The sequence below is a fragment of the Mesorhizobium sp. M0208 genome, from assembly GCF_040322015.1.
Taxonomy (GTDB): Bacteria; Pseudomonadota; Alphaproteobacteria; order Rhizobiales; family Rhizobiaceae; genus Mesorhizobium.
The window spans coordinates 55426-101990 of the sequence record NZ_JAMYSP010000023.1 but is presented as its reverse complement, the minus strand read 5'-3'; the positions used below and the strand labels follow the sequence as shown (position 1 = coordinate 101990).

42 protein-coding genes, 1 tRNA gene, 1 pseudogene and 1 riboswitch (1 of these 45 running past the window's edge) are annotated in these 46565 nt (G+C 62.3%); of the genes and pseudogenes, 27 read left to right on the top strand and 17 right to left on the bottom strand.

Annotation, left to right across the window (positions count from 1 at the left end; genetic code table 11):
* The 6 genes and pseudogenes from NKJ17_RS22210 to NKJ17_RS22185 form a co-directional block, all read left to right on the top strand.
* A pseudogene (locus tag NKJ17_RS22210) lies at nt 1–159 on the top strand (S-(hydroxymethyl)glutathione dehydrogenase); the annotation flags it as partial.
* A gap of 68 nt (nt 160–227) precedes the next feature.
* Entirely contained in the window at nt 228–797 is a 570-nt protein-coding gene (gene gfa, locus NKJ17_RS22205) for an S-(hydroxymethyl)glutathione synthase (protein WP_352508734.1), read from the top strand.
* A gap of 66 nt (nt 798–863) precedes the next feature.
* Nucleotides 864–1331, top strand: a complete 468-nt coding sequence (locus NKJ17_RS22200; RefSeq protein WP_352479738.1) for a YaiI/YqxD family protein — start codon at nt 864–866, stop codon at nt 1329–1331.
* Nucleotides 1332–1336: 5 nt separating this feature from the next.
* Entirely contained in the window at nt 1337–2014 is a 678-nt protein-coding gene (locus NKJ17_RS22195; protein ID WP_352689971.1) for a DUF1345 domain-containing protein, read from the top strand.
* Nucleotides 2015–2118: 104 nt separating this feature from the next.
* Nucleotides 2119–3000, top strand: coding sequence for a cytochrome b/b6 domain-containing protein (locus NKJ17_RS22190; RefSeq protein WP_352689970.1), 882 nt, complete (start codon nt 2119–2121; stop codon nt 2998–3000).
* A 1-nt stretch (nt 3001) separates the two neighbouring features.
* Complete coding sequence (locus NKJ17_RS22185) at nt 3002–3811, top strand: molybdopterin-binding protein (RefSeq protein ID WP_254818381.1); 810 nt, start codon at nt 3002–3004, stop codon at nt 3809–3811.
* Between the two features lie 127 nt (nt 3812–3938).
* Here NKJ17_RS22185 and NKJ17_RS22180 read toward each other — a convergent pair whose 3' ends face one another.
* Nucleotides 3939–4541 carry a DUF3011 domain-containing protein gene (locus tag NKJ17_RS22180; RefSeq protein WP_352689969.1) on the bottom strand — a complete coding sequence of 201 codons (603 nt, stop codon included), beginning with the start codon at nt 4539–4541 and terminating at the stop codon, nt 3939–3941.
* Nucleotides 4542–4627: 86 nt separating this feature from the next.
* Between NKJ17_RS22180 and NKJ17_RS22175 the strand changes: the two genes are divergently transcribed.
* The 4 genes from NKJ17_RS22175 to gcvP all read left to right on the top strand — a co-directional run bounded on the left by NKJ17_RS22175 (nt 4628) and on the right by gcvP (nt 10103).
* Entirely contained in the window at nt 4628–5455 is an 828-nt protein-coding gene (locus tag NKJ17_RS22175; RefSeq protein ID WP_352689968.1) for a transporter substrate-binding domain-containing protein, read from the top strand.
* 93 nt (nt 5456–5548) lie between these two features.
* Nucleotides 5549–5635: riboswitch (glycine riboswitch) on the top strand.
* 148 nt (nt 5636–5783) lie between these two features.
* Nucleotides 5784–6902, top strand: coding sequence for a glycine cleavage system aminomethyltransferase GcvT (gene gcvT / locus NKJ17_RS22170; RefSeq protein WP_352689967.1), 1119 nt, complete (start codon nt 5784–5786; stop codon nt 6900–6902).
* Nucleotides 6903–6907: 5 nt separating this feature from the next.
* Complete coding sequence (gcvH, locus tag NKJ17_RS22165; RefSeq protein ID WP_352508741.1) at nt 6908–7276, top strand: glycine cleavage system protein GcvH; 369 nt, start codon at nt 6908–6910, stop codon at nt 7274–7276.
* Between the two features lie 16 nt (nt 7277–7292).
* Nucleotides 7293–10103, top strand: coding sequence for an aminomethyl-transferring glycine dehydrogenase (gcvP, locus tag NKJ17_RS22160; RefSeq protein WP_352689966.1), 2811 nt, complete (start codon nt 7293–7295; stop codon nt 10101–10103).
* A 72-nt stretch (nt 10104–10175) separates the two neighbouring features.
* On the opposite strand, the gene NKJ17_RS22155 is transcribed toward gcvP, so the two are convergent.
* Nucleotides 10176–11345, bottom strand: a complete 1170-nt coding sequence (locus NKJ17_RS22155) for a GGDEF domain-containing protein (protein WP_352508743.1) — start codon at nt 11343–11345, stop codon at nt 10176–10178.
* 274 nt (nt 11346–11619) lie between these two features.
* Here NKJ17_RS22155 and parE point away from each other — a divergent pair, with 274 nt between their 5' ends.
* Nucleotides 11620–13671: a DNA topoisomerase IV subunit B gene (parE, locus tag NKJ17_RS22150; protein WP_352508744.1), complete on the top strand. Its 2052-nt coding sequence runs from the start codon at nt 11620–11622 to the stop codon at nt 13669–13671.
* Between the two features lie 151 nt (nt 13672–13822).
* On the opposite strand, the gene NKJ17_RS22145 is transcribed toward parE, so the two are convergent.
* Nucleotides 13823–14944: a DUF2336 domain-containing protein gene (locus NKJ17_RS22145; RefSeq protein ID WP_352508745.1), complete on the bottom strand. Its 1122-nt coding sequence runs from the start codon at nt 14942–14944 to the stop codon at nt 13823–13825.
* A 152-nt stretch (nt 14945–15096) separates the two neighbouring features.
* Between NKJ17_RS22145 and NKJ17_RS22140 the strand changes: the two genes are divergently transcribed.
* Both NKJ17_RS22140 and NKJ17_RS22135 read left to right on the top strand, forming a co-directional pair.
* A complete protein-coding gene (locus NKJ17_RS22140; RefSeq protein ID WP_352508746.1) occupies nt 15097–15546 on the top strand; it encodes a MaoC family dehydratase in 450 nt (149 codons plus the stop codon).
* 3 nt (nt 15547–15549) lie between these two features.
* Nucleotides 15550–16431 carry an HpcH/HpaI aldolase/citrate lyase family protein gene (locus NKJ17_RS22135; RefSeq protein WP_352508747.1) on the top strand — a complete coding sequence of 294 codons (882 nt, stop codon included), beginning with the start codon at nt 15550–15552 and terminating at the stop codon, nt 16429–16431.
* 18 nt (nt 16432–16449) lie between these two features.
* On the opposite strand, the gene NKJ17_RS22130 is transcribed toward NKJ17_RS22135, so the two are convergent.
* On the bottom strand, nt 16450–17034 hold the full coding sequence (locus NKJ17_RS22130) for a nitroreductase family protein (RefSeq protein ID WP_352508748.1): 585 nt from the start codon (nt 17032–17034) through the stop codon (nt 16450–16452).
* 156 nt (nt 17035–17190) lie between these two features.
* On the opposite strand from NKJ17_RS22130, the gene NKJ17_RS22125 reads away from it, so the two are divergent.
* Nucleotides 17191–18156, top strand: coding sequence for an RgsD C-terminal domain-containing protein (locus tag NKJ17_RS22125; protein ID WP_352508766.1), 966 nt, complete (start codon nt 17191–17193; stop codon nt 18154–18156).
* 128 nt (nt 18157–18284) lie between these two features.
* Here NKJ17_RS22125 and thrS read toward each other — a convergent pair whose 3' ends face one another.
* From thrS to yidD, 3 genes are all read right to left on the bottom strand, one after another.
* The gene (gene thrS / locus NKJ17_RS22120; RefSeq protein ID WP_352689965.1) at nt 18285–20258 is read right to left on the bottom strand and encodes a threonine--tRNA ligase; all 1974 of its coding nucleotides are present in this window, start codon (nt 20256–20258) and stop codon (nt 18285–18287) included.
* Nucleotides 20259–20425: 167 nt separating this feature from the next.
* Nucleotides 20426–21241 (bottom strand): class D beta-lactamase, encoded by an 816-nt coding sequence (gene blaOXA / locus NKJ17_RS22115; protein ID WP_352689964.1) that lies wholly within the window; start codon nt 21239–21241, stop codon nt 20426–20428.
* 145 nt (nt 21242–21386) lie between these two features.
* On the bottom strand, nt 21387–21761 hold the full coding sequence (yidD, locus tag NKJ17_RS22110; RefSeq protein ID WP_352689975.1) for a membrane protein insertion efficiency factor YidD: 375 nt from the start codon (nt 21759–21761) through the stop codon (nt 21387–21389).
* 337 nt (nt 21762–22098) lie between these two features.
* On the opposite strand from yidD, the gene NKJ17_RS22105 reads away from it, so the two are divergent.
* A complete protein-coding gene (locus NKJ17_RS22105) occupies nt 22099–23013 on the top strand; it encodes a LysR substrate-binding domain-containing protein (RefSeq protein WP_352689963.1) in 915 nt (304 codons plus the stop codon).
* Here NKJ17_RS22105 and NKJ17_RS22100 read toward each other — a convergent pair.
* Complete coding sequence (locus NKJ17_RS22100; RefSeq protein ID WP_023678879.1) at nt 23010–23456, bottom strand: iron-sulfur cluster assembly scaffold protein; 447 nt, start codon at nt 23454–23456, stop codon at nt 23010–23012. The genes NKJ17_RS22105 and NKJ17_RS22100 overlap by 4 nt on opposite strands.
* Before the next feature lie 240 nt (nt 23457–23696).
* Between NKJ17_RS22100 and folE the strand changes: the two genes are divergently transcribed.
* The 3 genes from folE (at nt 23697) to NKJ17_RS22085 (ending at nt 25896) form a co-directional block, all read left to right on the top strand.
* Entirely contained in the window at nt 23697–24359 is a 663-nt protein-coding gene (gene folE / locus NKJ17_RS22095; RefSeq protein WP_254818364.1) for a GTP cyclohydrolase I FolE, read from the top strand.
* Between the two features lie 10 nt (nt 24360–24369).
* The gene (hisI, locus tag NKJ17_RS22090; RefSeq protein WP_352479758.1) at nt 24370–24840 is read left to right on the top strand and encodes a phosphoribosyl-AMP cyclohydrolase; all 471 of its coding nucleotides are present in this window, start codon (nt 24370–24372) and stop codon (nt 24838–24840) included.
* A gap of 84 nt (nt 24841–24924) precedes the next feature.
* On the top strand, nt 24925–25896 hold the full coding sequence (locus tag NKJ17_RS22085) for a patatin family protein (RefSeq protein ID WP_352689962.1): 972 nt from the start codon (nt 24925–24927) through the stop codon (nt 25894–25896).
* Nucleotides 25897–25917: 21 nt separating this feature from the next.
* Here the strand turns inward: NKJ17_RS22085 and recJ are convergent, their stop codons facing one another.
* From recJ to NKJ17_RS22060, 5 genes are all read right to left on the bottom strand, one after another.
* On the bottom strand, nt 25918–27702 hold the full coding sequence (gene recJ / locus NKJ17_RS22080) for a single-stranded-DNA-specific exonuclease RecJ (protein WP_352689961.1): 1785 nt from the start codon (nt 27700–27702) through the stop codon (nt 25918–25920).
* Nucleotides 27703–27762: 60 nt separating this feature from the next.
* Entirely contained in the window at nt 27763–28746 is a 984-nt protein-coding gene (gene glpX, locus NKJ17_RS22075; protein WP_352689960.1) for a class II fructose-bisphosphatase, read from the bottom strand.
* Between the two features lie 200 nt (nt 28747–28946).
* Complete coding sequence (locus NKJ17_RS22070) at nt 28947–30260, bottom strand: homoserine dehydrogenase (protein ID WP_352508757.1); 1314 nt, start codon at nt 30258–30260, stop codon at nt 28947–28949.
* Between the two features lie 42 nt (nt 30261–30302).
* Nucleotides 30303–31520, bottom strand: a complete 1218-nt coding sequence (locus NKJ17_RS22065; protein ID WP_254818358.1) for an LL-diaminopimelate aminotransferase — start codon at nt 31518–31520, stop codon at nt 30303–30305.
* Between the two features lie 40 nt (nt 31521–31560).
* Complete coding sequence (locus tag NKJ17_RS22060; protein ID WP_254818357.1) at nt 31561–31947, bottom strand: hypothetical protein; 387 nt, start codon at nt 31945–31947, stop codon at nt 31561–31563.
* Between the two features lie 97 nt (nt 31948–32044).
* On the opposite strand from NKJ17_RS22060, the gene phaC reads away from it, so the two are divergent.
* The 3 genes from phaC to NKJ17_RS22045 all read left to right on the top strand — a co-directional run bounded on the left by phaC (nt 32045) and on the right by NKJ17_RS22045 (nt 35559).
* Complete coding sequence (gene phaC / locus NKJ17_RS22055; RefSeq protein WP_352508758.1) at nt 32045–33871, top strand: class I poly(R)-hydroxyalkanoic acid synthase; 1827 nt, start codon at nt 32045–32047, stop codon at nt 33869–33871.
* 327 nt (nt 33872–34198) lie between these two features.
* Nucleotides 34199–35311 carry a YcbK family protein gene (locus NKJ17_RS22050; RefSeq protein ID WP_352508768.1) on the top strand — a complete coding sequence of 371 codons (1113 nt, stop codon included), beginning with the start codon at nt 34199–34201 and terminating at the stop codon, nt 35309–35311.
* 173 nt (nt 35312–35484) lie between these two features.
* Nucleotides 35485–35559, top strand: a tRNA-Glu gene (locus tag NKJ17_RS22045).
* A gap of 124 nt (nt 35560–35683) precedes the next feature.
* Here NKJ17_RS22045 and NKJ17_RS22040 read toward each other — a convergent pair.
* Nucleotides 35684–35983: a DUF982 domain-containing protein gene (locus NKJ17_RS22040; RefSeq protein WP_254818355.1), complete on the bottom strand. Its 300-nt coding sequence runs from the start codon at nt 35981–35983 to the stop codon at nt 35684–35686.
* A gap of 302 nt (nt 35984–36285) precedes the next feature.
* Between NKJ17_RS22040 and map the strand changes: the two genes are divergently transcribed.
* Both map and radC read left to right on the top strand, forming a co-directional pair.
* A complete protein-coding gene (gene map, locus NKJ17_RS22035) occupies nt 36286–37113 on the top strand; it encodes a type I methionyl aminopeptidase (RefSeq protein ID WP_254818354.1) in 828 nt (275 codons plus the stop codon).
* Nucleotides 37114–37164: 51 nt separating this feature from the next.
* Complete coding sequence (radC, locus tag NKJ17_RS22030) at nt 37165–37911, top strand: RadC family protein (RefSeq protein ID WP_254818353.1); 747 nt, start codon at nt 37165–37167, stop codon at nt 37909–37911.
* 88 nt (nt 37912–37999) lie between these two features.
* On the opposite strand, the gene NKJ17_RS22025 is transcribed toward radC, so the two are convergent.
* The 3 genes from NKJ17_RS22025 to NKJ17_RS22015 form a co-directional block, all read right to left on the bottom strand.
* Nucleotides 38000–40579, bottom strand: a complete 2580-nt coding sequence (locus NKJ17_RS22025; protein ID WP_352689974.1) for a bifunctional diguanylate cyclase/phosphodiesterase — start codon at nt 40577–40579, stop codon at nt 38000–38002.
* Between the two features lie 359 nt (nt 40580–40938).
* Nucleotides 40939–41793, bottom strand: a complete 855-nt coding sequence (locus NKJ17_RS22020) for a class I SAM-dependent methyltransferase (protein ID WP_352479767.1) — start codon at nt 41791–41793, stop codon at nt 40939–40941.
* Nucleotides 41794–42040: 247 nt separating this feature from the next.
* Nucleotides 42041–43135: a glycosyltransferase family 4 protein gene (locus NKJ17_RS22015; RefSeq protein WP_352508760.1), complete on the bottom strand. Its 1095-nt coding sequence runs from the start codon at nt 43133–43135 to the stop codon at nt 42041–42043.
* Between the two features lie 493 nt (nt 43136–43628).
* Between NKJ17_RS22015 and NKJ17_RS22010 the strand changes: the two genes are divergently transcribed.
* The 4 genes from NKJ17_RS22010 to coxB form a co-directional block, all read left to right on the top strand.
* On the top strand, nt 43629–43985 hold the full coding sequence (locus NKJ17_RS22010; protein ID WP_254818350.1) for an SPW repeat protein: 357 nt from the start codon (nt 43629–43631) through the stop codon (nt 43983–43985).
* 128 nt (nt 43986–44113) lie between these two features.
* Nucleotides 44114–44563, top strand: coding sequence for a DUF2231 domain-containing protein (locus tag NKJ17_RS22005; protein ID WP_352689959.1), 450 nt, complete (start codon nt 44114–44116; stop codon nt 44561–44563).
* 68 nt (nt 44564–44631) lie between these two features.
* Nucleotides 44632–45909: a PQQ-dependent sugar dehydrogenase gene (locus tag NKJ17_RS22000; RefSeq protein ID WP_502896049.1), complete on the top strand. Its 1278-nt coding sequence runs from the start codon at nt 44632–44634 to the stop codon at nt 45907–45909.
* Nucleotides 45910–46170: 261 nt separating this feature from the next.
* On the top strand, nt 46171–46565 hold the start of the coding sequence (gene coxB, locus NKJ17_RS21995; protein ID WP_352689957.1) for a cytochrome c oxidase subunit II. 421 nt of this gene lie beyond the right edge of the window; only the first 395 of its 816 coding nucleotides appear in the window; its start codon is at nt 46171–46173; its stop codon lies beyond the right edge, outside the window.

Here is a 46565-nt window from a genome sequence, read left to right as displayed (position 1 = left end):
CGCGGCCGCACCGACGTGCCGAAGATCGTCGACTGGTACATGGCCGGCAAGATCGAGATCGATCCGATGATCACCCACACGCTGAGGCTCGAGGACATCAACAAGGGCTTTGACCTGATGCACGAAGGCAAGTCGATCAGGAGCGTGGTGGTTTACTGAGGAGGAGAAAGCCGCCGGCTAACCAGCCAACGGCCGAAAATGCATGTTCAACACGGGAGGAGACAAAAATGCCGGAAAAACTGCATCCTAAAATCGACAATGGGCTGCCCCGGGAAAAGCCCGACTTTGCCGGCGGCACGCTGGTCTGCGCCTGCACCAGCAACCCGGTCAAGGTGAAGGTCAAGGGCCAGATCGCCCATAACCATGCCTGCGGCTGCACCAAATGCTGGAAGCCGGAAGGCGCGCTGTTCTCGGTCGTGGCGGTTGCCGGTACAAACGACGTGACGGTGACCGAAAACGGCGACAAGCTGAAGGTGGTCGATCCGGGCGCGCTGATCCTGCGCCATGCCTGCACCGGCTGCGGCGTCCACATGCACGGCCCGGTCGAGCGCGACCACGCTTTCAAGGGGCTGTCCTTCATCCATCCGGAGCGCTTCCAGGAGGACGGCTGGTCGCCGCCGGGCTTCACCGCCTTTGTCTCGTCGATCATCGAATCCGGTGTCGATCCGAGCCGCATGGATGGTATCCGATCACAGCTGAAGTCGATCGGGCTCGAACCTTATGATTGCCTCAATCCTGGGCTGATGGACTATATCGCCACCTGGACGGCGAAGAGATCCGGCGCGTTGCCGGCCTAGTAGCCGCTCGACTACCATCGATCGAGCCGGGCGACATCGCCCGGCTCTTTCACATTTGGAACAACGATGCCCGCACCTGCTATTCTCGTCGACGCCGACGCTTGCCCGGTGAAGGCCGAGGTCGAAAAAGTCGCCGAGCGGCACGGCATCGTCGTCACCTTCGTCTCCAATGGCGGCTTGCGTCCGTCGCGCGATCCGATGATCCGCAATGTCGTCGTCCCCAAGGGCGCCGATGCCGCCGACGACTGGATCGTCGAAAATGCCCGGTCCAACGACATTGTGGTGACCGCCGATATCCCGCTTGCCGCGCGCGCGGTGGCGCTTGGCGCCCACGTACTTGGTCCGACCGGACGCCCGTTTACGCCCGAAACGATCGGCATGGCGGTGGCGATGCGCGACCTCAAGCAGCACCTGCGCGAAACCGGCGAGAGCAAGGGCTACAATTCGAGCTTCGCGCCGCAGGATCGCTCGCGGTTCCTAGGCGAGCTTGACCGCATCCTACGGCGAGCGCTGAAATCCGCGCCAGCGGACTGAAAACCATGGCGACCGGTACCACGACCAAGATGCCCATGCGACGCCACACGCTGTTCGCGGTGTCGGCCTGCATCGGCGTGGCAGCCTTTGGCGCAGCGCTGATCTGGCGTGCGCCGCTCGCCTATTCGATCGGCGCCAACGTGTTCTTTGCCGCCTATCTCGTTCTTGTCATCGCCCACATGCCACGGCTTACCGGCAGCTATCTGCGCAAGAATGCAGGCGACACGGACCTGCCGGTACTGGCGATCTTCGCGGTCACTCTGGTTGTGGTCGCTATTGCCATCATTTCGTTGTTTCAATTGATCAACAGGGAGAAGAGCGCGGACGCCGTCGAGCTTACGGTGGCGCTGCTGTCCATCCCGCTTGGCTGGTTGACCATCCATGCCATGGCCGCACTTCACTACGCGCATCTCTACTGGATGGACGGCGACGCGATGGATGGCGACACCACAAAGAGGATTCCGGTCGGCGGCCTCGACTTCCCCGGAGGCAAACGGCCGGAAGGCTCGGATTTCCTCTATTTCGCCACGGTGATCGGAATGACGGCGCAAACCGCCGACACCAACATCACGACCTCGCAAATGCGCCGTGTCGTGCTTGTGCATTCGATCCTGTCGTTCTTCTTCAACACGGTCATCGTGGCAGCCGCGGTCAACCTCGCCGTCAGCCTTGGCAGTCCGTAATAAATCCGTGATCGGGTGAAACATCGCGTAGGCTGGCGACGTATTGGGAGGAGAAGAGATCTGACAGGCCATGTGGAACCGCTTGGCAGGGAGGCACGGAAGATATGGAATCAGTTGCCAGAGGCGAAGCCAGCACCGGAGCAGATAGCGCTGCTTCGACGGATGCGACACTGATCTATCGCCAGTCACGCTGGACGCGGCTGACGCATTGGCTATGGGCGATCGCGCTGTTCTTCATGCTGCTTTCCGGCCTGCAGATCTTCAACGCCCGCCCGCAGCTCTACATCGGCAAGGAGTCGGGCTTTGGCTACAACAACACCATCTTCGCCATCGGCGCCGAGAATACCGCGGCTGGCCCGCGCGGCTATACCGAAATCTTCGGCAAGCGCTTCGATACCACCGGCGTGCTCGGCTGGTCGGGTCCGGCCGGCCAGGAGACTTCCCGGGCTTTCCCGTCCTGGGCGACGATCCCTTCCTATTACGATCTCGGCACCGCGCGCGTCGTTCATTTCTTCTTTGCCTGGGTGCTGACCACCACGCTGCTGGTCTGGCTGGTCGCCAGCCTCATCAACGGCCATTTGCGCCGCGATCTTGCCCCGCGCCTCGATGACATCAGGCGGCTGCCGCAAGACATTGTCGACCACGCCAGGTTCAGGTTTCACCACAGGCGCGAATACAACACCTTGCAGAAGATGGCTTATGGCGGCGTGCTGTTCGTGCTGCTGCCGCTGATGATCATCACCGGCCTTGCCATGTCGCCGAGCATGGATTCGGTCCTGCCGTTCCTGAACGATTTGCTCGGCGGCCGACAGACGGCGCGCACCATTCATTTCACGGTGATGCTGCTGCTCGTCGCCTTCTTCATTATCCACATCCTGATGATCCTGGCCGCCGGTCCGATCAACGAGCTGCGCTCAATCATCACCGGCTGGTATCGAACCGACCCGCCGGCGCATGCCGACAATGCGCCAGAGAGGAGTGCCTGACATGGCGAAATTCGAGATCAGCCCCAAGCTACAGATAAGCCGAAGAAAGTTCCTGACCTCGGCCAGCCTCGGCCTTTCCGGCATCATGCTGTCGGGCTGCGACGCCTTCGACAGCCAGCTTGGCGTCGGCGACAGCCTGCGCAGCTTCCTCGAAAGCGCCAATGGCCTGACCTGGCGGGCGCAGCGACTGCTTGCCGGCGCTGATGCGCTGGCGCCGGAATTCACCGAGGCCGACATTCGCCAGCCGCAGCGGCCGAACGGCGTCACCGCACCCGACGACGATTTCTACAAGGGCCTGCTCGCCAGCGATTTCGCCGACTGGCGGCTGGAGGTTTCCGGCCTTGTCGAAAAGCCGCTGTCGCTGACCCGCGAGCAGCTGATGAACATGCCGAGCCGCACCCAGATCACCCGCCACGACTGCGTCGAAGGCTGGAGTTGCATTGCCAAATGGACCGGCACGCCGCTGTCGCTGGTGCTCGACCAGGCCGTGGTCAAGCCGCAGGCGCGCTATGTCATGTTCCACTGCCTCGATACGATCGACCGCAGCCTTGCCGGCGATATCAAATATTACGGCTCGATTGACCTGATCGATGCCCGTCATCCGCAGACGATCCTTGCCTATGGCCTCAACGGCAAGCCGTTGCCGGTCGAGAACGGCGCGCCGCTGCGCGTCCGCGTCGAGCGCCAGCTCGGCTACAAGATGCCGAAATACCTCTACAAGATCGAGCTGGTCGACGGCTTCGCCAATATCGGCGGCGGCAGAGGCGGCTATTGGGAGGACAATGGCTACGACTGGTACGGCGGCATCTGACTGAAACCTGATCTCAGTTTCACCTAGAGCGCGCCGCGTTCGATCGGCCTCATGCGACGCGCTGTAGGCTCTTCTTTTCATGCATGTCGTTGTCGCAAAACCGCTGCGCACTTTTGCGCGACATGCATTAACTGTCGTCGTCGCCGTCGTCGCCGTCGCTCCGCAGGGCCGGATTCAGGTCGGGATTATCGTCCGGGGTGACGAGCTTCCCAAGCCCGTGCGGTCCTTGGTAGTTGCCGTGGGTATCGAAGTTGGGATTGCCCTGATTGTCGAATTGCGGCGTCGGATCGATCGATTGGTCGTAACGGCGCGGGCGCGGCTTCGGATAGTAATTATCGGAATGATGGCGATGCGAATTGCTGTTGTCGAGAATGGCGCCTACCACGCCGCCGACGATAATGGCTGCGGCGAGGTCGCCAGCAGAGGGGTTACGGTCGGGGCCGGCGACTGCGAATTCGGCCGAGCAACCATTGTCGACCCAGATGCCGCCGCCGTCATAGCCCCAGCTTCTACCGTATACGCAACGTGCCTTCGATAGACGGGAGGTCAACTGCACGCCACGTCGCGTATCGACCCCGCAATAGGAATAACGGTAATCGGCGCTGGAGCAGACCACGCGTTTTGCCCCCGCAGCCTGCGCTGCCGCCGGCAGCAACGAAAGCTTCGCCGGGTTGCCCAGGATGCAACCCAGGAACATCATCGAACCGGTAACCGCCATCCGTGCCGACATTGCAACTCTCCATCAGGGTCCGCTATCGACAGAATGGCACCTCTGTGTAAGTCTGACAACCGGACGGGCTCAGTGAGGTTATATTAATGCGCGCTAAGATTATCGCCACTATTATACTTGCCCTTTCTGCATGGTTGGCTTTGTCGCTGCTGCCAGCCCGGGCGGACGACAGCCTCAAGCGCATCATCGATCAGAAGACACTGACAGTCGGCGTCGCGCTCAACCCGCCATGGATCCTCAAGAAGGCCGACGGGAAGTTCGCCGGCTATGATGTCGACCTGACCAGTGCGCTGGCGTCCGATCTCGGCGTCGACCTGAAGCTGGTCGAGGTGCCATGGAACGACCTCAAGACGCGATTGCTCAAGGGTGATTTCGACATGATCGCGGCGGGCTACGCCAGCACGCCGGAACGCGCACGCGAGGTGGTGTTCTCCGACCAGACCGGTACCGCCGATATCCGAATGGTGGCGACGATCGCCAGTCTTGGGAAAAGGCCGGGCAAGGTACTGGCGGCGCCGGGCTACAAGATCGCCGTGCTCTCCAACTCGACGGACGAAGCCGCCGCGAGGGAAGCATTCCCGAAAGCGGCCATCGTGTCATTCGACAATGCGGCCGATGTTTTCGCCGCCGTCATCAGCGGGCAAGCACAGGCGATGGTGGCGACATCGCCGACGCCGCAAATGGCCGCCAGGCTTTATGACGCCAAGCTCAAGCTGGTGGGCGGCCCGCTGTTGCGGACGCCGGAAGCGTTTGCGATGCGGCCGGACGATGTCCGCCTCATCCAATACGTCAACAACTGGATCGGCGCGCGCACCGCCGACGGCACCATAGGCGGCGTTCGCCGCTACTGGTTCGGCAGCTTCAAATGGATGTCGCGCTTCGAGACAGCCAAGCCCGAGCCCGCAAAACAATAGGGTCGCGACCTGTCCAGTAAAAATGTCGCTGGCAGGTGACAAGGTGTCGTCCACGGGCTATGGATGACGAGTCGAGGGCTCCTGACCGAGTCCTACCTGTTTGCGGGAGAGAGCAGCGAGAGCTGCCGCCGAAGGGGAAATCGCCCGAAATCTCTCAGGCAAAAGAACCGTAGACGGGAAAGACACTCTGGAAAGTCGGGGCTTGCCCCCGCGCCGAAGGTGTAAGCGCTGCCGACAGAGTTACGGGGCGCGAGTCTCTCAGGCTTCAGACAGAGGGGCACGGACTGGTCGCCATTCGCGGCCGCTTGCGTGCGACTCTGGAGATGACATGACGGGCGACGACACCAAACACCTTCCCCTCGAAGATCTGCATGTGGCAGGCGGTGCGCGCTTTGGCGCCTTCGCCGGCTGGTCGATGCCGCTGACCTATCCGGCCGGTGTGATGAAAGAGCATCTGCACAGCCGCGAGCATGCCGGCCTGTTCGACATCTCGCACATGAAGCTGTTCGAAATCAGCGGTTCGGGGGCAGCAGCGCTTCTGAACCGCGCCTGCCCGTTCGATGCCGGCGCGCTTGAGGTTTCCCTGTCCAAATATACGTTCTTCCTCAACGAGGCCGCCGGCATTCTGGACGATCTGATCGTCACCAGGCTTGGCGCCGAGCGCTTCATGATGGTCGCCAATGCCGGCAATGCCGCCGCCGACGAAAAGCATCTGCGCGCATTGGCCAAAAATTTCGAAGCAGAGGGCGATTTCGACGTGAAGGTGGACGCACTCGACCGCGTCTTCCTTGCCATCCAGGGCCCCGAAGCATGGGCTGCCCTTTCCCGCGCCGGCATCGAGACGGGTTCGCTGGTGTTCATGCACGGTATCGAGCCGCGCGAAAAATGGTTCATGAGCCGGTCCGGCTATACCGGCGAAGACGGCTTCGAGATCGGCCTGCCGGAAGCGGATGCAAGAAACCTCGTCGCCAGGCTGCTCGAGGACGAGCGGGTGATGTGGGTCGGCCTTGCCGCCCGCGACAGCCTGCGGCTTGAAGCCGGACTGTGCCTGCACGGGCTGGACATCACGCCGGAGATCGATCCGGCCAGCGCCGGGCTGATGTGGGCCATCCCCAAGGAGGTTCGCGCCTCGGGCGCCTTCATCGGCGCCGATGCGCTGCGTGCCATCCTGGAGCGTGGTCCAGCGCAAAAACGCGTCGGCCTGAAGCCGGAAGGCCGCCAGCCGGTGCGCGCCGGTGCTGCCCTTTTCGATGCCGACGGCAACCCTGCCGGCCATGTCACCTCTGGCGGCTTCGGCCCCTCGGCCGGTCATCCGGTCGCCATGGGCTACGTCCAGACGCCGCTTGCCAAATCCGGCGCAAAACTGTTCGCCGATGTCCGCGGGACGAAAATCCCGGTCGACATCCACCCCTTGCCCTTCACGCCCCATCGCTACCGCAAAGGATGATTTCAATGGCAAAGACCTATTTCACCGAAGATCACGAATGGCTTCGCGTCGAGGGCGGCGTCGCCACGGTCGGCATCACCGACTACGCACAGCAGCAGCTCGGCGACCTCGTCTTTGTCGAGCTGCCGGAATTGGGCAGAAAGCTAGCCAAGGGCGACACCGCCGTGGTGGTCGAATCGGTCAAGGCCGCATCGGATGTCTACGCGCCGGTCGACGGCGAGATCACCGAGGCCAATACCGCGCTGTCGGCCGATCCTTCGCTCGTCAATTCGGCGGCAACCGGCGACGGCTGGCTGTGGAAGATGAAGCTGGCCAATGAGAGCCAGCTCGATGGGCTCCTCGATGAAGCCGCTTACAAAGCCCATATTGGTTGATAGCAGGACCAGGAAGATGACCGCAGCACCCTACCCCTTCTCGGCTCGCCATATCGGCCCGGGCCTCCATGACGTCAGAGCCATGCTGGCGACGATCGGCGTCCCTTCGGTCGAGACCCTGATCAGTCAGGCAGTGCCGAAGTCGATCCGGCTCGACCGGCCGCTGGCCCTGCCCGCCCCCGCAAGCGAAGCGGAAGCGCTGGCCGAGCTCGCGGCGACGATGGCAAAGAACACGGTGCTGAAGAGCTTTATCGGTGCCGGCTATCATGGCGTCCATGTGCCGCCGGTGATCCAGCGCAACCTGTTCGAGAACCCGGCCTGGTATACCGCCTACACGCCTTACCAGGCCGAGATCAGCCAGGGCCGGCTGGAAATGCTGTTCAACTTCCAGACGCTGGTGACAGAATTGACCGGCCTGCCGGTGGCATCGGCCTCGCTGCTCGACGAGGCGACGGCGGTGGCCGAAGCGGTCGGCATTGCGCTGCGCCATCATCGCGACAAGCGCACCAAGGTGGCACTGGCCGGCACGCCGCACCCGCAGACGCTGGACGTCGTGCGCACCCGCGCCGAGCCCCTCGGCATCGAGGTGGACGGCGAGGTGATCGACGACAACACCGCCGCCCTGCTGGTCTCCTGGCCCGATACATTCGGCGTCTACGGCAATCACAAGGCAGCGATCGACAAGGCCCGTGCCGCCGGCGCGCTGGTCGTCTTCATCGCCGACCCGCTTGGCTTGACGCTGACCGATGCGCCGGCCAGGCTTGGCGCCGACATCGCCGTCGGCCCGATGCAGCGTTTTGGCGTGCCGATGGGCTTTGGCGGGCCGCACGCCGCCTATTGCGCCGTCTCCGACAGGCTGACGCGGCTGATGCCCGGCCGGCTTGTTGGCCAGTCGACGGATAGCAAGGGCCGTCCCGGTTATCGCCTGGCTTTGCAGACACGCGAACAGCATATCCGCCGCGACAAGGCGACCTCCAACATCTGCACCGCACAGGCGTTGCTCGCCAATATGGCGACGGCCTACGCGATCTGGCATGGCCCTGCCGGGCTGCAGGCGATTGCCGGCCGCGTCCACACGCTGGCCAACTGCCTGGCCGTCGGCCTCAAGGCAGCGGGCGTTTCGGTGATCGGCGAAAGCCGCTTCGACACGGTGACTGCGGAAGTGAAGGGCAGAGCCGGCGCGATTGCCGCCGCCGCAGAAAAGACGGGCCGCCTGCTGCGCGTCATCGACGCCGACCATGTCGGCATCAGCTTCGACGAGACCTCCACCGAAGCCGATCTGGAGGCGATCGCAGCACTTTTCGGCGCTAAGGCCGGCGTTGCCGCCGGCAGTTCCACGCCCGGAAAACCGCGCGGCAAGGAGTTCCTCACCCAGCCCGTCTTCCGCGAAAACCACTCGGAAACCGACATGATGCGCTTCCTGCGCCGGCTGGCCGACAAGGACCTGGCGCTTGACCGCGCCATGATCCCGCTCGGCTCCTGCACCATGAAGCTCAACGCCGCCGCCGAAATGATGCCGGTGAGCTGGCCTGATGTCGCCAACCTGCATCCCTTCGCCCCGGCAAACCATTCGATAGGCTATCGCGCCATGATCGACGAGCTGGAAGGCTGGCTGGCGGAGATCACCGGCTTCGACGCGGTGACCCTGCAGCCCAATGCTGGCAGCCAGGGCGAATATGCCGGGCTGCTCGCCATTCGCCGCTATCATCTGTCACGCGGCGAAGGCCATCGCACCGTCTGCCTGATCCCCTCCTCGGCGCATGGCACCAATCCGGCAAGTGCGGCCATGGCCGGCATGAGCGTCGTCGTCGTGCGCTGCACCGAGGACGGCAATATCGACATGGACGACCTGCAGGCCAAGGCGGCCGAGCATGCGCATAATCTCGCGGCGCTGATGTTCACCTATCCCTCGACGCATGGCGTCTTCGAGGAAGGCGCGCGCGACCTTTGCGCCCTCGTCCACAGCCATGGCGGCCAGGTCTATTTCGACGGCGCCAACCTCAACGCGCTGGTCGGCCTCGCCCGTCCCGGCGATATCGGCGCCGACGTCTGCCACATGAACCTGCACAAGACCTTCTGCATCCCGCATGGCGGCGGCGGCCCCGGCGTCGGCCCGATCGGCGTCAAGGCGCATCTGAAGCCGCATCTGCCCGGCCACGTCACCGAAGGCTCGGTCCATGCCGTGGCGGCGGCACCGTTCGGCAGCGCCTCGATCCTGCCGATCACCTGGATGTATATTCGCATGATGGGCGCTTCCGGCCTGAAGCAGGCGACCGAGACGGCGATCATCTCCGCCAACTATGTGTCGACGCGGCTTGGCGAGCATTTCCCCCTGCTTTACAAGGGGCGCAACGGACGCGTCGCGCATGAATGCATCCTCGACACCCGCGTGCTCAAGGACAGCGCCGGCATCAGCGTCGACGATATCGCCAAGCGGCTGATCGACTATGGCTTCCACGCGCCGACCATGTCGTTCCCGGTCGCTGGCACGCTGATGGTGGAGCCGACCGAATCCGAGCCCAAGCGCGAGTTGGATCGTTTCTGCGAAGCGATGATCGCCATAGCCGGCGAGGCAGCCAAGGTGGCGAAGGGCGAATGGCCGTTGGCCGACAATCCTCTGGTCAACGCTCCGCACACCGCCGCCGAGGCATTGGCCGGCCAGTGGACACATCCCTATTCGCGTCTGGAGGCGGCCTACCCCGCCGGCGATGCCGATACGGCAGCAAAATACTGGCCGCCGGTGTCACGCATCGACAATGTCGCCGGCGACCGCAACCTTGTCTGCTCCTGCCCGCCGCTGTCGGAATATCTGGGTGCGGCGGAATAGATCATGATTCCGAAAAGTGGAATCCGGTTTTCCGACAAGATCATGGGTCTAACAAGAAGATAGAAACCCCAATCAGGCAGAACGCAAGGCCGGCCCGTCGGCCTTGCTCGCCCGGTCCCGAACGACGACGCGATTTCGCCCGGCGCGCTTTGCCGCATAGAGTGCTGCGTCGGCTTCGGCCAGCACATCGTCGAGACCGGTGCCGTTTGTTCCGCCAAAGCCGATGCCGCCGCTGACTGTGCTTCGCAACGGACCAAGTTGTGTGGCCACGACTTCTGTGCCGAAGGCGACGCTGATCTTGCTCGCAATGTCATAGGCCTTCTCTTCCGTCATCCGCGACATGACGAGCACGAACTCCTCGCCGCCCAACCGGAACGCGTCGACGCCGGTCCTGGCGTATTTCCTGATGACAGCGGCAAAGCGGCGCAGAACCTGGTCGCCGACCGGATGACCGAAAACGTCGTTCGTTCTCTTGAAATGGTCGAGGTCGAACATGGCGACGGACATGAACGGGCCGAAGACCCGCTCGCCGTAGAGTGCCGTCAACGCCCGCCGGTTCATCAGCCCGGTCAATGGATCGGTCATCGTCTCGGCCTTCAATTCGATCTGCGCCTGCAAATGGTGCAGGGAGAGCGTCAATGCGCCGAGCCCGGTCATGCAGGCGACGGCTACGACGGAATTCACCCGCTCGGCCCAATTGTCGGGCGCAACACCCAGCACCCATTGCCCCTTGACCAGCAGGACCGCGCCGCAAAGTCCGAACGACAGCGCACAGACGCCGCTCAGGAACGAGACGACCAGCAATATCCGGCGATCGTGACCACCCTCAATCCAGAACATCACCCCGATGAGCGAGAGCAGCGCCGTTACCGTCGCGTAGGTGACGATGAAGCCGACACCATCAAACCCGAGATACGTCGCGCCCGCGCAAACAGCCGTCGCAACCAAGGTCGGCAAGATGGCGCGCCTGTAATCGCCTATGCCGAGATATTGCATGGCCGACAGGCAGATAATCAGGAAACCGAGGCTGAGAAGCGCAAGCACGATCTGGCAGAGCCAGGCGCTTGGATCCCTGGTGTAATGCCAGAACAGCACCACATGTGCGACGAGCACGAGAATGCCGCACGCCACCGTCAGCACAAAGCGTGCCTGTGGCGCGGTGAACCAGATCGCAAACATTGTGATGCTAAGGCACGTGCCCGACAGCGCCGCCGCGAGCAGGAGCGAACTGTAATCCAACATGCGTAAGCGACAGCCTCGTGAGCGTTCCGCTGCATTCTAGGTCAGCGACAGTCCGCAAATACCGTTTTTTCAGCCAGTCTTCCGGCGTAACCTTCGGACAAGGTTTACAAAGCGTCGATGCTCCAAGCTTCGACCCCATTTCCGCCGCTTGGCTGTCGAATGGTTTTGCAGTAAGAGGCTCTATCCTCGAACGTAACAGGAACCTCCGTCGCCTGCCCGCGAAAAGCGTGGCAGTATCGGGTGGTGATTCGCAGCATCGGAATCCAGGACCGGCATGGACGACAACAACGATCTTTTCGCCAAATTGGACAAGCAGCCTCAGCCTGCTCGCGCCGCCGCGCGCCCGGCCGATCCGCTGGTGCAGGCGGCGAAGCGGCCGGCGCCCCGCGACGCCAGCGAGAGTTACAGTGCCGCCGACATCGAGGTGCTGGAGGGGCTGGAGCCGGTGCGCCGCCGCCCGGGCATGTACATTGGCGGCACCGACGACAAGGCGATGCACCATCTGTTTGCCGAGGTCATCGACAATTCGATGGACGAGGCGGTCGCCGGCCATGCGACCTTCATCGATGTCGAGCTTTCCGCCGACGGATACCTGTCAGTCACCGACAACGGCCGCGGCATTCCGGTCGATCCGCACCCGAAATTCAAGAAGCCGGCGCTCGAACTCATCATGACGACGCTGCATTCAGGCGGCAAGTTCGACAGTAAGGTTTACGAGACGTCCGGCGGCCTGCACGGTGTCGGCGTTTCCGTCGTCAACGCGCTGTCCGACCATCTCGAGGTCGAGGTCGCGATTGGGCGCAAGCTCTATCGCCAGCGCTTCTCACGAGGCGTTCCGGTGACCGGCCTTGAGCAGCTCGGCGACGTGCATAACCGGCGCGGCACGAAGATCCGCTTCCATCCAGACGAGCAGATTTTCGGCAAGGGTGCTGCTTTCGAGCCGGCGCGGCTCTACCGCATGGCGCGGTCAAAGGCCTATCTGTTCGGCGGCGTCGAAATCCGCTGGACCTGCGATCCCTCGCTGATCAAGGAAAAGGACACGACGCCGGCCAAGGCAGAATTCCATTTTCCGGGCGGCCTCAAGGACTATCTGAAAGCCTCGCTCGGCGACGAATTCCAGGTGACCCGTGAAATGTTCGCCGGCAAGAGCGAGAAGCAGGGCGGTCACGGCTCGCTCGAATGGGCCGTGACCTGGTTCGGCGGCGACGGTTTTATCAATTCCTATTGCAACACCATTCCGACCGCCGAAGGCGGCACGCATGAGGCCGGCTTCCGCAACGTGCTGACGCGCGGCTTGCGCGCCTACGCCGATCTGGTCGGCAACAAGCGCGCCTCGATCGTCACTTCCGAGGATGTGATGATCTCGGCGGCGGGCATGCTGTCGGTGTTCATCCGCGAACCGGAATTCGTCGGCCAGACCAAGGACAGGCTGGCGACGATCGAGGCGATCCGCATCGTCGAAACCGCCATCCGCGACCCGTTCGACCACTGGCTGGCGGACAATCCGCAGGAGGCCTCGAAACTGCTCGAATGGGTGATCGCGCGCGCCGACGAACGGGTGCGCCGCCGCCAGGAAAAGGAAGTGTCGCGCAAGAGTGCGGTGCGCAAGCTGCGCCTGCCCGGCAAGCTCGCCGACTGCACACAGAATGCCGCCGCCGGCGCCGAGCTCTTCATCGTCGAGGGCGATTCGGCCGGCGGTTCGGCAAAGCAGGCGCGCGACCGCGCCAGCCAGGCGGTGCTGCCGCTGCGCGGCAAGATCCTCAACGTCGCCAGTGCCGGCAGCGACAAGCTTGCCGGCAACCAGCAGATATCCGACCTGATCCAGGCCTTGGGCTGTGGCACGCGCTCGAAATACCGCGACGAGGACCTGCGTTACGACCGGGTCATCATCATGACCGATGCCGATGTCGACGGCGCCCATATCGCCTCGCTGCTGATCACCTTTTTCTACCAGGAGATGCCAAACCTGGTCCGCGGCGGCCATCTCTACCTGGCGGTGCCGCCGCTTTATTCGATCCGCCAAGGCGGCAAGGTCGGCTATGCCCGCAACGACGCGCATAAGGACGAACTCCTGCGCACCGAATTCACCGGGCGCGGCAAGGTCGAAATCGGCCGCTTCAAGGGGCTGGGCGAAATGATGGCCGCCCAGCTCAAGGAAACCACCATGGACCCGAGAAAGCGCACGCTGCTCAGGGTCGATGTGATCGACGCCGAGGCGGCGACCAAGGATGCTGTCGACGCACTGATGGGCACCAAGCCCGAGGCCCGTTTCCGCTTCATCCAGGAACGCGCGGAATTCGCCGAGACGGAAGTGCTGGATATCTGAGCGTCTTCTGCCAGGTGAGCCACAGACGGCGGTTGTTGCTACCCGGATATTTTCGCGAAGGACGAGGCCTGGAACGGTTCAGCGTTCACGGAAACGCCGAACCGCTCTTTCCTTTGTTCTAAAGCAATTCCGGAGGGAAAACCGCTTCACTTTAGGCAGCCGCGATCGCCAGCGCGTGCCCGCGCGCGTTCTCGCGCAACGCGTCGAGATGGATCGACTTGATCAGCCCGGCGAGATCGCCCGCGGCGGACTGCCCGCCCAATTCCTTCAGCATCAACCAGCTGACTTCCTGCACGCCGGCGAGGCGTTTGCCATTGGCGACCTCGCGCCAGACCTTCAGCGCGCGCAGGATGATGGCGTGGGTGGCGGCGGCAAGCCCGGCGCTGCGGAACAGTGCCTGCAGCGCCACGTCATGGCCGCCGGCCAGCAGTGCTCTCACCCGTTGTTCGGATTGCTGGCTGAGCGCGACCAGGGCCGAACCAAAGAAATCGACCTTGCCGTGCGCGATGGTGCGGATGACGAAGCTTGCGGTCAGGTCGCCGCGCAGACGCAGATGTTCGACAAGCGCTGTATGTTCCTCGGCACGCGTGCCTTCGATCAATGTCACGGAAGCTTTGACGCAGGCATCGCGCGTGACGCGCTCGGCTCTTGCGGCGCCCATCAGCGCCAGCACCAGCGGCGAGCCCTTGAGCGTCTCGCCCACTTTGACCAGCAGCAAATGCCGACAATCGGCGGGCAGGCGCGCATCGGCAATCAGCGCCTCGCGCACCAGAGGCAGATGGCCATGCCGCTCGGCCATGCGCCGAAAGCTGATCGATGCGATGTCGGCGCCGCTGTTGGCGAGCAGCGTGATGCAGGCCTCCGGCTCGCCGATCTCGGCGATTGCCGCCGCAACCGACATCGACACGCGCGGCCGGTCGGCGATCACCCTCTGCGTCGCTTTCTGGCCGCCGGCAACCCGATCGATCAGGTCGGCATCAGTAAGCAGCGGCGACCGCGCCAGCACCAGGGCTGCGACTTCCGGCTGGTCCGACGCCAGCGCGCTGACGATCTGCGGCGGCGCATGATGGCTCATGGAAAGCGCGTCGGCGATCGCCAGTCGCACCTTCGAGGATGCGTCATCGAGCAGCAATGTCAGCGCCGCCTCAGCAGCGCAGCGGTCCTCGAAAGGCAGGTCCGAATCGACATAGGCGCGAGCAAGTGCGCTTGCCGCTGCAACGCGCTCCGACACCTTCGCCGTGTGGATCCATTTCAGGAAATGCGAAACGACCATGTCGCCTGCTTACGCCCTTTGCCAGAACGCTTCTGGCCCCTGTCGCGACCGTAGGCACAAATGGTTTACGAACGGTTCACCATGTTCGTTAACTGGCTTGCGAGCCCGGTACGCAACGCCTATCAACCCTTAAGCAGCAGAGGAGATCGACCATGGCCGGGCTTTATCTTGAGGAGTTCGCTGTCGGCCATGTGTTCAAGCACACGCTGCGCAAGACCGTGACCGAAAGCGACAATATGCTGTTTTCGGTGATGACGCTGAACCCGCAGCCGCTGCACATCGATTTCGACTTCGCGGCGAAGAGCGAATGGGGCAAGCCGCTGGTCAATTCGCTGTTCACGCTTGGCCTGATGATCGGCATCTCGGTCAACGACATCACCGTCGGCACCACCATCGCCAATCTCGGCATGAAGGAGACAGTGTTTCCGCACCCCGTCTTCCACGGCGACACCATTCGCGTCGAGACCACGGTGGTTTCGGTGCGCGACTCCAGGTCCAAACCGGACCGCGGTATCGTCGAGTTCGAGCATCGCGCCTATAACCAGAACGACATGCTGGTTGCCAAATGCACGAGGCAAGCCATGATGATGAAAAAGGCGTAGCCGATGCGTTCTCTGCTCTTCGTCCCCGGCGACTCGGAAAAAAAGCTGGAGAAGGGCTTTGGCGTGGGCGCCGACATGGTCATCGTCGACCTCGAGGATTCGATTGCCGCGCAGAACAAGGATCTGGCGCGCGACACAGCGGCGCGTTTCATCGCCGGGCACAGGCACCGAACCAGCTCCGTGATCTATGTGCGCGTCAACGATCTTTCGACCGGACTGACCGACGACGATCTGGCGGCGCTCGTGCCGGCAAAACCAGACGGCATCATGCTGCCTAAGTCGAACAGCGGACTGGATGTCCAGCATCTCTCGGCCAAGCTCAGGGTGCACGAAGCTGAAAGCGGCCTGCCGGATGGAGCTATAAAGATCCTGCCGATCATCACAGAAACGGCCGCAGGCGTCTTGGCCGCAGCGACCTACGCCCGTGCAAGCGCGCGGCTTGTCGGCGTCACCTGGGGGGCGGAAGATTTGTCGGCGGCGATCGGCGCGCGCGCGACGCGCGACGCGAATGGCCGCTACACGGATGTGTTCCGCCTCGCCCGCACCATGACCATGCTTACCGCAAGTGCCGCGGAAGTCGCGGCAATCGACACCGTCTTTCCGGACTTTCGCGACATGGCGGGCTTCGAGGCCGAATGCGCCGAGGCCGAGCGCGACGGTTTCACCGGCAAGATGGCGATCCATCCGGCGCAGGTGCCGGTCATCAACGCCGCCTTCACGCCTTCGGCGCAAGCGGTGAAAAGCGCCCTGGCGATCGTCGAGGCATTTAAGGCGGCGGGAAACCCCGGCGTCGTCGGAATCGACGGCAAGATGTACGACCGGCCGCATCTAAAACTGGCCGAGCGGCTCCTGGCGCGGGCCAGGGTAGCTGGGCTTGGCGCTTAGGTCTGTTCCGCGCCGAAATTATCCCAGCCACGGCCCTGAATAATCGGCAGAGAGCTTTGCGGGATCGGGCCGTGGCCGCTCCGGTGCCGGCCCCTGGTAGGAGCCGATATGGACAAAACCGACGACCCGTTCATGCGGCGCCAGGCCAAGGATCGCCCTGCCCTCGGGCACGTCGGAATACCAGTTACTGATCATGTTGGTGCCGTAGCCCAGCGCATTGGCGGCAAGCATCAGGTTCATCGCCGCCATGCCGCCGGACAGGAACATCTCCCATTGCGGGATCTTTGGATTTTCCCTGGGGATCGAGATCACGCCGATAACCAGCGGCGCCCGCGAAAAGCGCGCCAATTCCTGGTTGCGGCGGCCTTCCGGCAGCGGTCCTTCACGCTGCTCGGCAAGTGCCGCCAGCTTCTTGCCGATCTCGATGCGAGACTCGCCGCGATAGAGGATGAAACGCCAGGGCTCCAGCCGGCCGTGGTCCGGCACCCGCGAGGCGGCGGCGATCATCGTCGCGATCTCCGTATCGCCCGGTGCCGGCTCTTTCAAATCTGGGATCGGCGCGGAATTTCGGGTCAGCAGAAAATCGATGATCGGCGACGCCATGGGCGCAAGTCTCCTGGAATTTGAGCTGAAGCGCACCATCGGGACATCGGGCGGCTTGGGCATTGGCGCAGCGCGCCGGACAAAGAGCCCTGTAGCAGAAGCCGACCGGACTCTTAAGCCTTGAAATTGCCACCGCCTTGGGCTTCAACGCAAGGCATGTTTGAGGGGACATTGCGTCTTTTCCTGATATGGCTCGCTGCCGCACTGTTGATGGTGCCGGTTTCGCTCGCCGTCGCCCAGGATGTGGACGGCCTCGGCGAACTGGAACTTCCCGGAATTTCGGGCTATGCGCCTCCGAAAAGCGAGACATCGCTGGTGTTGGGGAGCAGCGGGGCAATCACGCTGTCGGCGCAATTGACAGACAAGGGCGCCGACATCACGCGCGGCATCGTCTGGCGCGTCTTCAAGCCCGAATCGGCCAGCGACGGCAAGTTGCCGATGGTCGCCTCCGCTCATGGCGGTACCGCCGTATTCCAGCTCGAGCCGGGTTCCTATCTGGTCCACGCCTCCTACGGGCGGGCCGGCGCCACCAAGCGCATCACCGTCGGCAAGGAAGCCAAGCGCGAGAGCCTCGTGCTCGATGCCGGCGGCCTCAAGCTCGATGCCGTGCTGTCCGGTGGGGTGCGCATACCGCCGAAGAAGCTGCGCTTCTCGATCTATGAGAGCCACGCCGCGGCCGACGGCGATCGCGCCCTGATCATACCCGATGTCGAGCCGAACAGCGTCGTGCGGCTCAATGCCGGCACCTACCACGTTGTTTCGACCTATGGCGCTGTGAACGCGGTCATCCGCTCCGACATCCGCGTCGAGGCCGGCAAGCTGACTGAAGCGACCGTCGAGCACCGTGCGGCCGAGATGACCATGAAGCTGGTGCGCGAACCGGGCGGCGAGGCGATCGCCGACACCTCCTGGTCGCTGCTGAACGAATCCGGCGATCCGATCAAGGAAACCGTCGGTGCCTTTGCCTCGATGGTGCTGGCCGAGGGCGACTACACCATCATCGCCAAGAACCGCGACCGCATCTACCAGAAGGATTTTACGGTGGTGGCTGGGCACAACCAGGACATCGAGGTTCTGGCCACAGAGGCTTCGGCCATCGATTCCGAGGAAGGCGCCGACTAAGCCCTGCCTCTCTAAGCTGCCTTGCGCATGCGTCGCGCCAACCGGATAGCCGGATAGGCGCGCGGCGTGACAGGCATATGAAAATGGCGGTGGATCGCTCCACCGGCATTCATTGCAGGTCGGCTGGTTCAGGCCGCGCGGCGCTTGCGGTCGGGTGTCACCGCCTCGTCGGCAAGCAGCTTCACGGCAGCTGCGAGACCAAGCGATTCCTGGTCGCGCGAACCGAGACGGCGGATATTGACCGTTTCTTCCTCGGCCTCGCGCTTGCCACAGACGAGGATGACCGGGACCTTGGCCAGCGAATGCTCCCGGACCTTGTAGTTGATCTTCTCGTTGCGCAGGTCGGCTTCGGCAATCAGCCCGGCCGCCTTCAGCTGCGCAACGACCTTTTGGGCGTAATCGTCGGCATCGGAAGTGATCGTCGCCACCACCACCTGCAGCGGTGCGAACCAGAGCGGGAAATGGCCCGAATAATTCTCGATCAGGATGCCTAGAAACCGCTCCATGGAACCGCAGATGGCACGATGCACCATCACCGGCTGCTTCTTTTCCGAATCGGAGCCGATGTAGAAGGCGCCAAAACGCTCCGGCAGGTTGAAGTCGACCTGTGTGGTGCCGCACTGCCATTCGCGGCCGATGGCGTCCTTCAGCACATATTCGAACTTCGGCCCGTAGAACGTGCCCTCACCCGGATTGACGCCCGTCTTGATCCGGTTGCCCGACCGCGCCGCGATCTTGTCGAGCACGTCCTGCAGCACGCCCTCAGCATGATCCCACATCGCGTCGGTGCCGACCCGTTTTTCGGGGCGGGTCGCCAGCTTGACGGTGATTTCGTCGAAGCCGAAATCCGCATAGGTCGAGAGGATCAGATCGTTGATCTTGATGCACTCGTCGGCGAGCTGTTCCTCGGTGCAGAAGATGTGGGCATCGTCCTGGGTAAAGCCGCGCACGCGCATCAACCCGTGCAGCGCGCCGGACGGCTCATAGCGATGCACATTGCCGAATTCCGCAAGTTTTACCGGCAGATCGCGGTAGGACTTCAGCCCGTGCTTGAAGATTTGGACGTGGCCGGGGCAGTTCATCGGCTTCAGCGCAAACACCCGGTCGTCGTCGGTGTCGTCGCCAGCAACCGTCACCTTGAACATGTTGTCCCGGTACCAGCCCCAGTGCCCGGACGTCTCCCACAGGCTCTTGTCGAGCACCTGCGGCGCGTTGACTTCCTGATAGCCCTGCTCGTCGAGGCGGCGACGCATGTAATTGGCCAGGTTCTGGAACATCCTCCAGCCTTTGGCGTGCCAGAACACGACGCCCGGCCCCTCCTCCTGGAAATGGAACAGGTCCATCTCACGGCCGAGCTTCCTGTGGTCGCGCTTCTCGGCCTCCTCCAGCATCGTCTGGTAGGCTTCGAGCTGCGCCTGGTCGGCCCAGGCCGTGCCGTAGATGCGCGTCAGCATCGGGTTGTTCGAATCGCCGCGCCAATAGGCGCCGGCGACCTTCATCAGCTTGAAGGCGCTGCCGATCTGGCCGGTCGAGGCCATATGCGGGCCGCGGCAAAGGTCTAACCAGTCGCCCTGCGCATAGATCTTGAGATCCTGATCCTCGGGAATGGCGTCGATCAGCTCCAGTTTGTAGCGCTCGCCCTTGTCGGCAAAGATCCTTTTCGCCTTTTCACGCGACCATACCTCTTTGGTGAACGGCTTGTTGCGCGCAATGATCTCGCGCATTTTCTTCTCGATCACCGGGAAATCGTCGGGCGTGAACGGCTCGTTGCGAGCAAAATCGTAGTAGAATCCGTTTTCGATCACCGGCCCGATAGTCACCTGCGTACCCGGCCAAAGTTCCTGCACGGCCTCGGCCAGCACATGGGCTGCATCGTGACGGATGAGCTCCAGCGCGCGCGGGTCCTCGCGAGTGATGATCTCGACCTTGCCCGGCTTGCCGATCGGGTCGGAAAGATCGCGCAGCGTGCCGTCGATCGAATAGGCAACGGCCTTCTTGGCCAGCGACTTCGAGATCGATTCCGCCAGGTCGGCGCCGGTCATCGCCGCGTCGTAGTCGCGGACGGAGCCATCGGGAAATGTCAGGGAAACGGAATTCAGCATAAGATTCTCCTATCCAGTCCCGCAAACGAGCGCGGGTGGTGAAATGCATGTCGCCCAAAACTGCCTAGCGGTTTTGGGGCTACGACATGCATCAGTAAGAGCCGGATGCGTCCGGCGGCGAGCGGTCTTTTATGGACAGTTTTCGGCGCCGTAAAGCCGGATATAGGTCACCTGACGAGATTCGGCAGCTCGTTCAGGAACATCGCCCGCGTCTTGGGTCCCTTGGGCGTGTCGGAACGTTCCGTATCGATTACCAGGCGGGCAAAGACGATCTTGCGAGCATCGGTCTGCGCCCAGCCGACAAACCAGCCAAGCGAGCGCTTGTCGGCGCTGTCGCCGAGCCTGGTCGTTCCAGTCTTGCCCTGCACCGTCCAATCGCCCGCTCGAAACGTCGGTATGATCGCACCGGTCATGGCGTGGGCCTTGTTCGAAACCGGCAGTTTTCGCGCCAGCAGCCTGCGCAGGAAATCGACCTGCTCGACGGGCGATATCTCGAGCGAAGAATTCACCCAGGAATGGGTGAGTCCATCATTCTTGCCGGGAGTTCCGGAAACGTCCGTGTTGCCATACTCGAATTTCGACACATAGCCGGCAAATTGTTTGCTGCCGAGCCGGCGCGTAATCTCGCGTGAGAACCATATGACCGAATCCCTTTCCCAGATCGTCGGGTCGACGGTCTTGCGGTCCCGTTTCGGCGCATTGAACTCTGCCTTGTACTCCCAGCTTGGCGTGTGCTCGTCGCTCAGGATTCCAGCATCGTAGCCGATCAGCGCCAGCGGAACCTTGAACGTGGAGGCGGGGCTGACGCGCTGATCGCAGGTCCCTTCGCGATACAGCGTCTCGCCGCCTGCGGCGTCGACGATCAGCGTGCATTCGACGTCCCCGAGCGGCGCCGATTGCGCACGGATCGGAAAACCCAACAGCCACGCCAGGACATAGAGAACCACGGCGAAAACGAAGGGAAGACGATCTATCCGGCGCATTTGGCAATCTCTCCTGAAGGGTGTCAGGAGCGGCTTAGCCAGACGTCTTGTCTCGATTTTGTCTTAAATGCGCTATGTCCGCGCAAGCTGCGGTTAACCCTACCAGATCGTAAAAGCGGTCCGGTTGTGCACCGAACAGTTGCGGTCAACTGTCCAGGTCGCCACGTTTTTTCCCGATCCGCCAGTACCGCCATGGCGTGAACCAACGGTAACGATCAGCCAGGATCTCCGGTACGCGGTCGATGCCGTGCGTTCCGAACGGTCCGCAGCGCAGCACCCGGAAAAACCCCATCCAGCCACCGGCCCACAGCCCGTGGCGGGCGATCGCTTCGTGCGCGTATTCGGAACAGGTCGGCAAATGCCGGCAGGAATTGCCGACAAAGCCAGACAGCGTCAGCTGGTAGAGTCGGACAAGCGCGGTACCGAAGAGGCGGCCCGGCGTCTTGCGCCACGGGCCGGGCCAGTTGCGTCCTTGTCGAATCGGCCTGGCACCGCGCGCATGCCGATATTGGCCAACCACCGCAGTCTCCACATCACGTTTTTCAACACGATAGATGTGCGCATCGGGCCAGAAACGCAATGGCGTTTCGGCAATCCCGTCATGGCCTGGCACGGCGAGTCGGGTAGCGGTCGGGCGTCGGCTTCCGGCATACGGCGACGCTGGTCGGCGGCCTCTCCTCGCACCAATCCCTATGGGTTTCTCGTCATGCCATTGAAACGTCGCGATCCGTACGACATCGCCCAGAACGTTGAGAAACTGGATCATGGCAGCACTCCTTGAGCGCCGATTAGAGCGCCGCTGGCCTTGCCCTTCAAACGAGTATAACGTCCACGTCAGATAACTCTGAGTTATGCGAATGAAGCGCGGACACCTCCCCCTGACGGCTCTCAGAAGCTTCGAAGCAGCCGGTCGTCACCTGAGCTTCAGCCGTGCGGCCGCGGAGCTTTACGTCTCGCAGGCAGCGATCAGCCGCCAGATCCGCGAGCTCGAAGCCTTCCTGCGCCAACCTCTGTTCTTCCGCCATCATCGCCGCGTCGAGTTGACCGACACCGGCCGGCGGCTGCTCGACCAGTTGGTCAGAAGTTTCGAGGGCATCGACAGGCTGCTTTCGGAGTTGACGGCGGCCCAGACGCAGTCCGTGGTCCGTGTCAGCGTCGAGCCATCGCTTGCATCCGTATGGCTGGTCCCGCGGCTCAACCGCTTTCGCGAGTTGCGACCCGATATCGACGTTTCCCTTGAGGTCGACCCGAGGTTGATAGAGTTTCGCAGCGATCAGCCCGAACTTGCCCTGCGCTTCAGTGCGCACGCCACCTCATGGCCACGCAGCGAAGCCGAACAGCTTGCCGCGGTCGTCGACTCACCAGTCCTGTCGCCGGCGCTTCTTGCATCCGGGCCAGCTCTGGAAAAACCGATCGACCTTGGTCGCTACGCATTGCTGCACGAAGAAAACCGTCAGGCTTGGGCGCGCTGGTTCGAAGCGGCTGGCGTGACGGCTGAGGCCGTGCCTGCGCGCGGCCCGATGCTGGCGGATGCTTCGCTTTCGAAGCAGGCAGCTTTGCTTGGACATGGTGTCGCGCTGGGCGATCTTCTGCAGATCGGCGAAGAACTTGCGTCCGGCGCGCTGATCAAGCCTTTCGACATCGACGTCGCGTCCGGCGCCTATTGGCTGGTGGCCAGAAGGCTGAATGACCTTTCAGAGCCGGCCAGGGCTTTTGCCGACTGGGTCCGGGCGGAATTCGCCGAAAGCCGGCGTTTCCTTGCCGAGATCTAGGCCGCCTCCTCGGCCCGCTTCTTCTCAATCTGACCGATGGCGTCGACCACTGCGTCGAAGGTCAGCATGGTCGAGGCGTGGCGCGCCTTATAGTCGCGCACCGGTTCCAGATATTTCAGGTCGGCGAAGCGGCCTTCGGGCGGCGGACCATTTTCCTTCAGCATCTTCAGCATCGTCTCGCGCACGCTGCGCAATTCTTCGGCGCTGGCGCCGACGACATGCTGCGCCATGATCGAAGAGGACGCCTGGCCAAGCGCACAGGCCTTCACGTCATGCGCGAAATCGCTGACGACCCCATCATCCATCTTCAGATCGACGGTCACCGTCGAGCCGCACAGCTTGGAATGTGCTCGTGCGGTTGCGTCGGGCCGGTCGAGCCGGCCGATCCGTGCGATGTTTCCGGCAAAACCCAGAATTTTCGCATTGTAGACATCGTCGATCATATTTTTCCAATCCGTCGCCGCCCAGCGAACAGTCATTGCCGCTCTGGCGTCTTCCTTTCGCTCGGCACGAACATATATAATGGCGGTAGTCGGGTATCGACAAGGCGACCACAAACCTCGTCGTGCCCAATTCTGTTCACGCCACTTACGGGCTGGAAACCGGGCGAGTTTCTGACACCCGAAAGGTCGTGGTCCGTTCAACTCGTTCCTCCTGAGAGAGGAACTACGGGAGACGCCTTTATGGACGCCGTTATCAAGAAACTCATGCCGCGGTCCGCCTATATGGAAAAGCCGGTCACCGACCGGCCGAGCGAGGCCGAAGTCGAAGCCGCTGTGCGCATCTTGCTGCGCTGGACCGGCGACAACCCTGACCGCGAGGGCCTGATCGACACGCCGAAGCGCGTCACCAAGGCATTCCGCGAAATGTTCAACGGTTATGATATGTGCCCAGCCGAGGAACTTGGCCGCACCTTCGAGGAAGTCGCCGGCTATGACGACCTCGTCCTCGTCAAGGACATATCCTTCCACTCGCATTGCGAGCATCACATGGTGCCGATCATCGGCAAGGCGCATGTCGGCTATCTGCCTGACGGCAAGGTTGTCGGCCTGTCCAAGATCGCCCGCGTCGTCGACATCTTCGCCCATCGCCTGCAGACCCAGGAAGCGATGACGGCGCAGATTGCCGGCGTCATCCAGGACGTCCTCAATCCGCGCGGCGTGGCGGTCATGCTTGAAGCCGAGCATATGTGCATGGCCATGCGGGGCATCCGCAAGCAGGGCTCCACCACGCTGACCTCGACCTTCACCGGCGCCTTCAAGGATACACCCGAAGAGCAGGTCCGCTTCGTCACCATGGTGCGCGGCGGCGGAACTGATCAGACCCGCCCCACCTTCGTTAAATAAGGACCGGCGAATGTCGGCATTGGAATTCCCGAAAGCTCCCTCAGACAAGAAGGCGCTTGAGGAAGGCACGGTCCTTTCGCCGCGCTTCGATGCCGGCGGCCTCGTCACCGCCGTCGTCACCGATGCCGAAGACGGCATGCTGCTGATGGTCGCGCATATGAATGCCGAGGCGCTGGCGCTAACGCTCGAGACCGGCATCGCGCACTACTGGTCGCGTTCGCGCAACGCGCTGTGGAAGAAGGGCGAAACCTCGGGCAATGTCCAGCAGGTCGTCGAGATGCTCACGGATTGTGACCAGGACGCGATATGGTTGCGCGTCAAAGTGCTGGGTCATGAAGCAACTTGTCACACCGGCCGACGTTCATGCTTTTATCGGACGGTGGGGCTGAGCGATGGCAAAGGGACGCTTGCCAGCGACGGCAGCAAGCCGCTGTTCGATGCGGAAAAAACCTATCGAAAGCCCAATACACCATCAATATGAACCATTCGCAGCACTTCAGCCACGTGTATTCATGATTTCGATACGGCCCGCCTGTAGGATGACCGTGGGACAAGGGAGATTGTGATGCTCGACTGGGCGTCATTGCGCAACAGACCTGACGTTCGGGAGGCGAATGGCCTCTCCTCGGCCGCGGGCGCATCCGAAACCATATCTCCGGGCAAAACAGGGATTTCGCTGGCATTGGGTGGCGGCTGTGCGCGCGGCTGGGCGCATATCGGCGTGCTGCGCGCGCTTGACGAAGCCGGCATCGAAGTGTCGATGATCGCCGGCACCTCGATCGGCGCGCTGGTCGGCGGCTGCTATGTTGCCGGCAAGCTCGACGAGCTGGAAGAATTCGCGCGCAGCCTGACCAGGCGGCGCATTTTTGGCCTTCTCGACCTCAATCTACGCGGCAGCGGCCTGTTCGGTGGCATGAAGCTCGATGCGCGGCTACGCGAGCACATAGCCGGCATCCGCTTCGAGGACCTGCCAAAACCATTCGTCTGCGTCGCTTCGGAAATCCGCACCGGCCATGAGATCTGGCTGTCGAGCGGCTCGTTGAGCACCGCAATGCGCGCCTCCTACGCGCTGCCCGGCGTGTTCGAGCCGGTCGCCTGCAATGGGCGTGTGCTGGTTGACGGCGCCCTGGTCAATCCGGTGCCGGTCTCGGTTTGCCGTGCCTACGAGCAGCCGCTCGTGGTCGCGGTGAACCTTCACTACGATCTGTTCGGCCGCGCCGCGGTGATCAAGCACAATGCCGGCGAGTTGGTCATCGAGAAAGACGCGCCGCGGGCCGGCCACGCCGATCCCGAACGCCAGTCGCGCGAGACGCGGCTCGGCATTACCGGCGTCATGGTCGAGGCCTTCAACATCATTCAGGATCGCATTTCGCGCGCCAGGCTGGCCGGCGACCCGCCGGACATATCGCTGCAGCCGAAGCTCAGCCATATCGGCCTGACCGAATTCCACCGCGCCGACGAAGCAATCCGTATCGGCTACCAGGCAACGATGGCGCAGATCGGCGACCTGACCCGGCTGCAGACCGTCCTCGCTTAGGCAGAGCGGACGGCGAGCTTCTCAGGCAAGCGCCGCGTCGACGATACGAAATTGCACCGTGCGGTTGCCGTTCCAGTGGTTGCCCGACAGCGAGCCGGCTACATGCACCGGCTTACCCCTGTTCTTGAACAGGAATTCGCCGAGCGCGGTATCGACGGCGCGAAAGGCGATCGCCTGGATGCGGCCGCCGCTTTCCGACTGCAGGTCGGCGCGGATGTGGTTGGTGCCGACCGCCCGCGCATCGACAAGCCGGTGGCGCGGCAGCGCGAACACCGGCGCGACATGCCCTGCGCCGAACGGCCCTGCCCTCTCAAGTGCATCGAGCAGCGCGAGCGTCGCGCCCTCGGCGGCAAGCGCACCGTCGATCGCCAGGCTCTCCTGCCCTTGCAGGCGGAACACGTCCACCGCCGCGCGCTCTTCGAAGAAAGCCCTGAGTTCGCCGAGCTTCGCCCGCTCGACAGTGATGCCGGCCGCCATTCCGTGGCCGCCGCCCTTGACGATAAGTCCGGCATCGGCAGCCTCGCGCACCAGCCGGCCGAGGTCGAAGCCAGACACTGAACGGCCTGAACCCGTACCGACACCGTTGGCGTTGAAGGCAATGGCAAATGCGGGCCGGCGCGCATGGTCCTTGAGCCGCGAGGCAAGCAGGCCGACAATGCCCGGGTGCCAGTTGCTGCTGGCTGTGACCACGATGGCCGGACCATTGCCGCCGGCAAGCTCGGCGTCGGTCTCTGAGCGCGCCGCGGCCAGCATCTCCTGCTCCATCGACTGCCGCTCCTGGTTGAGCCGATCCAGCGTCTCGGCGATGGTGCGGGCTTCGACCGGGTCGTCGGTTGCAAGCAGGCGGCTGCCAAGTGCTGCGTCGCCGATGCGCCCGCCGGCGTTGATGCGCGGACCGATCAGAAAGGCCAGATGGAACGTGCTGATCGGCTCGCCTATACGCGAGACCCGCGCCAACGCCGCCAGCCCTTCGTTTCTCTGCTGCCGCGCCACCTGCAGCCCCTTGATCACGAAGGCGCGGTTGACGCCGGTGAGCGGCACCACGTCGCAGACTGTGCCCAGCGCCACCAGGTCGAGCAGGGCAAGCAGGTCCGGCGGTGCGGCATCCGGCAAGCGGCCGCGCAGGATCTTCGCGGTCTGCACCAGGCAAAGGAAGACGACGCCGGCGGCACAAAGATGACCTTGGCCGGAAAGGTCGTCCTCGCGATTTGGGTTAACGACCGCAGCCGCCGCCGGCAACGGCCCGCCGACCTGATGGTGATCGAGCACCACGACGTCGGCGCCGGCGGCCTTCGCCGCATCGATGGAAGCAGCACTATTGGTGCCGCAATCGACGGTGACGATCAGCGTCGCGCCGCGCGAGACGAGTTCGCGCATCGCTTCCGGATTGGGGCCGTAACCCTCGAAGATGCGGTCCGGTATGTAGATCTCCGACGGCACCGAGAAATGCGCGAGAAAGCGCTTGAGCAGCGCCGACGAGGCGGCGCCGTCGACATCGTAATCGCCAAAGATCGCTACCTTTTCCCTGGCCGTCACCGCCTGGGCGATACGAGAGGCGGCCTTGTCCATGTCGGTCAGCGATGCCGGGTCGGGCAGCAGGTTGCGGATGGTCGGATCGAGAAACCGCTCGGTCTGCTCGGCGGTGACGCCGCGCCCGGCCAGCACGCGCGCCACGATGTCGGGCACGCCATAACCTTGCGCGATGGCGAGCGCGGCCATGTCCTGGCGCTCGGTCAGCCGGTGTTCCCAGGAAACGCCGGTGGCCGATTGCCTGACATCGAGGAAAAAGCGTCTTTCCCCCGTCACGTGATGCGCCGTCTGCAATTTGTCATTGCGCACAATATGCAACGGCTAACTGAGTCGAAATCAAAACTTTTCCAGATCCTGGTGCCTGGCCTTGATCTCGCGCACGGTCCGCGATGACGAGCGCAGCACGATCGTGTGCGTGGTGATGAAATTGTGGCCGAACTTGACGCCGGCCAGCATATTGCCGTCGGTGACGCCGGTCGCGGCAAACAGCACGTCGCCGCGTGCCATGTCTTGCGTGTGGTAGATCCGTTTGGGGTCGGAGATGCCCATCTTGGCGGCGCGCGCCAGCTTTTCCGGCGTATCGAGGATCAACCTGCCCTGCATCTGGCCACCGGTGCAGCGCAAGGCGGCAGCTGCAAGCACGCCTTCCGGCGCGCCTCCGGTGCCGAGATAAATGTCGATACCGGTCTCGTCCGGATCGGTGGTGTGGATGACCCCGGCGACATCACCGTCGCCGATCAGACGGATCGCGGCGCCGGTCGCCCGCACGGCTTCGATCAACGCGCCATGGCGTGGCCGGTCGAGAATACAGGCGGTGATCTCCGCCACCGGCACGCCCTTGGCCCTGGCGAGGCTGGCGATGTTTTCGGCCGGCGAGGCATCGATGTCGATGATGCCGTCGGCATAGCCCGGGCCGATCGCGATCTTGTCCATATAGACATCCGGCGCGAACAAAAGGCTGCCTTTTTCGGCAATGGCGATAACGGCCAATGCGTTGGGCAGGTTCTTGGCGCAGATCGTCGTGCCTTCGAGCGGATCGAGCGCGATGTCGACAGCCGGGCCTTTGCCGGTACCGACTTCCTCGCCGATATAAAGCATCGGCGCCTCGTCGCGCTCGCCCTCGCCGATCACTACCGTGCCGTTGATGGCAAGACGGTTGAGTTCCTGCCGCATGGCATCGACCGCAACCTGGTCGGCGGCTTTCTCGTCGCCGCGTCCGCGCAATCTGGCGGCCGCGACCGCGGCGCGTTCGGTGACGCGCACCAATTCCATGGTCAGTATCCGGTCGAGGCCGGCGACAATGTTCTGGGCCACATTCATCGATGGACAATCCTCGTTGGCACTTTGTTTTTATGCATGTCGTCGTCCCAAAAACCGCCGCACACGTTTGGGCGACATGCATTAGCCTCCCGCCAGAGACGCGCTCCTTGTGTCAAAGCCCCGTGACAACAGCAAGACCTGCGCTGGACCTTTTTGAAAGCGCAGCAATATCAATCGATTAAACGCAAAATGTGAGACTGCTATCCGGCCCGCTCGATGCGGATGACTTGCGGCTTGTCGGTCAGAAGGCTGTCCCTGGTGATGCCGTCGACGGCCTTACGCACCGCCGCCTCGGTCGTCTCGTGGGTCACCAGGATGACGGTCTTCTGTGCCTCGGTTTCCGGACCGGCGGCATGCTGGACGATCGATTCCAGCGAAATGTCGTTGTCAGCCATGCGCTTGGCTATTGCCGCGAAGACGCCGAGGCGGTCGTGCACGGTCAGCCGGATGAAATAACCCCCGGCATGGCTGCGCATCTGCGCCTTCTTGTAGGGCTTGAGCTCCTTCGCCGGCCGGCCGAAGACCGGACCATGCTGGAACCCAGGCCGGCTCTTAGCGATGTCGGCAATGTCGCCGATCACCGCCGATGCGGTGGCGTTGCCGCCGGCACCGGGGCCGGAGAGCAGCAATTCGCCGAGGATGTCGGTCTCGATGGCCACCGCATTGGTGACGCCGTGCACCTGCGCGATGACCGAGGCCGTCGGCACCATGGTCGGATGCACGCGCTGCTCGATGCCGCTTTCGGTGCGTTGGGCGACGCCAAGCAGCTTGATCCGGTAGCCGAGATCGCCGGCCGCGCGGATGTCGGCCTGGCTGATGTTGGAGATGCCTTCCATGTAGATATCGTTGGCGGCGATCTTCGTGCCGAAGGCAAGGCTGGTCAGGATCGACAGCTTGTGTGCGGTGTCGTGGCCCTCGATGTCGAAGGTCGGGTCGGCTTCGGCATAGCCCAACCGTTGCGCATCCTTCAGGCAGGCATCAAAGGACAGGCCCTCGGCTTCCATGCGCGTCAAAATATAATTGCAGGTACCGTTGAGAATGCCGAAAACGCGGGTCACCGAATTGCCGGCCATCGCCTCGCGCATCGTCTTGATGACCGGAATGCCGCCTGCCACCGCCGCTTCGTAGTTGAGCAGCACACCCCTCTTTTCTGCGATCTCGGCCAGTGAGACGCCGTGCTTGGCAAGCAATGCCTTGTTTGCGGTAACGACATGTCGGCCGGCCTCGAGCGCCGCTTTGACGGACGAGCGCGACGGGCCTTCGTCGCCGCCGATCAACTCGACGAAGACATCTATCTCGGCGATCTGCGCCATCTTGACGGCATCGTCGAACCACTGTGCCGTACCAAGATCGACGCCGCGGTCGCGTTTGGGATCGCGGGCCGAAACCGCCGACACCACGATGTCGCGTCCGCACTGCCGCGTCAGTTCGGCCGCCTTGTCGCGCAGCACACGGGCCACAGACGCACCGACGGTGCCGAGGCCGGCAATTCCAACACGCAACGCTTCAGCCATGTCCGGCGACGCCCCTCAACAATTCGGTCGATGTGTATAAGATCAGCGATGCGCGGCGAGCGGTACGACATTATTCGGCTGCTTGGCGCTGGATGCGAGGAAGCGCTTAATGTTGCGCGCCGCTTGCCGGATCCGATGCTCGTTTTCGACCAGCGCGATGCGCACGTGATCGTCGCCATGCTCGCCGAAGCCGACGCCCGGCGCCACCGCGACGTCGGCGTGCTCGATCAGGAGCTTGGAGAACTCAAGCGAGCCAAGGTGCTTGAACGGCTCCGGGATCGGCGCCCAGGCGAACATCGATGCCGCCGGTGCGGGAATGGTCCAGCCGGCACGGCTGAAGGAGTCGACCATGACATCGCGGCGTTTGCGGTAGACGTCGCGCACTTCGGCGATGTCGGCGCCGTCGCCGTTAAGCGCATGCGCCGCCGCCACCTGGATCGGCGTGAAGGCGCCGTAGTCGAGATAGGATTTCACCCGCGTCAGCGCCGAGATCAGCCGTTCATTGCCGACCGCAAAACCCATGCGCCAGCCCGGCATCGAAAAGGTCTTCGACATCGAGGTGAACTCGACGGCGACGTCTATGGCGCCCGGCACCTGCAGCACCGAAGGCGGCGGATTGCCGTCGAAATAGATTTCCGAATAGGCAAGGTCCGACAGGATGATGATGTCGTTCTTCCTGGCGAAGGCCACCACCTCCTTGTAGAAATCGAGCGAAGCGACCAGTGCCGTCGGGTTGGACGGATAATTGAGGATTAGTGCCAGCGGCTTCGGGATCGAATGGCGGATGCCGCGCTCCAGGGCCGGGATAAAGCCGTCGTCCGGCTCGACCTGCAGCGAGCGGATGACGCCGCCCGACATAATGAAGCCGAAGGCGTGGATCGGATAGGTCGGATTGGGGCACAGGATCACGTCGCCGGGGGCGGTGATCGCCTGCGCCATATTGGCGAAGCCCTCCTTCGAGCCGAGCGTCGCCACCACCTGGCTGTCCGGGTCGAGCTTCACGCCGAAGCGGCGGGCATAGTAGTTGGCCTGTGCACGGCGCAGACCCGGAATGCCGCGCGACGACGAATATCGGTGCGTGCGCGGATCGCGCACCACCTCGCATAATTTGTCGACGATGGCCTTGGGCGTCGGCAGGTCCGGATTGCCCATGCCAAGATCGATGATGTCGGCGCCGCGCGAACGGGCGCTGGCCTTCAGCCGGTTGACCTGTTCGAAGACATAGGGCGGAAGCCGGCGGACCTTGTGAAATTCTTCCATGGCAGTTCCAGACAGTGAGGTTGCGGTCGCGCGTATAAGCTTATTTGCAACTAGGGTCGAGAGCGGGGTCGCATTTGCCTTCGATCTGCTTCAGCGCCTCGGCGCCGTGTTTTTTTGCCAGCTGGTCCAGCGCTGCCTGGTCCGCAACCTTGACGCCGCCGCCCTTGGCGGCCTGGCTCTGCTTCTCGGCCTTCAGTTGGGCGAGCTTGGCGTTCTTTTCCTCGTCGGTGAATTGCTCGGCCGCCACCTGCGGCCGGATGTTCAGGTTCGGATAGGAACCGGTGTCCTTCGCGCCGACAAGGCCGGTGGCGGGCGCCGCACCTTCCATGTTGCTGCTCGTGCAACCGGCCATCGTCAACATGACGAGCGCCATGCGGCAAAAACGACCAGTGCCGGAAAAAACGTTCTTGCCAATATTAATCGTCATATTGTTTTCCTGGCGGCCGGGTTAGAGCACATTGGACCCTGTTCGATATCCCATGGTAATATGTCAACAAAACGCTTCGGGAGGAACCCCGCGAACCATGGCCAAAACACCCGATTCGGGCAAAGCGGAAGATGACCAACCTTCGACCGTCGAGCAATATCTGGTGAAGGACCCGGAACGCTTCGCTCTGAACATGGCCCGCATGATCGAGCAGGCCGGCAAAGCCGCCTCGGCATGGGCCGAGCCGCGGGAAAAGGGCGAGGTACGCGATCACGTCGCCGAGCCGGTCGTCGACATGGTGAAGACGTTCTCCAAGCTCACCGAGTACTGGCTCTCCGACCCGCAGCGCGCGCTGGAGGCGCAAACGCGGCTGTTTTCCGGCTACATGACCGTCTGGGCCAATGCTGTCCAGCGCGTCGGCGCCGGCGCCGAGGACGCGGTCAAGCCCGAGCGCGGCGACAAGCGTTTCCAGGACCCGGAATGGGGCCGCAACGCCTTCTTCGATTTCCTCAAACAGGCGTATCTGGTCACCTCGCGCTGGGCGGCCGAACTGGTCGAGCACGCCGACGGCCTGGACGAGCATACCCGCCACAAGGCCGGCTTTTATGTCAAGCAGGTGTCCAATGCCATCTCGCCGTCGAATTTCATCCTGACCAATCCGGAATTGTTTCGCGAGACTGTCGCCTCGAACGGTGAAAACCTGGTGCGCGGCATGAAGATGCTCGCCGAGGACATCGCCGCGGGCAAGGGTGACCTGAAGCTGCGGCAGGCAGATTATTCGCCCTTCGAGATCGGCAAGAATCTCGCCGCCACGCCGGGTAAGGTGGTCGGCCGCAGCGACGTCGCCGAAATCCTGCAATACGAGCCGACTACCGACACCGTGCTCAAGCGGCCGCTGCTGATCTGCCCGCCATGGATCAACAAATACTACATCCTCGATCTCAACCCGCAAAAATCCTTCATTCGCTGGGCGGTCGAGCAAGGCCACACCGTGTTCGTAATCTCCTGGATCAACCCGGACGAGCGGCACGGCGCCAAGAGTTGGGAGGCCTATATCAGGGAGGGCCTGCAATACGGCCTCGACACGATCGAGAAGGCAACCGGCGAAAGGCAGGTCAACGCCATCGGCTATTGCGTCGGCGGCACGCTTCTGGCGGCGGCCCTGGCGCTGATGGCGCAGGAAGGCGACCACCGCATCAAATCCGCCACCTTCTTCACGACCCAGGTCGATTTCACCTATGCCGGCGATCTAAAAGTGTTCGTCGACGAGGAGCAGGTCGCGGCCGTCGAGAAGGCGATGAACGAGAAAGGCTATCTCGACGGCACCAAGATGGCGACCGCCTTCAACATGCTGCGCTCGGGCGACCTGATCTGGCCCTATGTCGTCAACAACTACATGCGCGGCAAGGATCCCCTGCCCTTCGACCTGCTCTACTGGAATGCCGATTCGACCCGCATGGGCGCTGCCAACCATTCCTTCTATTTGCGCAATTGCTATCTCGAGAACAGGCTCTCGCAAGGCATGATGGAACTGGCGGGCCGCACGGTTTCGCTGAAGGACGTTACCATTCCGGTCTACAACCTCGCCTCTAAGGAGGACCACATCGCGCCGGCGCTATCGGTATTCCTCGGCTCGAAATATTTCGGCGGCGAGGTCGACTACGTCATGGCCGGCTCCGGCCACATCGCCGGGGTCGTCAATCCGCCGGCGGCGCAGAAATATCAATACTGGACCGGCGGCAAGCCGGCCGGCGACTTTGACAAATGGCTCGCCGGGGCCACAGCCCACCCCGGTTCCTGGTGGCCGCACTGGCAACGCTGGATCGAAGCCAAGGACAATACCCGCGTTCCGGCCCGCAAACCGGGCGAGCACATGCAAGTTCTAGGCGAAGCCCCCGGCACCTATGTCAAGGTGCGCGTGTAACCATCTGTAATGTGTGGTGAGTTGACGCGCCGCCAAAAGCGGGCGAAATGGTGCCGTCAACCCTGAGCAGCCTTGATTCATCCTCTAGCCGCCAAATTACTTTGAGGCTTGCAGATTTGACACAGGTCTCGTTTCCGGTTCGGGGAACAAGGGTCATTTCGACGAGACGTTTCGGCGCCGCGCCAATGACGAACCGGTCGGATATCGAGGGGGAATTTTGTTTTGAGATCAGCAGGATCGCGCCTCGCGAAGGGAGAAAGCCGCGCCATTGTGGCGGCGCTTTTCTCGGTGCTCCTGGCGTCCTGCACCTCGGCCGGCGACCCGACCATGTCGGTCGGCATGCCAGGCTACAATACCTCGGCTACCGAAATCAGCACGGCCGCCGGTGCGCCCCAGGCCAGCACGGCCGCATTATCGTCGCAGATGACAACCGCACAAATGACGATGAATGCCGACGGTGACGCCAACCTTCCCGAGCAGGTCGCCTATGTGCCAATAGCCAAGCCAGGGGCCAAGCCCGATGCCGGCTTCCCGATCGCCGTTCCAACGGCAGCCGAGACGATCGCGGGACACACGCCGCAGCCGCTGCAACCAAACGCCCAGACGGCCGAACAGGCCGTGGCACAAAACAGTGCTGATGCATCGAAGCCCGACGCCAAGGCCGCCGCGCCGGCGATGAACAACCCGGTCTATGTAACCGCCGGCGAGATGCCGCAGCCACAGGCCTACGCACCGAAGAAAAACTTCCTAGCCTCGCTGTTCAGCGCCACCCCCGCTTCGGCAGCATCGCCGGCCAACAGCAGATCGGGCGGGCAGCCAACGGCCGTGCAGGCCAAGGCGACGCCTGCGGCGAAACCCACCGTTACCTTGGCCTCGGCCAATCCGGCTGAAAAGCCGGTGCAGTTGGTGTCGACCGGCGATACCAGCCATTTCACGGCCGATGCGCTGCCCGGAGTGCGCCAGACGGCGTTGTTCGAGATCAAGCGCAAATCCGGCCTCGACGATGAGAGCGACGTCGATCTCAACGAAGACGAAGGTTCGGGTGGTGCCTACCAGGTCGCCTCCGCCGCCGGCCTCGCCAGGCTCGCGCCCAACGGCCTCCTGAAACAGAACGAAAGCGTCGATGTCGCCTGCTTGAAGCCGTCGCTGGTTCGCGTGCTGAAGACGATCGAAGGCCATTACGGCCGCAAGATGACGGTCACCTCCGGCTATCGCGACCCGGCCCGCAACCGCCGCGCCAACGGCGCCAAGAATTCGCTGCACATGTACTGCGCCGCCGCCGACATCCAGGTCCCCGGCGTCTCGAAATGGGAACTGGCGAGCTATATCCGCACCATGCCGGGCCGCGGCGGCGTCGGCACCTACTGCCACACCGAATCCGTCCATGTCGATGTCGGCCCCGAGCGCGACTGGAACTGGCGTTGCCGCAGGCGCGGCTAGGGAGAGGTTCTTCGGCCACAGCGAAGTCCCCTCGGCGACGTTGCAGCATGCTGCAAAACCACCTTGGCTGTCGGAAAGACGCGGTTTGGAGCCAAAGGAAAAAAGTTGTCGCAGCCGGCGGCAGACGGGTTGCCGGTTTGCCGCGACGCAACTATAAGCGCTCACATCTGAGCGCGCCCATCGTCTAGCGGTCAGGACACCGCCCTTTCACGGCGGTAACAGGGGTTCGATTCCCCTTGGGCGTACCAGCAATTTCAACTCGGCATATGTCTATCGCCAGCGTGACGCTGGCAAACTTGGCCGGACCCCACCCACTCTGATGGGGGTGTCAGCAAAGGGCGAAGACAAACTGCGGATTGTGCCCAGGGCTCCCTACGCCCGCAGCCCCCTCGCCTCGCCGCCGCGCTTGCGCGGAGGAACCATCATGTCCCTGGCAAGCAGGCCGCTCACCCGGCAAAAGGCCATGAAGGCCCGCCATGCGTCTTCGGTCTCGACGATGTCCACCGTGGCGCCAAAACAGGCATTGAACGCAGCCTGGTAGGTTGGCCCCTTCCGGCGAACCGGCCACGTTTGCAGGAAATCGAGCGCCTGCTCGACACTGTAGATTTCCTCGACCGGCTGGCTGGGCACAGGCGCGATACGCACCGGCACCGCAAATTGCAGTCTGTCCATTCGACCTCTCCCGAACCGACACCCCCGCAGCAACATCGTTCGGCATAAAAAGTTGCCGTGGCGGCTTCATGCTTGGGCCGACTTCTCGCCTAGAAATGTGTCGTCACTGCGGTAGCCAAATGAACCGGTCGGGAGCATGGGCAGCTACAGGCAAGGAGAGTGCCCCAAAGACCTGAATATCGCCGGTCTTCGGTCGTCGCCGGCAGTTCGTCCTTGAACCTTGCGCCTTCCAGTGCCAAATCTGGGGAGATTTCTCTGGCGGGGGCTCATCCAGCCCTCGCATCCCTGCAAGACGGACAAAAATGGTCACCTATCTCGACGCCGCCACGGCACCGCTCAGAAACACCGGCCAGATCCGTCTTTACGACGAGGAAGGCTTTATCGGCATGCGCAAGGCTTGCGATCTCACCGCGCGCTGCCTCGACGAACTGGTATCGATGGTGGCGCCCGGCGTCACCACCGAAGCGATCGATCGCTTCGTCTTCGAGTTCGGCATGGACCATGGCGCGCTTCCGGCGACACTCAACTACCGCGGCTACACGAAATCATCCTGCACCTCGATCAACCACGTCGTCTGTCACGGCATACCCGACAGCAAGCCGTTGAAGGATGGCGATATCGTCAATATCGACGTCACCTATATACTCGACGGCTGGCATGGCGACTCCTCACGCATGTATCCGGTGGGCACGATCAAGCGTGCCGCGGAGCGGCTGCTCGAAGTCACGTATGAGTGCCTGATGCGCGGCATCGCGGCAATCAAGCCGGGCGCCCGCACCGGCGCCATCGGCGCCGCCATCCAGACCTACGCCGAAGCCGAGCGTTGCTCGGTGGTGCGCGATTTCTGCGGCCACGGCGTCGGCCGGCTGTTTCACGACGCGCCGAACATCCTGCATTACGGCAGCGCCAGCGAAGGCGTCGAGATGCGGCCGGGCATGATCTTCACCGTCGAGCCGATGATCAATCTCGGCCGGCCGCATGTGAAAGTGCTGTCGGACGGCTGGACCGCGGTGACGCGTGACCGTTCGCTTTCGGCGCAGTACGAACACACGATCGGCGTCACCGAAACCGGCTGCGAGATCTTCACGCTGTCGCCAAAAAACCTCGACCGCCCCGGCCTGCGGGCCTAGTGTCTGGCAGATCGGGCGTTACCTTGCCCGGCAAATGCTGGGTGGGCAGCCATGAACGGTGACGACGACGAGCGGGCCTTCTTTCCCGAAAGGCCGGTGCGGTCGCCTGCGAAGGCGGTGGCCGCCGACAAGCCGCATTATCTCGGCCATCGCGACCGCTTGCGCGAGCGCTTCGCCGCCAGTCCTAACACCCTCCCCGACTACGAACTGCTCGAGCTTCTATTGTTCCGGCTGATCCCGCGCGCCGACACCAAGCCGGTCGCCAAGGCCTTGCTGGCACGCTTCGGTACATTGGCCGAGGTCCTCGGCGCGCCCGTCGAGCGCCTGCAGGAAGTGAAGGGCATCGGCCCGATGGTGGCGCTCGACCTCAAGGTGGTTGCGGCAACGGCGCAACGCATGGCGCGCGGCGAGATCGCCGGCCGCGAGCTGTTGTCGACCTGGACGCAGGTTCTCGAATACTGTCGGTCGGTGATGGCCTTCGAGGAGCGCGAGCAGTTCCGCATCCTGTTCCTCGACAAGAAAAACGCGCTGATCGCCGACGAAGTGCAGCAGGTCGGCACCGTCGACCACACACCGGTCTATCCGCGCGAGGTGGTCAGGCGCGCCCTGGAGCTCTCTGCCACGGCGATCATTCTGGCGCATAATCATCCGTCGGGAGACCCGACGCCGTCGCGCGCCGACATCGAGATGACCAAGCTGATCATAGAGACGGCCAAACCGCTTGGCATTGCCGTTCACGACCACATCATCATCGGCAGGAAAGGCCACTCCAGCATGAAGGGCCTGCTGCTGATCTGAGGTTTGGCGTTGTTTTCAGCTTTGTCCGCTGTGCGCCTATGTACCGCAACCTCAAGGCGATCGGCTCGATAAATTCTGGCGCCGAGGCTCAGCTGGCCGTGCGCAGGCGCCGCGATCGGACAAATGTCTTAAGTCCCTCGGAGTCTAACGGGTGGCCGAAGGCATAACCCTGCAATATGTCGCAGCCCAGGCCCTTGAGTAGCCGTGCGTGCTGCATCGTCTCGACGCCTTCCGCCACGACCTCGATACCCAGCGATTTGCCGATTTCGATGATCGACGAGACAACCTGCCTTCTCTGCGGCGATTTGACGATTGGGGTGACCAGCTGCCGATCTATCTTCAGCCGGCGCGGCTGCAACTTCAGCAAACTGACCATCGAAGCGTAGCCGGTACCAAAATCGTCTATTTCGATGTCAATCCCCAGTTCTTTTATTTGCTCGATGTTCCACGTGACAAGATCGTCGTTCTCGTCCAGGAAAATCGACTCAACAAGCTCGAACGAAACTGTTCCTCTCTTGATATCTTGTTCTCGCAGGCTCTTGATAAGCTCCTCGTCTTGAAGGCGCCTCGCCGAGACATTGACCGACACCCGTGGAATGTTAAGTTTTGCAGCGGACCACTCTTCGAAATCCGAAAGCGATTGCTTCAATATGGCTTGGTCGATGATCGAGACGACGTTCAGTTCTTCCGCAATCCTCAGGAAGATGTCGGGCTCCAAAATACCCTTTACTGGATGTTGCCACCTCGCCAGCGCCTCAACCCCAACGATTTCGAGCGTCTTTGCGTCAAATTGGGGCTGGTAGAACGGGATGAACTCGTTGCGCTCGAGGCCGCCGAGAATTTCGTCGGCAATCCGTTTTGTATCGACGATTTCGCTTTGCATCGCGTCAGTGAAGAATTCGTATCGATTGCGCCCTCGGCTCTTTGCTCGGTAAAGCGCGATATCTGCGTTCACCAGCAGGTGTTTGGCTTCGACATCTTTTCCGTTGTCGACAGCTATACCCACGCTGACGCCAAAACGGCACCGGTGGCCCTGATAATAGACGGGCTCGCGCATCTGGCTGATGACCCGATCGGCAAGCAGCGCCAGTTGCTTGGTATCGTCGCGTACCACGCACAGAACGATGAATTCGTCTCCTCCAATGCGGGCGACGAATCCTTCGTCGCCGACCTTCGATCTGAGGACTGTCGACGCGTGAACCAGCATCGCGTCACCGGCGGCGTGGCCCAGCGTATCGTTGATGTGCTTGAACCGATCCAGATCGATGTGAAGCAGTGCCGCACGCCCGCCTGAGCGCCTGGCGTTTGCCGCGTAGTCTTCCAGTACCTGGTCGAGGTAACGCCGGTTGGGCAAGCCGGTCAGCGAGTCATGAAGCGCAATGTGCTCTATGCGCGCCTTGGCCGACTCGAGTTCTGCATTTTTCGACTCCGACAGCTGTTTTGCGCGAACCAGATCCTTGTTCAGCAGGACGTCGGCAGTCACGTCCCATTCCGCGCCGATCATTTTTGGGGTGTCGTTTGTGGCCCGGTAAAGGATCGCCTTGGACCGGACATGACGGACCTCGCCATTCGGGCGCACAATCCGGTACTCCGACAAATATGGTCGTCCGCTGGCCACCGCCGTATCGAAATCTGCGTTGGCGCCAGCCAGATCATCTGGATGGATCGCTCCCGCCCAGTCTGTGTAGCCCCGGTGCTCCCCCGCTGGTTTGCCATATATTTCATTGACGCGTTCATCCCATGTAAGCTCGTTGGTCGCGAGATCGTGTTCCCAAACCCCGATAGCCGAAGCTTCCAGAGCGAGTTCGAGGCGTCGTGACAATCGGCGCAATTCCGCATAATTGCGCTGTCTTTCGCCTATCAGACGACCAGTGACCAGGAAAGGGAACACAACCAAGGCCCCGGCCGTCGCCATGATCGCGCGCAACAACCATGCGTTACTTGGCGTCGAAGGCCAGCCGTTCTCGGGAATGGCAGCGAGCTGCCACGAGCCGGAAGGAAGCAAAACGTCAGCCGTCACCGGATCGCTTTTGCTGATCTCCTCATTGCCGTAGAATTGACCACCTCGGTGACCGAGGGCGTCCCTGCCGATCAGCGCTACGTCGATCCCGAGATCGTCGTCAAGCATGCCGCTCGCTTTGTAAAGGCGCTGCACGTCGACAACGGCTGAAATAATGCCCCAGAACCTTTCCGTGTTGCCCGCGCTGGGCACGAAAACCGGAAAGCGGCCGATGAAGCCTTGTCCCCCCTGCTTCAGCTCGACGGGACCGGCAAGCACCAGCTTGCGTTCATCTCGCGCCCTCAGCGCAGCCGCACGCTGCCGCTCGTTCTTGCGGTAGTCCAGGCCCATCGCCTGCTCATTACCCTCCATCGGGTACATCAGGGAAACGACCAGATCGGGCGCGCCGGCAATATTGTTCAATTGCGAGTCGGCGCCAAATAGATTGCTCGCCAGCGAGGCGAAGCGTTGCTGTCCCATATAAGGCTCGGTCACGACGGCGGCGACCAATCCACGCACGAGTTGAAGGTTTCCGTTGATATTGCCTTCGAGCTTGGCGCGGATGAGATTGACCTTGGTCAACACGTCCGCACGGACGGCCTGGTCCGAGACGACTTTGTTCTGGTGCTCCGCGAACGCGGCGCTGATAAGTATGACGACAAGCGCGATCGCCGCCGGAATATTTGCCGACGAAAAGACGACCTCCTTGATGCCGCCGAACTTAGCGCGGAAAAAAGCCAATAGGCGATTCCTCAAGTGCCATTTCAGGTTCCCGGGTCGACCCGATGAGGAAACATTAGCTTTCAATGTTTAATGTCACCTTCACGCTCCTTAGAGCTTTGCGCTTTCCGACCCGTTGCTGATGCTGCAGGCCCGAGCGGTTGGAGCCAGCTGCCGACTTCCACTGACATGGTCCCACTGATTGAGTTGAGATGCGCTGGCGCCGGCGATCCTTCGGAAGATCGAGGAGCGCGAGCGATTGCAAACTTCGACGCTCCGACCCGAGTACTCAGGAGCGTCGACCTGGACTAGTGCCCCTCGATCGCCTTGGGAGACACAAGGTATGGTATCTTGCCGATGCTGCGCTTCGTCGCGCCAATGGAATAGGCCATCGGTATCTTGGGAGAGTTCTCTGGCAGGCCGTACATATCCTTGCCGGCCCGCACGGCAAATGAAAAGTGCTGCCACGAAACAGTGTCATGCTCATTGAGAAAATCGAGCGTCAGACCAGCTGAAATCAGCGCATTCACCACGTCACTGATCGGGTGGATCCATTCATAATAGCGAGGATGCTTCAAGATGCGGTCATCGCCGGTGTAGGTCAGTTCCTCGTTCCAGGCGAGCGGTCGAGCTATCGGCGTTCGCCAGTCGTGCTTCAATTCCAGGGCCGCGGCCTTTCGATCGCACTGAAACATCAATGGATGGCCCTCGGCCATGTAGAGACGGCCGCCGGGTCTCAGGAGGTCGGCAACCACCCGCGCCCAACGGAAAACGTCGTCCAGCCAGTTTACCGAGCCCCATGTAACGTAAGCGATGTCAAAGGTCCGACCGAGCGCTTCCACCGCTTCGAACAGTGGCGCTTCCACGAAGCGCACGTCGGTGCCTGCCTTCGCAGCAAAATCCCGCGCCGCCGCGATCGCCGCCGGTGAAAAGTCGAGCCCCGTCACACTGCCTGCGCCGAGATTCTTCAGGCTGATCGTGTCGAGGCCGATGTGACACTGCAGGTGGACGATATCCTTGCCGGCAATATCGCCGACCTCGCGCGTTTCCAGCTCGTAGAGATTGGATCCGCCGGCCAGCACATTCTCGATGTGGTAGCTGCCCGTTGTGTCGGTCGAGTGCAGTTCGGCCCGATCATCCCAATTAAGGCGGTTCGCACCCAAAAACCGTTCCAAATTCCCCCCACCCCTGACTGACGCATGGTAAACAAGTCGTTAAACTACCTTTGCAGCGAAAGTATCGCGCGTCAATCCGGACCGGGCGGCAGTTTGCCACCATTCGCGGACACCATAGCTTCTGGAACGCTTGCCGCAGATCAAAGGCTTCTGGCGCAGTCGCCGCGCTTGGCAATAAGACCCTGCAGGCGCACCTGACGCCATCCTCGTGGTCTGCATGTGGATTGTCGGTTCCTCAGCCCGGCACAGCCACCATCGCGACATTTCGGGAGAGTTCGTTTGTGGGGGCACCTGCGCCCGCCGTGCCGTTCGTGAGTGCTCGGTAGAGTGCCACATAATCGCTGCACATGCGCTCGACCGTGAACCGCTTCTCGAACGTCTGCCGCACTCGTGCGCGATCGAGGCAGTCTATGCGCCGGAGCGCGCCCACAGCTTCCTCCACCGTATCCACGATCCATCCGGACACACCGTCATCGATGATCTCCGGGACGGCGCCACGCCGGAACGCAATCACCGGCGTACCGCAGGCCATTGCTTCGATCGTCACGAGCCCGAAGGGTTCCGGCCAGTCGATCGGGAACAAAAGCGCTTTCGCATTGCCCAGAAAATCCGCCTTTTGCCGCTCATCGATTTCGCCAATGAACTCCACGTTCGAATGCCGCAGCACTTGCGGCTCGACCCTTTCCTTCCAGAACGACTGGTCCACCTTGTCGATCTTGGCGGCGATCTTCAGGGGAAACCCCGCCCGCACTGCTATTTCTATGGCCGCTTCCGGCCCCTTTTCCGGCGAGATGCGACCGAGAAACGCAAGATAGCCAGAGGTGTTCGGGTGGAATGGCAGAAGATCGCGTGGCAGGCCATGATGCACGGTTCCAATCCAATTGACTGGCGGCACGGGCCGGCGCTGGTCGAAGGAGATCGAGACCAGGGGAACATCGTCGAACATAGCATAAAGTTGCGCCAGATCGGGCAGGTCGAGCCTGCCGTGAAGCGTGGTAACCGTTCGTCTGGCAAAATCCCGAATGATGGGGAAGTGCAGAACATCGACGTGGAAATGCAAAACGTCGAATTCATCGGCTCGCCGGCGCACCCGTTCAAGCATCATGACGTGGTGCGGACCACCGTCCTGGACCCTGGGATTCAGGCGCAGCGCGACGTCGCAACACGGCACCAGCTCGGCTGAGGTACGAGAATCGGCGCTGGCGAACAACGTCACCTCGTGGCCCTGTCGGACAAGTTCTTCGGTCAGATACGAAACAATTCGCTCCGTTCCACCGTAGGTTCGGGGCGGCACGGATTCGGTTAGTGGCGCGATCTGGGCTATTTTCATTTAGAAAATCTTTTCGGCGGCGACCGCCGTCTTTCAAACAAGCTTCGGCGGCAACCAAGACAAGCGAGAGCTTCTCGTTGCGAAGTATTCTATGCAGAGCGTATTTATAGTTGTGCCTTCCGTGCTCCTCCCGTGCAAGCAGGTTGCCCTTATTCAACTCCTCTGGATCCAAGAACTGCGATCCATAAGAAATGTTTCACCGGCTCGATAAAAAGACAGAATGAGCTACGCGCCGCCGCCCCGCCGCCCCCTGACAGGCAGCTTTGGATCGCTCGATCACCACCAAGTGATCCAGGCGTGCCGGTGCCGAATGGAACATAAAGCCCGGAATTCAGTTAGATAGCCGGATTTGGCTGGAGTACCGCCAGATGCGAATTCCAGCTGGGCAGGGCACTACCGTGACACGGAGTGAGCGGCTTCGGGCGCATCTCGCCGAACTCAGGCACCACCTTGCCGAACTCGGGAGCCATAAACGCTCCCTATGGAGGATGCCATGAACCAGTGGACAAACGCCAGGCTCTGTGACGTAGCCAACCTGATCCTTGGGGCAATTCTGTTCTTCTCTCCCTGGATCTTCACGTTTGCGGCAGGCCCGCAGACGCAGAACGCCCTCGGCAGCGGAATCTTGATCGTCGTGCTGTCGGTTGCCGCCCTCGCAGCATTTGCCGTGTGGGAAGAGTGGGTGAACCTGGTCGTCGGGCTGTGGGTTCTCGTATCGCCCTGGGTGCTTGGATTCCAGGCGACAACGGCGATGACCGTGCATGTCGTGATCGGCATTCTGGTCGCGGTGCTGGCGGCGATCGAGCTCTGGATGATGTATCAGAACCCGCCGACCCAGTCGGCCGCCTAGCAGGCGCAGCCAGCCAGCGCCCTTTTTGGGCCTGACAGATCGATCGGTCGTCTGCCGGCCTCTCGGCAACAGCCGCCGGAGGCCGGGTAGGCGGTTGTCTGGACGAGAACCAAGAAGGATGGCGCATCATGGTCGGTGACAATCCGCGTTCGACGGCCAGGATTGCAGGACATCCCGTTCATCCGATGCTGGTGCCGTTTCCGATCGCCTGCTTCGTCGGCACCCTGCTGACGGATCTGGCCTACTGGCGAACAGCGGAGATGATGTGGGCTGACTTCTCCGCTTGGCTGGTTACCGTCGGCGTGATCATGGGCTGCCTTGCAGCGATCGCGGGGCTGATCGATTTCCTGGCCAATCCGCTGGTAAGAGCACAGCCCCCCGCCTTGCCGCACGTGCTAGGCAATCTGCTGGCGCTGGCATTGTCCATCATCAACATGCTCGTGCACACCCGCGATGCATGGACCTCCATCGTTCCTACCGGCTTGATCCTCTCGGCGGTTGTCGTGCTCATCCTTATCTTCACCGGTTGGCTGGGCTGGTCCATGGTTTACCGGCATCACGTCGGAGTGGCGGATTGATACGCGCAGCAAGCTCCATCAGTCAGACCAGGCGCATCACGGTGTCCGTGCTCATTTGCACTGCGGCGATCACTCTTGCAGCGTGCAGCGGCAACGACCCGGACCCCAGCAGTCAGATAGGGCCGAATCCAAAACTGCCGGAGCCGGTCCAATATTTCTTCCCGCCCATGCATCTCGCTTCCGTGGTCGGATGGAAGAACGACGAAAAGCCGACAGTCGCGCAGGGGCTGCAGATCCAGGCCTTTGTCAACGGCTTGCAGCATCCGCGGTCGCTTTATGTGCTGCCCAACGGCGATGTCCTGGTGGTTGAGTCCAAGGCGCCTGGCGGCGAACCGATCAAACGGCCCAAGGATTTGGTGATGGGCTGGATCGAGTCCTGGGTCACCTCGGGCGGCGACAGCGGCCCGAGCAACCGCATTACGCTGCTGCGCGACGCCGACGGCGATGGCAAGCCGGAGCTGACCAGCGTATTTCTCGACCACCTCAACTCGCCCTTCGGCGTGGCGCTGGTGGGAAGCGATCTCTACGTCGCCAATACCGATTCCATCGTCCGCTATCCCTACAACACTGGTGACACAAAGATCACCGCGCCCGGAACGCCGCTAACCGCCCTGCCCGGCGGCCCGATCGACCACCATTGGACGAAGAGCCTGGTGGCAAGCCCCGACGGCTCGCTGCTCTATGTCGGCATCGGCTCGAACAGCAACGTCGCCGAAAACGGCATCGAGGCCGAGAAGAACCGCGCCGCCATCTGGCAGGTGGACAGGGCCACCGGCCAGTCGCGCATTTTCGCCAGCGGTTTGCGCAATCCAAACGGCCTGAGCTGGGAGCCGCAGACCGGGGCGCTCTGGGCAGTGATCAATGAGCGCGACGAGCTCGGCCCCAATCTCGTGCCGGATTATCTGACGTCGGTAAAGGATGGCGGCTTCTACGGATGGCCATACAGCTATTATGGCCAGCATCTCGATCCCCGCGTCATGCCCCAGCGTCCGGACCTGGTCGCGAAAGCGATCGTTCCGGACTATGCGCTGAGTTCCCACGTCGCCCCTCTGGGACTGGCCTTCTATACGGCAAACAGCCTCCCCGAGGCATATCGCGGCGGCGCTTTCGTTGGCGAACACGGCAGCTGGAACCGCACGCGCTTCAATGGCTACAAGGTGGTGTTCGTACCATTCAGCGGCGGCCATCCTAGCGGCGTCGCTACCGACGTGGTGACCGACTTCCTGGACAAGGACAACAAGGCGCGCGGCCGGCCTGTCGGCCTGGCTGTCGACAAAACCGGGGCCCTGCTCATAGCCGACGATGTCGGCAACACAGTTTGGCGGATGACATCTGCCGGCCAATAAAGTGGCCCGCTCCCTTCGTCGAGCTGTCGGTCGAGCAGGTGGAAGGGATCCCCGACGATCGCCGTTCCGTGGTTCTGCCAAGCGCATTCGGTGTGCTCGCCATTGCCTGCCGCTTCGACCGAAGGACCGCCAGCGCCGCGAAATGGTATTTTTGCCCTTCCCACAGCCGGCTCTAGAATTTTCATCGCAAATCAAGTTATGATGCACTTGGTATTTCCCGGGACGGCTTGCGCCGCTTGGAATACCGGGAGGAACCGGGACATGGCCGTTGCGCTTGTACTCGTTCTGATAGTCGTGGGCTCGGTGTTGTTCCACTTCCTGAGCCCATGGTGGTGGACGCCGATTGCCTCGAACTGGGACTATATCGACAACACCATTTTCATAACTTTCTGGATCACCGGCGTCGTCTTCGCCGCCGTGGTTCTTTTCATGGCCTATTGCGTCTTCCGCTTCCGTCATCGGGAAGGCAATCAGGCGGCGTATGAACCTGAGAACAGGCGGCTCGAATCCTGGCTGACGGTTGTCACCGCGGTTGGCGTCACGGCTTTGCTCGTTCCAGGCCTGTTCGTCTGGAGCCGGTTCGTTAACGTTCCAAGCGACGCAACAGAGGTCGAAGTCGTCGGCCAGCAGTGGCAATGGAGTTTCCGCCTGCCCGG

Bases quoted from the DNA above. Each gene is read 5' to 3' on its own strand.
- gfa (WP_352508734.1), top strand. From the start codon at position 228: ATGCCGGAAAAACTGCATCCTAAAATCGACAATGGGCTGCCCCGGGAA.
- NKJ17_RS22200 (WP_352479738.1), top strand. From the start codon at position 864: ATGCCCGCACCTGCTATTCTCGTCGACGCCGACGCTTGCCCGGTGAAG.
- NKJ17_RS22195 (WP_352689971.1), top strand. From the start codon at position 1,337: ATGGCGACCGGTACCACGACCAAGATGCCCATGCGACGCCACACGCTG.
- NKJ17_RS22190 (WP_352689970.1), top strand. From the start codon at position 2,119: ATGGAATCAGTTGCCAGAGGCGAAGCCAGCACCGGAGCAGATAGCGCT.
- NKJ17_RS22185 (WP_254818381.1), top strand. From the start codon at position 3,002: ATGGCGAAATTCGAGATCAGCCCCAAGCTACAGATAAGCCGAAGAAAG.
- NKJ17_RS22180 (WP_352689969.1), bottom strand. From the start codon at position 4,541: ATGTCGGCACGGATGGCGGTTACCGGTTCGATGATGTTCCTGGGTTGC.
- NKJ17_RS22175 (WP_352689968.1), top strand. From the start codon at position 4,628: ATGCGCGCTAAGATTATCGCCACTATTATACTTGCCCTTTCTGCATGG.
- gcvT (WP_352689967.1), top strand. From the start codon at position 5,784: ATGACGGGCGACGACACCAAACACCTTCCCCTCGAAGATCTGCATGTG.
- gcvH (WP_352508741.1), top strand. From the start codon at position 6,908: ATGGCAAAGACCTATTTCACCGAAGATCACGAATGGCTTCGCGTCGAG.
- gcvP (WP_352689966.1), top strand. From the start codon at position 7,293: ATGACCGCAGCACCCTACCCCTTCTCGGCTCGCCATATCGGCCCGGGC.
- NKJ17_RS22155 (WP_352508743.1), bottom strand. From the start codon at position 11,345: ATGTTGGATTACAGTTCGCTCCTGCTCGCGGCGGCGCTGTCGGGCACG.
- parE (WP_352508744.1), top strand. From the start codon at position 11,620: ATGGACGACAACAACGATCTTTTCGCCAAATTGGACAAGCAGCCTCAG.
- NKJ17_RS22145 (WP_352508745.1), bottom strand. From the start codon at position 14,944: ATGGTCGTTTCGCATTTCCTGAAATGGATCCACACGGCGAAGGTGTCG.
- NKJ17_RS22140 (WP_352508746.1), top strand. From the start codon at position 15,097: ATGGCCGGGCTTTATCTTGAGGAGTTCGCTGTCGGCCATGTGTTCAAG.
- NKJ17_RS22135 (WP_352508747.1), top strand. From the start codon at position 15,550: ATGCGTTCTCTGCTCTTCGTCCCCGGCGACTCGGAAAAAAAGCTGGAG.
- NKJ17_RS22130 (WP_352508748.1), bottom strand. From the start codon at position 17,034: ATGGCGTCGCCGATCATCGATTTTCTGCTGACCCGAAATTCCGCGCCG.
- NKJ17_RS22125 (WP_352508766.1), top strand. From the start codon at position 17,191: ATGTTTGAGGGGACATTGCGTCTTTTCCTGATATGGCTCGCTGCCGCA.
- thrS (WP_352689965.1), bottom strand. From the start codon at position 20,258: ATGCTGAATTCCGTTTCCCTGACATTTCCCGATGGCTCCGTCCGCGAC.
- blaOXA (WP_352689964.1), bottom strand. From the start codon at position 21,241: ATGCGCCGGATAGATCGTCTTCCCTTCGTTTTCGCCGTGGTTCTCTAT.
- NKJ17_RS22105 (WP_352689963.1), top strand. From the start codon at position 22,099: ATGAAGCGCGGACACCTCCCCCTGACGGCTCTCAGAAGCTTCGAAGCA.
- NKJ17_RS22100 (WP_023678879.1), bottom strand. From the start codon at position 23,456: ATGATCGACGATGTCTACAATGCGAAAATTCTGGGTTTTGCCGGAAAC.
- folE (WP_254818364.1), top strand. From the start codon at position 23,697: ATGGACGCCGTTATCAAGAAACTCATGCCGCGGTCCGCCTATATGGAA.
- hisI (WP_352479758.1), top strand. From the start codon at position 24,370: ATGTCGGCATTGGAATTCCCGAAAGCTCCCTCAGACAAGAAGGCGCTT.
- NKJ17_RS22085 (WP_352689962.1), top strand. From the start codon at position 24,925: ATGCTCGACTGGGCGTCATTGCGCAACAGACCTGACGTTCGGGAGGCG.
- glpX (WP_352689960.1), bottom strand. From the start codon at position 28,746: ATGAATGTGGCCCAGAACATTGTCGCCGGCCTCGACCGGATACTGACC.
- NKJ17_RS22070 (WP_352508757.1), bottom strand. From the start codon at position 30,260: ATGGCTGAAGCGTTGCGTGTTGGAATTGCCGGCCTCGGCACCGTCGGT.
- NKJ17_RS22065 (WP_254818358.1), bottom strand. From the start codon at position 31,520: ATGGAAGAATTTCACAAGGTCCGCCGGCTTCCGCCCTATGTCTTCGAA.
- NKJ17_RS22060 (WP_254818357.1), bottom strand. From the start codon at position 31,947: ATGACGATTAATATTGGCAAGAACGTTTTTTCCGGCACTGGTCGTTTT.
- phaC (WP_352508758.1), top strand. From the start codon at position 32,045: ATGGCCAAAACACCCGATTCGGGCAAAGCGGAAGATGACCAACCTTCG.
- NKJ17_RS22050 (WP_352508768.1), top strand. From the start codon at position 34,199: ATGTCGGTCGGCATGCCAGGCTACAATACCTCGGCTACCGAAATCAGC.
- NKJ17_RS22040 (WP_254818355.1), bottom strand. From the start codon at position 35,983: ATGGACAGACTGCAATTTGCGGTGCCGGTGCGTATCGCGCCTGTGCCC.
- map (WP_254818354.1), top strand. From the start codon at position 36,286: ATGGTCACCTATCTCGACGCCGCCACGGCACCGCTCAGAAACACCGGC.
- radC (WP_254818353.1), top strand. From the start codon at position 37,165: ATGAACGGTGACGACGACGAGCGGGCCTTCTTTCCCGAAAGGCCGGTG.
- NKJ17_RS22015 (WP_352508760.1), bottom strand. From the start codon at position 43,135: ATGAAAATAGCCCAGATCGCGCCACTAACCGAATCCGTGCCGCCCCGA.
- NKJ17_RS22010 (WP_254818350.1), top strand. From the start codon at position 43,629: ATGAACCAGTGGACAAACGCCAGGCTCTGTGACGTAGCCAACCTGATC.
- NKJ17_RS22005 (WP_352689959.1), top strand. From the start codon at position 44,114: ATGGTCGGTGACAATCCGCGTTCGACGGCCAGGATTGCAGGACATCCC.